Below are 57,671 nucleotides of genomic sequence, written 5' to 3' on the forward strand. Positions count from 1 at the left end.
AATTCTTTATAAGTGTATGATAATCAAGAATTTGTTTGTGTAAAACAACAAAACGCTGCAAATATACGAAATATATTTTATATATATGCGTTTATTTGTACTTTTTATTGTGTAAATAAAGTTAAAAAACAAGAGGCTTATTTCTATTATCTGATGTGAAAAATAAGCATGAATAATTCTTGTGTCATTCTATATTTTTGACCGTTATTCCATCGAGTTTATTGAATAGGAGCGGAAAGTTGTGCTGGTATGTGCTGTTTTTAATTTTCAAATCCATTTCTGCTAAGTAGTTTTCTGCTCCATCTGTGACATGTCGGTGTATTTTGTACGATTGGATAATGATTTTTTCATTCTCTATATATTGGATAAGACTCTCTATTTTGTTGTAAGAAGAGAGGGAGAAAGTTATCTCGATATTTTTTGTACCGAACCTGACCGTAATATAGTAAATGGCCTCGAGGCAGATAACAACCATAATTGTTGTGGCGGTGGAAAGGATGTACATGCCACTTCCGCATGCAAGTCCGATGGCCGATGTTACCCAAAGACCGGCAGCAGTAGTGAGCCCTTTGATAACATGTTTTTGGAATATAATAGTACCGGCACCAATGAAACCGATACCTGTAACTACTTGTGAGGCTATTCGCGAAGGATCGAGTGAGACGTTTGATCGGGTATGTAAGACGCTGTCGAATCCGTATTGTGATATGATCATGAAGAGTGCACTACCCGAAGCTACGAGGAGATGGGTGCGTAGTCCGGCCTCTTTGGCCCTATATTCGCGTTCAAGGCCAATAATGCCTCCCAAAATAGCAGCGATAAATATGCGGATGATCATTTCTGTTGTCATATTGTTGTATTTGTTTTTTGCAAAAATAGTGTAAGGAGATCAAAAATGCAAGCAATGTTGTTATTGTTTATAGAATATTATGATAACAACTGTTTGATACAAAAAGTGAAAAATATAAGCATATATCTGGAAAATAATGTACTTTTGCATAAGATATGTAAACGTTATGAAATCTCTAAGAGAATTATATAAAATAGGGAAAGGACCTTCGAGTAGCCATACGATGGGACCACATAAGGCAGCTAAGATATATGCTTCGAAACATCCTGAAGCTGCTGCTTTCGAGGTAACATTGTATGGAAGTCTTGCCGCTACAGGCAAAGGACATATGACCGATGTGGCTATACAAGAAGTTTTGGAGAAAATTGCTCCAGTTACTATTCTTTGGAAACCTCAAATATTTTTGCCGTTCCATCCTAATGGTATGGAATTTAAGGCATTTGATGTCGTAGGTAATGAAATTGATAAATGGACAGTATATAGTATAGGTGGTGGTGCTTTATCAGAAGGCGATGTGTCTGACAGTGTGTTCGATACGAGAGAAGTGTATGATCTTAACACGATGACGGAGATCATGCATTGGTGTGAGAAGAATGGCAGAAGTTATTGGGAATATGTACAGAAATGCGAAGATGAGGATATTTGGGATTATTTGATGGAAGTGTGGAAAGTGATGCAGACAGAGATTGAGAACGGTTTGGACCATGAAGGTGTGTTGCCAGGGCCGTTAAATCTCCCCCGTAAAGCAGCCACTTATTATGTAAAAGCAAGCGGATACAAGCAGTCTTTGCAAACCAGAGCGTTGGTATATGCCTATGCATTGGCTGCAAGCGAAGAGAATGCGGCGGGCGGTATTACCGTTACAGCACCCACATGTGGCGCTTCTGGAGTGGTGCCCGCAGTTTTGTATCATCTATCTAAAGGACATTCTTTCAGCGATATGCGTATTCTACATGCCTTGGCTACCGCAGGTCTGATTGGGAATATTGTAAAACAGAATGCTTCTATTTCGGGGGCTGATGTAGGATGTCAAGGAGAGGTGGGAGTCGCATGTGCCATGGCTTCGGCTGCAGCATGCCAGTTATTCGGTGGGAGTCCGGCACAGATTGAGTACGCAGCAGAGATGGGACTCGAACATCATCTTGGGATGACGTGTGATCCTGTATGCGGACTCGTTCAAATTCCTTGTATCGAACGCAATGCTTTTGCAGCAACACGAGCTCTTGATTCCAATCTTTATTCAGCATTCTCGGATGGTAAGCATCGCGTTTCGTTTGATCGTGTGGTTAAGGTAATGAAGCAGACCGGTCACGATTTACCTTCCTTATATAAAGAAACTAGCGAAGGTGGACTTGCTTCGGAATTTTAAAATAATGCATGATATGGTAAATTTTCACAGCCCGACAGTGGATGAAGACTTTCGTCGTGAAGAATTGATCCGGTTAATTGAACGCAAGGTAGAAACATTGACAGTTCAAGAACTTGAAGCCTTATACTACGGTATGTTAACGAGAGAAAATATAAACGATATATAAGTAGGGAACAAGAAAACCTTGCTAACGGAATTATTGTAATATTTATTCTTTACGTGACGGCGACGTATTTTGACCTTACAACTTTTATAGGAACTGTTGAATAATGTTTATAAAGCTTTCTCCGTATTTCTTCTTTTTGAATTCGCCAATTCCTAAAATCTGTCCGAAATGTTCCATGTCAATAGGTTTATGCGTAGCCAGCAAGTGCAGAACCGCATCTGAGAAAATCATGTATGCCGGAATTCCTTGCTCTTTAGCTAACTCCATACGATGTTTGCGGAGAATTTGAAATAGTGCTTGATCTTCCTGTATATAAGGAGAAGCGATAACTGCAGGTGAAAGTCTCACTTCTGGAATAGGTTTCTTTCTTGTACGATTGTGAGGCATTGGAGATATTTTTTCTGCTTTATCGATAACAATCAATTCTGCACGTTTCTTTCCGAAGAGAACCTCTCTACCACTTGTTGTAATCTTTACATGGTGATGGTCGTTATAAGCGATTTCGATAAATCCCATTTGTAGCATTTGTAAGAAGTAATCGTGCCAGTCATCTGTCGAAACTTCTTTACCCGCACTGAAGGTCTTTATTTCCCAGAATCTGTTCTTAATAACTGTGTTCGATCGTATACCTCGCAGTATTTCGATAGCAGTATTGATACCTATCTTCTCGCTTGTACGGAATACAGCGCTAAGCGCTTTCTGTATAATTTCTGTACCGTTGAACCGTTTTGGCGGATGGGTACATACATCACAATTTCCGCAGTCGTGATCGGTTTGTTCATTAAAATAATTGAGCAGTATTCTGCGACGACACACGCTACTCTCGGCGTACTGACGCATATAGTTGAGCTTCTCCATGTTTAAGTTATGCTGCCTACTTTCTATTGCGAATTTTCGTAGCATTACAATGTCGGAAAGGTCATAAAAAAGAACTGTATCGGCAGGCGCGCCATCTCGTCCCGCACGCCCTATTTCCTGATAAAAGTTCTCAATGCTTTTAGGTAGATTGTAATGAATTACCCAACGAATATTACTTTTATCAATGCCCATACCGAAAGCGATAGTGGCACAAATCACTTGTATTTGATCGTTTTTAAATAGATTCTGTATACGTGTCCGCTCTCCAGTACTTAGCCCTGCATGATATGTGGCTGCGTCAATACCGAGTTTCTGCAATTCAACAGATACACTTTCGGTAATTTTGCGGCTCAGACAGTAGATGATACCTGATTCATTGACATGTGCCCTAATGAAATCTACAATATAGCGCATCTTAGCCTGTTTCTTATATCCTCGTTTCACAGAAAGTGATAAGTTGGAGCGGTCGAATGAGGAGATGAAGACACGGTGTTTGTGGTCATCACCGATATTTAGATGTAACTGCTTGATGATATCTTCGCGTGTGATACGGTCAGCAGTTGCCGTGAGTGCAATAATCGGTATCGTGGGGAACTTCTCCCGTAATATGCCAAGTCGAGCATACTCCGGGCGAAAATCGTGTCCCCACTGACTGATGCAATGCGCCTCGTCAATGGCGAATAGGCTGATATGTATGCTGGAGAATAGATGGGGTATTTCAGAGATAAGTCGTTCGGGTGATACATAAATGAGTTTCAGCTCGCCTGACATACATTTGCGTCGTATCATGGTGTCTTGGTTAGCATCGTTGACGCTGTTTAATTCTTCGGCAGCAATACCGTTTGTTTTGAGGGCTTGTACTTGATCGTGCATCAAACTAATCAGTGGTGAGACGACTACGGCAGTACCTTGCATGGCGAGTGCTGGAATTTGGTAGCAGATGCTTTTGCCACCTCCTGTAGGCATGAGTACAAAACAATCTTGGCCTTGAATTATTTCTTGAATAATCTTTTCTTGGTTCGGTCTGAAAGAATTATAACCGTAATATTTTTTTAAAATATCTATAGCTTTCATGTAATAAACAGATATCTTGACAAAGATACAATATTTTTATAAAAATGTATGTAAATAACTTGATGAATAGAGAAATATTCATTATATTTGCAACAAATAGGAGTATTCTAATCATATTATTATCAATATGGCGAAATATAATATTACAGAAAAGAAAGAAAAGGAAGCCGCTTATAGAACTCTTGTTAGCCCCAAACTGATGGATGAGTTGAAAGAAAAGATGTTGAACGTTATTCTTTTCCAAAAAAAATATAAAGAAAAAGGTTATTCTGCAAAGCGTTTAGCGGAAGAACTTGGTACTAATACACGTTATATTTCCGCTGTAGTGAATGTACGTTTCCATATGAATTATACATCGTTTATTAATAAATATAGGATAGAGGAGGCAATGGCACTATTGAGTGATAAACGGTATAAGGATTTAAATATGGAAGATATTTCCGATATGGTTGGCTTTGCAAATCGCCAATCTTTCTATGGCGCGTTTTTTAAAATTAATGGCTGTACTCCGCGCGATTACAAGATACGTCATTACGTCCAGCATCCGCTTCAAAAAGAGGAGCCCAAGAAAAGAGGGCGAAAGCCGGGTTTAAAGAATAGAAAATAAGCGAGTGAATAATTACTATGCAAGAAAACTTTAGATTTTCAGACGAGCGCTTTGCCGATTTACAGTTGCTACGTTACCGTCTGAATGGTTTTGAAACGCTTTCTACAAGACAGAAAGCGTTTATATATTTTCTTTCTAAAGCAACGCTATCGGGGAGGGATATTACAACCGATCAATTTGGGAAGTATAATTTATTGATACGGAAAATTCTTGAAGTGGTTCTTACGAAATACGAAGGTGACCGTAAGCAGGCAGATTTTAAAAGGCTTGAGGTTTATTTGAAACGATTGTGGTTTTCTAATGGTATTTATCATCATTACGGTTATGAGAAATTCTTGCCGGAGTTTTCTCCCCATTTTTTTAAAGATATTCTTAAACAAGTAAGTTCATGGCTCCCTTTATCAGAAGAACAAACGGTTGATGAACTGTGCGAAGATATATTTCCTGTTATTTTTGATGCAACCGTTTTGCCAAAACGAGTAAATAAGAATGCAAGCGAAGATATTGTGAAGACTTCCGCTTGTAATTTTTACGACCATGTGAGTCAGCAGGAAGTAGAAACGTTCTATGCTGCAATGAAAGATGCTACAGATGAAGAACCGCCATCGTATGGACTAAATTCTAAATTAATTAAAAAGGGTGGTATCTTAACAGAAGATAGGTGGACGACGGAAAGCCTTTATGCCCCAGCAATCCGACAAATTGTATATTGGCTCAATAAAGCTAAAGATTATGCCGAGAATAAGCATCAGATAAAGGTTATAGATTTGCTGATCAAATATTACCGGACGGGCGATTTACGTGTGTTCAACACTTATTCTATCGAATGGTTGAAAGAAAAAGAAGGCAATGTGGACTTCGTGAATGGCTTTATAGAAGTGTATGGTGATCCACTCGGCATCAAGGGTTCGTGGGAAGGAATTGTGGAGTTTAAAGACTTAGAAGCCACTAAGAGAACTAATATAATCAGCTCGAACGCCCAATGGTTTGAAGACCATTCACCGGTAGATCGGCGCTTCAAAAAGCAAATAGTAAGAGGTGTAACGGCGAATGTTGTCTGTGCGGCAATGCTTGGTGGCGACGAATATCCATCTTCAGCAATAGGAATTAATCTTCCGAATGCAGATTGGATCCGTGCTAAATACGGTTCCAAAAGTGTAACTATTGCCAATCTAATTGAAGCATATAACCATGCAGCCCGAGGAAACGGTTTCTATGAAGAATTTGTTGTGGATGATGATACGCTTCAGAATATCGATAAATACGGTGATATTTGTGATAGTTTACATACAGACTTGCATGAGTGTCTCGGACATGGGAGTGGTCAGTTGCTTTCCGGAGTAGACTCCAACGCACTCGGAGCATACGGAGACATTATTGAAGAAGCGCGTGCCGATTTATTTGGTCTGTATTATATTGCCGATGAGAAAATGGTTCAGCTGGAGTTACTTCCTAATATGGAGGCATATAAGTCGCAGTATTATACTTATATGATGAATGGACTTATGACGCAGCAAGTGCGTATAAAATTTGGAGCCCAGATAGAAGAAGCCCATATGCGTAACCGTGCTTTGATAAGTAATTGGGTGATGGAACATGCTTGTGGAGCCGTAGAATGGGTGAAGCGGGATAGGCATACTTACATAAAAGTGAAAGATTATGTGGTATTGCGTAATTTGTTCGCCCGTTTACTGGCCGAAATACAGCGTATCAAAAGCGAAGGAGATTATATAGAAGCAAAGAATTTAGTTGAGCGGTACGGTGTTATCCTCGATCCGGTATTGCATGAGGAAATCCTGCAACGTTATGCCAAATTGAATATTTCGCCATACAAGGGATTTATTAATCCTTGGATGAAACCCGTTTATGGACATAAAGGCGAAATCATCGATATTGAATTAGATTATACAGAGACTTTTGAACATCAAATGTTGCGGTATTCTAAGGAGTATGGATTGCTATGAAAAAAGACGTCAGTATAAAAATATTAGAGATTAAAAAGTCATTCCATTTGAGGATGAATGGGGTTGCGTCGCAATCGATGCGTGAGAAAGGTCTCGACTATAAGATAAATTGGGGAATAGGACTGCCCCAATTAAAGGAAATGGCAAAGCAATATGGAAAAGATTACGATTTGGCTATCGCTTTATGGAAAGAGGATGTACGCGAGTGCAAGATACTTGCAACACTGATTATGCCTGCTGATAAGATGCTACCCGGAGTCGTTGATATTTGGATGGAGCAAACTCATACGCAAGAACTTGCAGAATTGTCGGCATTTAATCTATATCAGTATCTTACTTATGCCCCAGTTATAGCTTTCAAATGGATAGCTTCTAATAACGATATACCACAGCTTTGTGGTTACCAGTTGCTGGCTCGTTTATTTATAAAAGGGCAAGAGCCCAATGAACGAGGTATCAATGAATTTTTAGATCAAGTGTCGGTAGTATTTGAAAATGGTAACACCAATGTGCGTCATGCCGCTCTTACATGCGTGGAACATTTTTGTAATTTGGGAGATGTTTACGCTATTTTGGCTAAGAAAGCGTTATCACTACACCATTTGCCGATATTTGAATAGATTGTTATTTTTTATATTTTTAATTTTTATCGTTGGTGGAATAGAAATATAAATGGTACCTTTGTGCATCTTACATGATTGTAGTTTGAAATGAAAAAAAGCGTTCATGCGTCTATAAGGCAAGTGTTGGATAATTATCTGCAACTTAATCATTGTAGAAAGACGCCTGAAAGATATGCCATACTCGATGGAGTCTGCAGCATGAAAGGGCATTTCACGATCGAAGAGCTTGGCCGATCACTTGAAAAAGACAGCTTTCGTGTAAGCAGAGCCACGCTATATAATGCATTGAGACTTTTTTGTAAGTTGCGGTTAGTAGTGCGCCATAATCTACATGGAAGTACAAAATATGAGGTGGGGTTTAACGATAAAGGCCATTGTCATCAGATTTGTTCCGTATGCGGAGCGGTGAGAGAGATCAATTCGCCGGAAATTTTACAGGTGATAGATGGGATGAGACTGAAGCGTTTTCGTAAAGACAGTTTTTCGGTTTATATTTATGGAATTTGCAGCTCATGCCAAGCTAAGAATACTAGACTAGAGAATCAAATAAAAACAGTGAAAACTAAAAAGCAATAATATATGGAAACAGGTAAGGTTGATGTCCTTTTAGGTCTTCAATGGGGAGATGAGGGAAAAGGAAAGGTTGTGGATGTTCTGACGCCGAGGTATGATGTTGTCGCGAGATTTCAAGGTGGTCCGAATGCCGGACATACATTGGAATTCGACGGACAAAAGTATGTGCTTCGTAGCATTCCTTCGGGTATATTCCAAGGAGGTAAGGTGAATATTATAGGAAATGGAGTCGTTATAGCACCGGATCTTTTTATGGAAGAGGCCAAGGATTTAGAAAAGAGTGGACACGAGTTGAAAACACGTCTCAGAATATCCAAGAAAGCACATCTGATAATGCCTACACATCGAATTCTCGATCGTGCATACGAGGCCGCCAAAGGAAAAGATAAAGTTGGGACAACCGGCAAGGGAATCGGTCCTACATATACAGATAAGGTTTCGCGTAACGGCTTGAGAGTTGGGGATATCATCGACTGTTTTGAAGAAAAATATGCTGCGCATAAAGAACGGCACCTCGCAATGTTAAAAGCACTCGACTTTAATGATTTCGATATTTCGGAAACCGAAAAGAAATGGATGGAGGGAATCGAGTATATGAAGCAATTCCCTCTTGTGGACAGCGAGCATGAGATTCACAATTTGTTGCGATCAGGAAAAAGCATACTTTGCGAGGGTGCACAAGGAACAATGCTCGATGTGGATTTCGGTTCCTATCCGTTCGTAACATCATCCAATACGATTTGTGCCGGAGCATGTATCGGTCTTGGCATCGGCCCCAATAAGATAGGGGATGTGTACGGCATTATGAAAGCTTATTGTACGCGCGTTGGTGCAGGTCCTTTCCCGACGGAACTCTTCGATGAGACAGGAAAAAGTATTCGAGATTTGGGACATGAGTATGGTGCTGTAACCGGACGTGAACGTCGTTGTGGGTGGATAGACCTCGTGGCATTGCGTTATGCCATCATGATAAACGGCGTAACGAAGCTGATCATGATGAAAAGTGATGTACTTGACAGTTTCGATACGATCAAAGCTTGTGTTGCCTATAAGCAGAACGGCAAGGTTATAGATTATTTTCCTTACGATATTGAGCATGGTATAGAGCCCGTTTATCAAGAGTTTAAGGGCTGGAAAACCGATATGACGAAGATTACAAACGAAATACAATTCCCGAAAGCTTTTACCGACTATATTGCCTTTCTCGAAAGACAGCTTGAAACACCGATAACAATCGTCTCGATTGGGCCTGACAGAGAGCAAACCATTATAAGAAACTAAAAGACAAATATGACACAGAAAACAAGTATACCAAAGGGAACAAGAGATTTTTCGCCATTAGAGATGGCAAAGCGTAATTATATTTTTGATACAATAAAAGAAGTTTACGCACTATATGGATTTCAACAAATAGAGACTCCGGCGTTGGAGACCTTGCAAACGTTGATGGGAAAATATGGAGATGAAGGCGATAAATTGCTTTTTAAAGTCCTTAACTCCGGCGATTATATGAGTAAACTTACAGATGAAGAACTGCAGGAACGTAATTCTCTCCGGCTTGCTTCGAGACTCTGTGAAAAAGGCCTCCGGTATGATCTTACCGTTCCTTTTGCCCGTTATGTAGTTATGCATCTCGACGAACTGCAATTGCCTTTCAAACGATACCAGATACAACCAGTATGGCGTGCCGACCGTCCGCAGAAAGGGCGTTATCGGGAGTTCTATCAATGCGATGCAGATGTAGTAGGTTCCAACTCATTACTTAATGAGGTAGAGCTGATGCAGATAGTAGATACCGTGTTTACTCGTTTCAAGATACGTGTTCTGATCAAGATTAATAATCGTAAAATTTTATCGGGTATAGCCGAAGTTATCGGGGAGGCAGATAAGATAGTAGATATAACCGTGGCCATTGATAAACTCGATAAGATCGGAATAGACAACGTAAATGCAGAACTTCGGGCAGTTGGTATTTCCGAAAGAGCGATAGAGAAATTGCAGCCGATTATCTTGCTCGAAGGCACGAATAGAGAAAAATTATCGACAATAGCCGAGGTGCTTGCAAGCTCGGAAACCGGTCTTAAAGGTGTAGAAGAAACAAGATACATTTTCAATATGCTTGAAAAGGCGGGGTTAAACAACGAGATACAGCTTGACCTTACGCTGGCTCGTGGCCTGAATTACTATACCGGCGCCATTTTTGAAGTAAAAGCGTTAGACACTCCAATGGGAAGCATTACCGGTGGAGGCAGATACGACGACTTAACAGGCATATTCGGAATGCCGGGACTTAGTGGTGTGGGCATTAGTTTCGGTGCCGATAGAATTTATGATGTTCTCAACACATTAGACCTTTATCCTAAGGAAAGCGTAAAAGGAACGAAACTGCTGTTTATCAATTTCGGAGAAAAAGAAACGGAATATTGTATGCCTATTGTCGATGCTGCGCGAAAAGAAGGTATCAGTACGGAGATATATCCCGACAAGGTGAAGATGAAGAAGCAGATGAGTTATGCCAATGCCAAGAACATACCTTTCGTTGTGCTTGCCGGTGATAATGAGATTGCCGAAAACAAGGTAACGCTGAAGGATATGAAAACGGGCGAACAGCAGATTTTGACCGTACAGGATATGATACGAAAGATATTGGAATAATCATTTTTTGCAAAGAAATAATTTGGATAGTTACAAGTTGTTGTTGTAATTCATTCAAATTATTTTGTTTAAATAAAAAGAAACAATTATCTTTGCAGCAATCAAATAGAGTGTTTGCTATATGAGAGAAAAAGAAGCTCACCAAAGGTTGATCGATTGCGGAGTAAGGCCATCGATTCAACGTCTTGCAATTATGGAATATCTTTTAACCCACTTTACACATCCTACAGTAGAAGATGTATACCAAAGTTTATGCGATAGAATACCTAAATTGAGTAGAACAACGGTATATAATACACTGCGTCTTTTTTCCGAGCACCATGTGGCACAGATGATAACCATTGACGATCATCATGTTTGTTACGATGGAAATACGGAACCGCATGTACATTTCTTTTGCAAAAGGTGTGGAAAAGTTACCGATTTATTTCAAGAACGGGCGCCCCGTATGGATGTGCAAAGAATTTTAGATGACGGAAGTCTGGTGGACGATGTACAACTTTATTATAAAGGAGTGTGTGCCGAGTGCCGGTCGAAAGTTGAGAATTGAATAAATGTCAGTCGAGTGTATTGAATATACAAAACATTAAATAAAAGCGTTGAAAATAAGAAAATAATCTGTATCGCACACAGGTATATTTGTGATGGATGCTGCGCACGGCACCATGTACACGATGCTAAAAGGTAAAGTGCATTATTATACTGGTTTTATAGGTTCTTATAAAAAATTCTTCAAGTAAAATATAGGGCGGATAAAACCATTGGACAATATATTCTCACTATGCGGATAATAAAATCTTCCATAGTGAGAACTTGTCTGTTATGTTATGTCTATCCCCGTAATATGTACCATCTGTTCCCCATAGTTTTATGCTCTATATCGCTTAGATATGAGATACGGTAAGAGTTGTTATTGGATATGGGGCAAAAAGACGAAACGAAAAGATGTTTATTCGTGGTGGTATGGCTCGCCTTTTATAATAGTACACGCGCGATACAACTGTTCGGTAAGGATAAGACGTACCATCTGATGCGAGAATGTCATTTTAGAAAGCGAAATGAGTTCGTTAGCTCTGGCGTACATATCTTTGGAAAATCCATAAGGTCCTCCTGTTACCAAGACAAGCTTTCTGGCAGTATGTTGTTTCTTTTCTATCCATGTAGCCAACTCTATACTCCTGTATTCTTTACCGTGTTCGTCAAGAAGAACAACCGTATCCGTGGGTTGTATATGCCTGAGTATAATCTCTCCCTCCTGCTGTTTCTGCTGTTCGTTAGTAATATTCTTTGTTTTTTTCAGTTCAGGAATGGTAACAATGGAAAAAGGCATATAATGGTTAATGCGCGATACGTAGTCGTCTATACAAGTCGCGAAATGTTTGTTTACAGTTTTACCGACAACGATTAATTCTATTTTCATTCTTGTTCGTTTACAGAACGGTCCGCTTTATCATGCTTATCACATGTGTGTGCCTTTTGATTATCTCTTAGATTGTATTGGTCTTTCCTTTTGGGATTCATGGGAAACCATCCTTTTTCCACCCTTTTTTTCTGTGAGAATATTTCCCCGATAGACCATAATAGCGATGCGCCCAATACGCCCAGTATTGCAGAATACAATATTTCTTTGATGCAGAACGCGCCGCAAATTGATAAAATGCCGGCAAAAAGGAATATCCACCATGGCTTGGTGCCAAAATAGTATTCTACTTTAACGACAACAGGATGAAATATGCCGATAATCAGAAAAGTACTTATGGCGATAATTACGCCTTCGTAGTATAATTGCATTGTTCAGATAATAAAAATTCGAATGTGCAAAAATACTAAAAAACATCGAAGATATAGACTTTTTTCATTTAAATTAGTTACCTTTGCGAATAAGTAGTACAATTAAAAACATTTAATCTATATGGCACACAATTCAGAATTAATAGCCCAATGCGAGGCAAAAGCGGAGCAATGGTTGTCTCCCTCGTTCGACGAAGAAACACGGATGGCTGTCCGAAAAATGATTGAGAGTAGCGATAAAACCGAATTGATAGAAAGCTTTTATAAGGATTTAGAGTTCGGAACCGGTGGGCTTCGTGGTATTATGGGAGCCGGAAGTAACCGTATGAATATTTATACGGTTGGTATGGCAACACAAGGTTTTGCCAATTATTTGAAGAAAAATTTTAAAGACCGTTCATCTATTTCGGTGGTAGTTTGTCACGATTGTCGTAATAACAGCCGTAAATTTGCTGAAGCTGTTGCCGATATATTTTCGGCTAATGGCATTAAAGCGTATCTCTTTGATGATATGCGTCCGACGCCGGAATGCTCTTTTGCGATCCGACATTTCCATTGTCAAGGCGGTGTAAATATCACAGCATCGCATAACCCGAAAGAATATAACGGATATAAGGCATATTGGGAAGACGGTGCACAGGTGTTGATGCCCCATGACACGGGTATTATAGAAGAGGTAGGCAAGGTACATGTCGAAGATGTGAAGTTTAAAGGTAACCCTGCACTGATAGAAATTATCGGAGAAGAAGTCGATAGAATATATCTTGAGAAGATACATACACTGAGTATTGATCCTGAAGTAATCAAACATCAGAAAGATTTGAAGATCGTTTATACCCCGCTTCACGGTACCGGTATGAAACTAATCCCCCAATCGTTGAAACTTTGGGGATTTGAGAATGTACATTGTGTTAAAGAACAGATGGTAAAGAGCGGCGATTTCCCAACGGTGGTTTCGCCTAATCCCGAGAATGGAGAGGCGCTGACACTTGCCATCCGTGATGCGAAAGAGATAGATGCAGACATCGTGATGGCAAGCGATCCGGATGCCGACCGTGTGGGAATGGCATGCAAGAACGACAAAGGCGAATGGGTACTTATTAACGGAAATCAGACTTGTTTGCTGTTTCTTTACTATATTATTACCAATAGAAAAGCCAAGGGATTATTAAAACCTACGGATTTTATCGTAAAAACGATTGTTACTACAGAGGTAATACGCAAGATTGCAGAAAAACAACACATAGAAATGCGTGACTGTTACACCGGATTTAAGTGGATTGCAAACGAGATACGTCTCTCGGAAGGGAAGCAACAGTATATCGGTGGCGGAGAAGAAAGCTATGGTTTCATGGCAGAAGACTTTGTGCGCGATAAGGATGCTGTATCGGCAATGTCGCTTCTTGCCGAGATATGTGCATACGCTAAAGATAACGGAAAGACGCTTTACGACCTGCTCATGGATATCTATATTGAATATGGTTTCTCGAAAGAGTTTACCATCAATGTTGTAAGACCGGGTAAAACAGGAGCGGATGAAATTAAACAGATGATGGAAAATTTCCGCAACAATCCTCCGAAAGAGCTTGGTGGATCGAAAGTCGTTATATGGAAAGATTACCTTTCTTTGGAGCAGAAAGATGAACAGGGGAACATAACTAAACTTAATATGCCTGCAACAAGCAATGTTCTTCAGTGGTTCTGCGATGATGATACCAAAGTAAGTGTAAGGCCATCTGGTACGGAGCCTAAGATTAAGTTCTACATTGAAGTGAAAGGTACGATGACCAAGGCTGACCAATATGATGCTCTTGATAAGGCTGGCAGCGAAAAGATTGAGGCAATCAAGAAGAGTCTGAAGCTTGATTGATGCATAATAAATATAAATAAATATTGTATGTATGGCTCGGTATTTACCGAGCCATATTTCGTTATACCTGACATTTTTTATTTGTTTTCTTGCATATTTAAGATTTATTGTGTACCTTTGTACCCGTATTTGCTTTATTTTAATTTCTTTTTCTCAATTTTAGAGAGTAGTAGAGAGTATAAACAGTAAAAGTGTAAGTAACAGTAATCACTCATAACAGTAATTAATAATGTATGGAGAATTTTTGTTTTTTTGATGTATTGGACTCGTTTAACTCGAATATCTTGTCAATACATCGTTGTTTAATTTTTTCTTTTTAATTATACTTACGTGTAAGAGGAAAAGCTAACTACTATAAACTAATATTTCACATAACATTTTATGTGAGTAATTTCTCCCCGTTTGCTAAGCACAGCATAAATAATGAGTTTTTATGAAACAAAATTATAACAGTAATAGTATTAACCATTTTAATAAAGTAAAGTTTTATGGAAAGTAGAGAGTACGTAAAGCCGATCGTAGAGTCGGTTGAGGTAAAAATTGAAGGGGAGTTTATTTGCGGATCCGGTAACAATCAGGGTACGCCCGGTGGTGGTCTTAAGCCGGGACAACCGGGACAAGGAGGTATTCTCAAAGGTGCCAAAGAAAATAATTTATGGGATGATGAATACGATTTCTCGGAAGAGGATGTAAAATGAAATCAGATGTAGAATTGGGGCGTGGAACAGGCACACAGTTGACATATTTATCCGCCAATTCAGACTATTCTGATTGCACAACAACACAGAGTAATTAACAAGTAAATTAAAAAACATTTTTAAAGGAATGAAGGTCAAAAGGATTTTCAATGCTTTGAGTTTCTACAACTCTTTGAGCATATTTATAATAGCTGCCATGTTCGCAGCGTGTACGAGCGATGAAACAACCAGCGAGGCAGCCAAAGGTACGCAGGTAAGCGGTTTCGACTTCTCCGCCCCACAGGCATCTTCGCCGATGACCAGAGCCAAGATGAACAGTGATGGAACTTTCATTTGGGACAAAGGCGATAAGGTTACCATCTTCAACTTTGCCACACATCTTACCTCTGTAGTGGAGGCGACGGAATCAGGACATATAACCCATTTCGAGGGGCAAATGTGGGCAAGTAAAGGTGACCGCATTTCCATGTTCTATCCGGCTATTAACGGAACTACTGTCAAGCAAGGTGCGGGGGTCGGGCAACTGCAATTGGACATCAGCCACCAATTGGGTACGATTAACGACTTTGTAAATCGTTATTTCTTCAAATTCGGATTGGGCCAAGTAGATAATGTCAGTAACGGCAAAGCAGCAGTTTCTGCCAAGCTCCAAGAATTGATTTCGCTGTGCAACTGCAAGTTTACCTTCAAGGTCAACGGACAGATGCTGATGACAAAAAGTTTGAAGATAACGGGGGCGCCATCGTCAGCGACAATCAATCTCAACGGCAAACTCAGTCGACAACAGTCCGCACAGGTTATCTATGTGGAACCGACGACGGAAGTGCAAGTTACGTACACCGCCTTCTTTCCAACGGAGGGACAGACGGAAATCTATACGCTCGAAGTGCAGGGAGGCGACGGAAAAACCTATACCGTAAAAAAGCAGATGAAGCTCGAAGCTGGAAAGTATTATAACTTTAATATCGAGTTAGAAACAGCAGAAGAACCGCCGTATGTAGAATGCGATGGCGTGAAGTGGGCAAAGTCTAACTTTGTTGTGTTAGATCCGTGCCGTCCGTGGTGCCAGAGTTCTTACGGTTTCTATAAAGAGCCGTGGAGCAGCAATGTTACCAAGCGATGCGTTTACGATACTTTCCGTTGGGGAGTTATCGGCAACGATGCTTGGAACCCGCGCGGCTACTATTGTCCGCCGTCGGGAACAAAAGAAATCAGCGGAAAGATGTATACCGATCCGCAGATGCGTTGCGAGACAAAAGACTTCCGTAAAGCCCGTTATGGCGATATTGTTTACTGGGCAACCTGCGGTAAGTTCCGTTTGCCGACAGCAGAGGAAATGACAAAGCTGTTTACTGTTCGTTCGTGGGCGTATGGCATGTATGGTAGTAATCGCTACCAAAACGCTGAAGAGATGACTTACTGTGGTCCTCACGGAAGAGGTCATTGGGGGCGTCATGGTGGTCGCCGTGGTGGTGGCCGTCACGGAGGAGGCCATTGGGGGCGGCCCGGAAGGCGTCCCGGAGGGCATCATGAGTGGCCCGATTGTAAATCGGCTTACGGTCTTTTGTTTACATGTCCTGAGAATGGTGTACGTACAACCAGTTACGATCGCCAATGCCCGAAATGCTTCTCTTGGGAGGATATTGAGAATGGAGTCTTTCTGCCTTTTGCCGCTTACAGAACTTCAGACGGTTGCTGGAGCCGAGATGCGGCCCAATGCGTAACGAAGTATATGAGCTCTACGCTCTATAACAGCTGTGTAGATACTTGGTGTTTCGGACATAGTGTGAACGCAGGAGGATATGAGAACGATTGGAAAACCGGCAAACGATGCGATGCCCACACGTTGAGGACAAAGTATTCGCCGGCCGATTTCTTGCCTATCCGTGCTGTTTATGTAGACAAATAATTTAGTATTTTGTGTAAGGAGACGGTCTCTTTGTTATAAAGAGGCCGTCTTTTTATCGTAAAAAGGCCATCTCCTTACGGTAAAAAGGCCATCTCCTTACGATAAGGAGGCCATCTCCTTACGATAAAAAGCATAGCTCCTTACAACAAAGAGCTATGCTTTTTGCGAATAATATGTATAGCCTTTAAAATCAAATGATTATGGAAGTTAACCATAAACAGTTGCAGAACGGCCGGAATATCTGTGCGTATAAAGAAAAGAGACACGCCTGCGGGGGAATAGACAATGCTGTAAACTTGATGAAAGGAGTTGGAGGCTTAAAACAATATTATGCCAGAAGCAGGGCGATGGGCATTTTTCGGTGCTGATTTTAAGCATGACGCGAGCACGGTTATACGTTTCGTCTGCTTCTCGTAGGTTTTGAATGCGGATATAAAGCATTTTCTGGGAATTTTACATTCTATACAGTTTTGATTTAATTTGTATTTTTATTGAAATAAATATAGTATTCCCAAAAATATTATTAACTTTGCACGCAACTTAGAAGCATTTATATAAAAAGCATTATATTAATAACGTTATATTTTTTATGTATTTTACTTTATTTGTTACCGTTTTGCTGACGGCTGTTTTCTTGGTGATAGCAGCGTATGCTATAGCCAAGTTGATAGGTCCCCGTTCGTATAATCAGGTAAAAGGCGAACCTTATGAAAGCGGTATTCCGACAAGAGGCTCTTCGTGGCTTCCGGTTCATATCGGTTATTACCTCTTTGCTATTCTGTTTCTGATGTTCGACATCGAGACGGTGTTGCTTTATCCGTGGGCCGTGGTGGTTAAGCAGTTCGGTCCTATGGCGCTTGTCAGTATCGGGTTCTTTCTGTTGGTACTTGTATTTGGCTTGGCTTATGCTTGGCGGAAAGGGGCATTGGAATGGAAGTAAGAAAGCCGCATATCAAGAGTATTCCCTATGAAGAATTCAAGGACAACAGTTCTTTGGAGCAGATTGTCGACGAATTGCACGAGGGTGGGGTAAATGTTGTTACCGGCTCTTTGGATCAGATGATTAACTGGGGGCGTTCGAACTCGCTGTGGAGTCTTACCTTTGCAACGAGTTGTTGCGGTATTGAGTTTATGGCAGTGGGCTGTGCGCGTTATGATTTCGCACGGTTTGGTTTCGAAGTTACGCGTAACTCTCCCCGTCAGGCAGACCTGATTATGTGTGCCGGTACGATAACTAACAAGATGGCGCCAGCATTTAAACGCCTTTACGATGAGATGGCAGAGCCTAAGTATGTGATAGCTGTAGGAGGGTGTGCCATATCGGGAGGACCGTTTAAAAGTAGCTATCACGTAGTACGGGGTATCGATGAAATAGTGCCGGTAGATGTGTTTATCCCCGGATGTCCTCCGCGGCCGGAGGCTATCATGTACGGTATGATGCAGTTGCAACGTAAAGTAAAGATAGAAAAGTTCTTTGGCGGAGCAAATCATAAGCAGACTGCCGACGAGGCAGGGAAAAGCAACGAGGAACTCGTCTTTGAAAAGAAGTTGGGGCGGAAGCCTATCGTAGTAACGGATGTTCCTGAAGATTTCAATGCTTCTGAAGAACTTGAATATGCTGACAATATAAATAAGGTAGACGGAAATGAAACTGAATAATATTGAATTTCAAGCAGCCGACTTTGTTTCGGAGATGAAGAAGCTGAAGAATGAAAAGCATTTCGATTATCTTGTTACGATTGTTGGCGAAGATTTCGGTGAAGAAGGATTGGGATGTATCTATATTCTCGAGAATACGGAAAGCCATGAGCGCATTTCTGTAAAGGCTATTGCAAAGCAGATAGGCGAGGATTATGTACTCGACTCCGTTACGAATTCGTGGAAAGCAGCCGATTTTCTTGAACGAGAGGTTTACGACTTTTTGGGAATTAAGTTCTTGGGGCATCCCGATATGCGGCGTCTCTATCTGCGGAACGACTTTGTTGGATATCCGCTTCGTAAGAATTATGATACGGCTCCGGAGAAGAATGGCTATACCTTAGAGGACGACATAGAATTAAATTATACTTGCCAATACTCGCTTGATGGTGATGGATGCTTGGTAGAAAGGCATGTTCCGTTGTTTACCGACGACGATTTTGTGATAAACATCGGTCCGCAACATCCGAGTACACACGGCGTGCTGCGCCTTCAAACTATTCTCGATGGTGAGACCATTAAGCGTATTTATCCCCATTTGGGATATATTCACAGGGGAATGGAAAAGATGTGTGAGGAATATACTTATCCTCAGACACTGGCACTTACTGACCGTATGGATTACTTGAGCGCAATGATGAACAGGCATGCGCTTGTAGGGGTGATTGAAGAGGCGATGGAAGTAGAACTCACAGATCGTATACGTTATATTCGTACAATTATGGATGAATTGCAACGTATAGACTCTCATTTGCTTTACTTGGGCTGTTGTGCACAAGACCTTGGCGCCCTTACCGCCTTTCTTTATAGCATGCGCGATAGGGAACACGTACTTAACGTGATGGAAGAAACCACAGGCGGCCGCCTTATTCAGAATTACTATCGTATCGGCGGATGCCAAGAAGATATCGATCCCAATTTCGTAAACAATTGTAAAACTCTTTGTTCGTATCTGAAACCCATGTTGAAAGAATATATGGATGTTTTCGGTAATAATGTAATTACGAAGAACCGTTTTGTCGGAATAGGTACCATGAGCAAAGAAAACATTATCAGTTATGGGGTTACCGGTGCTTCCGGTCGTGCTTCCGGATGGAAGAACGACGTGCGTAAGAACCATCCTTATGACATGTATGACAAGGTGGAATGGGATGAGATTACTAACGATTTCTGCGATTCGTACGGAAGGTATCTTGTGCGTATAGATGAAATACGCCAGAGTATCCGTATTATCGAGCAACTTGTTGATAATATTCCCGAAGGCGATTATTACGTGAAACAGAAGCCAATCATCAAGGTTCCCGAAGGTCAGTGGTATTTTTCTTGTGAAGGTTCGAGAGGTGAAATTGGTGTATATCTCGATTCGAAGGGTGATAAGAGTCCGTATAGATTGAAATTTCGGCCGATGGGATTGAACCATGTGGCAGCTATGGACGAGATGCTCCGTGGAGAGAAGATTGCCGATCTCGTAACAACGGGTGCCGCTTTAGATTTTGTAATACCTGATATTGATAGATAATTATGTTTGATTTTAGTATAGTAACGACATGGTTCGACTCTCTTCTGCGCCAAACACTTGGCTTGGGAGACTTTTGGACAGTTCTGATTGAGTGCGTGGTTGTTGGCTTGCTGATACTTATCGGTTATGCCGTACTTGCCATTATCTTGATTTTCATGGAACGTAAAGTCTGCGCATATTTCCAATGCCGCCTCGGTCCTATGCGTGTAGGTCCGTGGGGGATCTTTCAAGTGTTTGCAGATGTATTGAAAATGCTTATCAAAGAAATCTTTGCTGTAGATAAAGCAGATAAGCTTTTGTATTACATTGCACCATTTCTTGTGATTATTGCTTCTATTGGAACATTCTCTTTTCTACCGTGGAATAAAGGCGCCCATATACTTGATTTTAATGTGGGAGTCTTTATGATTACTGCCATCTCGAGCATTGGTGTCTTGGGAATATTTCTTGCCGGTTGGGCGTCTAATAATAAATATTCGGTTCTTTCGGCTATGCGCGGTGCCGTACAGATGATATCGTATGAAATGACTCTTGGGCTTTGCCTTATTGCTGCAGTGGCAATGACAGGTACCATGCAGATGGGAGGTATTGTTGAGAGTCAGACCGGACCGGGTAATTGGCTGATTTGCAAGTGGAATATTCCGGCAATCATTGCCTTTATTCTGTTTCTGATAGCAGGAAATGCCGAGGCTAACAGAGGACCGTTCGACTTGGCTGAGGCTGAAAGTGAACTTACAGCAGGCTATCACACGGAATATTCTGGTATGGGCTTCGGGTTTTATTACTTAGCTGAGTACCTTAATCTCTTTGTGATTTCCGGTATTGCTGCTGCCGTATTCTTAGGTGGCTGGGCACCTCTTAATATCGGAATTGATGGCTTTGATACTGTTATGAATTATATTCCCGGTATTGTATGGTTTTTGGGTAAGACATTTGTTGTGGTATGGTTGTTGATGTGGGTACGATGGACATTTCCACGTCTGCGTATCGACCAAATTCTTACACTTGAATGGAAGTATCTTATGCCATTCGCTTTATTTAATCTTGTATTGGCGACAATCTGGGTGGCATTCAACTTCAATCTTTGGTAAAATATAGTAAGATGACAATGAAAGAAGTGATGTTTTAGCATCATGATTTTATAATTTCAATTAGATGGAAAATAAACAATCATATTTCAGTGGCATTTTGGATGGCGTCAAGTCTCTTGCTACCGGACTGGGAGTTACTTTTAAAGAGTATCTCACACCCAAGAGTACAGAACAATATCCGGAGAACCGCAAGACTACGCTTCATGTAGCCAAGCGTCATCGTGGGCGCCTTGTTTTTAAGCGTGATGATGATGGAAACCATAAATGTGTGGCCTGCTTAATGTGTGAAAAGGCATGTCCGAACGGAACCATAAAGATTATGTCTGAAATGGTGACCAATGAGGAAACCGGAAGGAAAAAGCGACAGTTGGTAGATTACCAATATGATTTGGGTGATTGCATGTTTTGTCAACTCTGCGTGAATGCTTGCAATTTCGATTCAATAGAATTTACCAACGATTTTGAGAACAGTGTTTTCGATCGAAATACTCTTGTGTTGCATCTTGATAAAGAAGTTTATCAGGGTGGAAGCCTTCCCGAACTCATTGAGGGAGGAGCACCGATGACCATCGGGAAGTTTAATACTAAAACCAAATAGGAGAGGTTGCAATTATGGCTAATTTGATAATGTTTTGCATTTTGTCTGTTGTCATTCTTGGCTCGGCAATTATGTGTGTAATGACGAAAAGGATTATGCGTGCCGCTACTTTTCTGATATTTGTTCTTTTTGGTGTGGCAGGCCTTTATTTCTTGCTGGACTATACGTATTTGGGCGCGGCGCAAATCTCGATTTATGCAGGTGGAATTACCGTGTTGTATATATTTGCAATTCAACTTGTGTCTAAAAGAACCCTGCAAGGACTCGTTGAACGTATTAAAGGCTCCCGTTTGATTGCCGGATTGTTGGTTTCACTTTTTGGATTGGCAACAGTTGTAATAGTTTTGTTGAAGAATAAATTTTTAGATATGTCTGCTTCTGTGAGCGATACGGAAGTTCCGATGAACACGATAGGTACGGCTTTGGTCGGTTCTGAGAAGTATCAGTATGTTCTGCCTTTCGAGTTCATATCGGTGTTCTTGTTGGCATGTATTATAGGTGGACTTATGATTGCGAGAAAGGAGGATAAAAAATGATACCGGTAGAATATTTTTTCGTGTTAAGTGCCTTGTTGTTTTTCATAGGCGTATTCGGTTTTGTTACCCGTCGTAATCTTGTGGCAATGCTCATTTCGATAGAACTTGTACTTAATTCTGTGGATATAAATTTTGCGGTATTTAACCGTCTTTTATATCCGGGACAGCTTGAGGGATTTTTCTTTACGTTGTTCTCGATAGGTGTGAGTGCAGCAGAAACAGCGGTTGCGCTTGCAATAATAATTAATGTTTATCGTAATTTCAAGAGTGACCAAGTGAATGCTATTGAAGAAATGAAAAATTAAAAGAAAATTCAAAGATTAAATGATTACTTAATTTAGTTATAGGGGAAATTGATCATTTGATCTCAACATTTTAATAATATGAATTACAGTTTTGTATTTTTGATACTCCTTTTGCCGGCACTGTCTTTTCTTGTGTTGGGACTTGCGGGTATGAAGAAGAGCCATAAGGTTGCCGGTCTAATCGGAACAAGTGTGCTTGGTATCGTCTTTACATTGGCATGCTATACGGCTTATGAGTACTTCTTTGTAGTTGGGCGTGATGCTGCTACGTCAATGTATCCCACCGTTACCGTGTTCGATTTCACATGGTTAAGGTTTTCCGAATTATTGACTTTTAATATCGGATTCAGACTTACGCCCATTTCGGTGATGATGCTTATTGTGATAAGTACCGTCAGTTTCATGGTACATATCTATTCTTTCGGATATATGCATGGGGAGAAGGGCTTTCAGCGATATTATGCGTTTCTTTCGCTCTTTACGATGTCCATGCTCGGCTTGGTGGTTGCTACGAATATATTCCAGATGTATCTCTTTTGGGAACTTGTTGGAGTTAGTTCTTATCTACTTATTGGCTTTTATTATCCGATGCATACTGCCGTTGCAGCATCTAAGAAAGCTTTCATTGTAACACGTTTCGCCGATTTGTTTTTCTTAATCGGTATTTTGTTTTATAGTTTCTATGTAGGAACATTCAATTATGATCTTACCGCAATGCCCGATCTTGCACAGCGAGTTGCCGGTGCAGCTTGGGTGTTGCCTTTAGCTCTGTTCCTTATGTTCATTGGTGGTGCTGGTAAAAGTGCAATGTTCCCACTGCATATTTGGCTGCCCGATGCGATGGAAGGTCCTACGCCTGTCAGTGCTTTAATCCATGCAGCAACGATGGTGGTAGCCGGTGTGTATCTCGTGGCAAGTCTATTCCCTTTATTTGTAGAATTTGCACCGCAACAATTACATTGGATTGCATATATCGCAGCATTTACCGCTTTTTATGCTGCTTCCGTTGCATGTGTCCAGAGCGATATCAAGCGTGTACTTGCATTTTCAACCATTTCTCAAATTGGTTTTATGCTTGTAGCTTTAGGAGTATGTCTACCAGACGCTGTATCCAGAGGGGTTGCAATGACAGAAGAATATGCAGATGTGAATGGCTTGGGCTATATGGCTGGGATGTTCCATTTGTTTACTCATGCTATGTTTAAAGCATGTTTATTCCTTGGGGCCGGTTGTATTATTCATGCCGTACATTCTAATGAGAAAGCTTACATGGGAGGACTATGGAAGTATATGCCTATTACTTGCATTACTTTTGCCATTTCATGCTTGGCAATCTCGGGTATACCGCCATTTTCTGGTTTCTTCTCGAAAGACGAAATTCTTGTGGCATGCTACAATTATTCTCAACCTATGGGAATGATTATGAGCGGTATTGCTTTGATGACAGCATTCTATATGACACGCCTCTTCTGTGTCATTTTCTTGGGAAAAAGTTATTATGAGACAAATAAGGATAACGGAGCTAAGAAACCTCATGAAGCACCTCTTACGATGACTTTCCCTTTGATATTTCTTTCTCTTATTACCCTTACTTGCGGTTTCATTCCTTTCGGACACTTTATTTCGGCGAATGGATTGAGTTTCGATACTCATATCAACTGGACTGTTGCCGGAACTTCTATTCTGCTTGCTCTTATCGGCATCGGAACAGCATTCTTCATGTATGCAGGACAGGCAACTCCCGTTGCGGACAAGCTTGCCAAGATGTTTCCCACGCTTTATCGTGCAGCCTATAAGCGTTTTTATATGGATGAAATTTGGCAGTTCGTAACGCATAAAATCATTTTCCGATGTGTAAGTAGGCCTATTGCATGGTTCGATCGCCATGTTGTTGACGGCACATTCAACTTTGTTGCATGGGGAGCAAACGAAGCCGGCGAAACCATTCGACCGTGGCAGAGTGGAGATGTGCGTCAATACGTAATATGGTTTCTTACCGGTTCCGTCACCTTGACATTAATTCTTTTAGCTATTCTCGGGTGATGCATCAACATGGATTTATGGATTAAGAATAATGAATTGAAATAAAAATGAGTATATTAACTTTATTCGTAGTAATACCCGTACTGATGTTGCTCGGTCTTTGGATAGCCCGCAACGATAACCAAGTACGTGGTGTAATGGTTGCCGGTTCTGCTTGCTTGCTTGCTTTGGCTGTGTGGCTTACTATTACATTCATTCAATTGCGTAATGCTGGCAACCATGATGCAATGTTGTTTACATACAGTATTCCGTGGTTCAAACCGCTTAACATTGCTTACAGTGTTGGTGTAGACGGTATTTCTGTCGTCATGCTGTTGCTTTCGGCAATTATCGTCTTTACCGGAACTTTTGCCTCTTGGCAGTTGCAGCCCATGAAGAAAGGGTATTTCCTTTGGTTTACCTTATTAAGTATAGGGGTATTCGGATTTTTTATATCTACGGACATGTTTACCATGTTCATGTTTTATGAAGTTGCCCTCATTCCTATGTATCTGTTAATAGGTGTGTGGGGAAGTGGCCCTAAAGAATATGCGGCCATGAAGCTAACTCTGATGTTGATGGGAGGTTCTGCGCTTCTTATTCTCGGTATTCTTGGCATCTACTTCTTCAGCGGAGCAACCACAATGGATGTACAGGCTATTGCGGCTATGCATAATATTCCCGTTCATATCCAGAAGATATTTTTCCCGTTTATCTTTATTGGTTTCGGCGTGCTCGGAGCTCTATTCCCATTCCACACATGGTCGCCCGACGGTCATGCCTCGGCACCTACAGCCGTATCGATGCTTCATGCTGGTGTGTTGATGAAATTGGGGGGGTACGGATGTTTTCGCATCGCTATGTATCTCCTTCCTGAAGCAGCACAGCAACTGTCATGGATATTCCTTATTCTTACAACTATCTCTGTTGTCTATGGTGCATTCTCAGCTTGTGTACAAACAGATTTAAAGTATATCAATGCTTACTCGTCCGTATCTCATTGTGGACTCGTATTGTTCGCCTTGTTGATGATGACACAGACTTCATGCACTGGGGCTGTGCTCCAGATGCTTTCTCACGGTTTGATGACAGCTCTTTTCTTTGCCCTTATCGGAATGATCTATGGGCGTACCCACACCCGCGATGTACGTAAGCTCGGTGGTCTGATGAAGATCATGCCGTTTTTAAGTGTGGGATATGTTATTGCCGGTCTGGCTAATCTTGGACTTCCGGGCCTTTCAGGGTTCATCGCAGAGATGACCATATTCGTAGGATCGTTTGCTAATAACGATACTTTCCACCGTACGGCTACGATTATTGCGTGCACGTCCATCGTTATCACGGCGGTCTATATCTTGCGTGTTGTCGGAAAGATTCTTTATCAGAAAGTGGCTGATCCACATTACGAGACGCTTACCGATGCCACATGGGATGAGCGCGTTGCCGTTATCTGCCTGATTGCCTGTGTCGCAGGCTTGGGTTTGTTCCCGCTGTGGGCAAGTAATGTTATTTCTGATGCAGTGGGGCCGATCCTTCAGAATATCTTGTAAACTAAAATCATAAGAAGATGAATTATAGTCAATTTCTAAATATGATGCCGGAAGTCACTTTGATGGCCATCTTGATGATAACTTTCATTGTAGATTTCTGTACGGTGAGGAGACCGGCATTTGCCGAAGGAGTGGGGAAAGTTTCTCATTCTCGTCCGTGGTTCAATACACTGGTCTGCATTCTGTTAGCAGTCCACATCCTGCTGAATGTCCGCCCTACAGTACCGATGACGGTTTTCGGCGGAATGTATCATACCGATGCTTCTATCGGAGTTATCAAGACCATTCTTGCATTGGGTACACTGATCGTAGTAGTACAGGCCAAAGAATGGTTGTCGCGCCCCGACACTTCTTTCAAAGAGGGAGAGTTCTATATGCTGATAGTTTCAACTCTGTTGGGCATGAACATGATGATCAGTGCCAACCACTTTATATTGTTTTTCCTCGGACTCGAAATGGCCAGCGTGCCTATGGCATGCTTGGTAGCATTCGACAAATACCGTCATCATTCTGCCGAAGCCGGTGCCAAGTTCATTCTTACCGCCACCTTCTCAAGCGGTGTCATGCTTTATGGAATTTCGTTTCTTTACGGTGCCGTAGGTACACTGTATTTTGATGACATGGGCACCCGCCTTACGGTGTCGCCACTCAGCATCATGGGCATGGTATTTTTCTTCAGTGGTCTTGGCTTCAAAATATCTCTTGTACCGTTCCACTTTTGGACTGCCGACTCTTATCAAGGTGCGCCCACCACGGTTACAGGTTATCTGAGTGTCGTTTCCAAAGGCGCTGCGGCATTTACCCTTTGCGTAATTCTCATGAAAGTGTTCGCCCCGATGGTGGAGTACTGGCAATATTTGCTCTATATCGTCATTGTTTTGAGCGTTACGATAGCCAATCTGTTTGCTATCCGTCAAAGCGATCTCAAACGCTTCATGGCGTTCAGTTCCATATCACAGGCCGGTTACATCATGCTTGCCGTGATTGGTAACTCGGCTATGGGCGTTTCGGCACTGACCTATTACGTGCTGGTTTACGTTGTTGCCAATATGGCCGTATTCACAATTATCAGTGCGGTAGAAGAACATAACGGCGGCACGACAGATATGGATAGCTACGACGGGCTCTACCACACCAATCCCAAGCTGGCTTTTTTGATGACGCTTGCATTGTTTTCGCTGGGTGGAATTCCGCCTTTTGCCGGCATGTTCAGTAAGTTCTTCGTGTTCATGGCCGCCGTTAAGGGCGCATCTGTCGATACCACGATTGGTGCTCTTGCCTATACAGTCGTATTCATAGCCTTGTTGAACACCGTTGTTTCGTTGTATTACTATCTGTTGATTGTGAAAGCCATGTACATCAAGCAGACCGATACGCCGCTGCCCACTTTCAAATCGCACGTAAACACGAAGGTTGCTCTTGCTCTGTGTACTGCGGGCATTGTACTTTTCGGCGTCTGTTCTCTGGTTTACGATTGGATAGACATTGCCGTTATAGGATAGTAGAGCAGACTTTTATCGGTATAAAAATTCCTTCGTTTCTTATTAGAGATGAAGGGATTTTTGTTTTGATAAGTTACTTTCCAGCATCTCGGAATGATTTTTGGTCTCGGTAAGTCACTTCTCTATGATGCGAAATGCTCTTTGAGTTTGATAAGTCAGTTGCCGATATAAGGCGATTTTTATTTATATTATTTGGTGGGTTTCAGAAAAAATACCTAACTTTGCCGCGTAAATAAAATTGATTCAATCGGATGACAAAGATTTCAACATACCTTTTTATCAGTTCTTGCTTGTTGCTTTCATCATGTTTTAAAGAGGAAGCTCCGAATGCCGAATGCGATATAGAACAGGTTTTTGTGCATGTTGACCGGCCTGAAAGCGTATTCTTCAATGCTACAGATACGTTGAAGAATGTGCCATCTACAGACAGCACAATTGTTTTCAGTGTGCGGCACGGTGCCGATCTGACTGCTCTCGCCCCGATGTTCAGAATCACGAACGGGGCAACGATTGTTCCGCAGAGTGGTAGTATACACGATTTTTCGTTGTCATCTGTAGACTATACGGTTACTTCGGAAGACGGCATGTGGCATCGTACATATAAAGTTTCGTTCGTACCTTTTGTGAGTTCGATAGATTTCGGTTTCGAAAACTACGAACTCGAACCCCAAGGAAAGAAATATTATATTTGGCATAATGCCCTTTCGAACGGCGATTCTTGGGCGAATGGCAATGCCGGATTTGCTTTGAGTATGGGCTCTGCAAAGCCCGATGAATATCCATCTGTTCCGCTTGAAAAAGGGAGAACGGGCGCAGGCCTCCAATTGATAACCCGCGATACCGGCCCATTCGGTGTATTGGCGAATAAGAGATTGGCGGCAGGAAATTTCTTCCTTGGCTCTTTCGATCTAAGAGAAGCGTTGAGAAATCCGTTGAAGTCAACACATTTCGGTGTACCTTTCGACCAACATCCACTTTCGTTCAAGGGATATTATCAGTATGTGCCGGGGCCTAAGTTTCAAGATGTAAACGGCAATCCTGTCGCAACCAAGGTTGATAGCGCTGCCATTTATGCCGTGTTTTATAGGAACCATGATGATACGGGAGCTGCGGTTACGCTTGACGGAAGTAATATCAAGACAAGTCCCCTTATCGTTGCCATTGCCGAACTGCATGACATAAAGACGGTGGAAACATGGACACTCTTCGATGTAAACTTCGAATATTCGGCGCAGATCGACAAACAACTTCTCGAGAACAAAGGATACAGTCTAGCCATCGTGTTCTCTTCGAGCAAAAATGGCGACCATTTCGAGGGTGCGATAGGCAGTAAGCTGCTGATAGACGATATTCAGGTAATATGCGAGAAATAGAAAAGAAAATGGATTGCAAGATAAATATAAGGCTTTTTGTGGTATTACTCATGGTGTTTGGCTTATGCCATGTGGCGTCAGCGCAATCATGGATCGATGATGTAACGGTGAATGCCCGCGTTGGTTATAACATTGGAGGGACCGCACCCGTTGGACTTCCTGCAAGTATCAGAAAGCTGAATAGCTACACACTACAACCGAATATTGTGTTAGGGGCAGATGCCAAGAAGCCTTTGACCGAGAGACTGGGTATTTTTGTGGGCCTTCGGCTCGAAACCAAAGATATGGAAGAAGATGCAAGGGTGAAGAATTACCACATGGATATGGTACGTGGAGGAGAATCTATCAGTGGTATGTTCACAGGCGACGAAACCACCAAAGTAAAAGAATGGATGTTTACTATACCCATACAGGCTGTATTCTCTGTAAATGAGAGAGTTACTTTACGCGTAGGCCCCTATGTCTCGTATGTGGTTTCACGCGGATTTACGGGCTATGCTCACGACGGTTACCTGCGTTTGGGGAACCCTACGGGAGCGAAAATAGAACTCGGAAGTGATGAAGGAACGCGGGGTAACTACGATTTTTCGGAACATATGCGCAGAATGCAGTACGGGATCGGTGTCGGTGCAGATTGGCGCATATACAAGCACTTCGGTGTTTATGCGGAATTGAACTGGGGGCTTACCGGTATTCATCATAGCAATTTCAAAACCATAGAGCAAACGCTTTATCCCATTTTTGCTACAGTGGGTATAACACACAAATTAAAATAGGTAGAAGATGAAAAAGTTTTTTATGAGTATTGTTCTGTTGATCGTTTCTATTATAGGCATGGCAACAGATTATAAAGACTTGCTGACAGTTTCTGTAAATGGAGTGTCAAGTGAGCAAGAAGCTACAATCTCCGTAGAACCGACAGGAGGAGATAAGTACACGTTGAGTCTGAAGAATTTCGTAATGTCTCAGGGAGGTCAGAAGATTGGTGTTGGTAATATCGTATTACCCGATATTGCAGGTGAGACCGTTGATGGCGCTACGCTGCTGGAAACATCGCAGATAGTGAAGATCACCGAGGGTGACGATCCATCTATAGGCTCATGGCTCGGTCCCAATTTGCAAGACATTCCTATCGAGTTGAAGGCGAAGATACAGGGTGGAAAGCTCTATACCGTTATTCATATCGATATGAAAGCGACGTTAGGGCAGGTCATTGAAGTCGTATTTGGGCGTGGTTATCAGCTACCCAATGCGGGTTTTGAAAACTTCCATAAGGAAGGAACCGTAGATGAACCCAATGCATGGCATTCTTTTGCAAGTGCTAAAGGAGTGTATGCCGGTACAGCGAAGAGTTTAGGCCCTTACACATTCATCGCTGAAGGAATAATGCGGCCGGGCTCAAATGGGAATAAAAGCGTATTACTTCAATCGGCTTCATTCTTGTTTATAGTTGCAAATGGGACCATGACCACAGGCTGTATGATAGCTGGATCGACGATTGCGTCAGATAAAAAGAACCATGCGGAGCTCGATATGAGTTCTACAGAAAAGGATAGCAACGGCGATCCTTTCTACACACTGATGAACGGACGGCCCGATTCGCTTGCCGTATGGGTGAAGTTCACACAGGGCGAAGCCGTGGCAGCGCACCCCTATGCAACGATGAGCGCGGCCATTACCGACGGTACTTATTACCAAGATCCCGAGGATAAAGCATACAGTAATGTGTTGGCCAAAGCGAAGAATAACAAGATAGAGAGCAAGGGCGGCGCATGGCAGCGCATTGTGGTGCCTTTCGATTACGTTAATAAGTCGGTCGAGGGCAAGGCCATCCTCGTTACTCTTTCTACTAATGCCGATCCCGGGCAGGGCAGCAAGGGCGATAAGTTGTATGTAGACGATATCGAACTTGTCTATAATTCACAGTTGCGCGGTATCTCTGTCGATGGTACACCGGTGGCTAATTTCGATCCGAATACGCTTTCTTACCAACTCAAGACAGATAAAGAGCCGACGGCTGATAAAATTGTGGCCACAACAAATGGTGCCTTAATCAAGAAAACCATAGCAACAACTGCGGAAGGTTGGGATGTTACGCTTACATCGCTGTCGAACGATTTGAAATCGCAAACCGTCTACACGCTCCACTTCACTAAAGATACGCCGAGCGGTATCGGTACCGTTAACGGAACATCCGGCGATCAGGTCAATTCAATATACAATCTGCAGGGTGTAAAAGTCGATGCAATGCAGAAAGATGGTGTTTACATTGTGAAGAAAGCCAACGGTCAAACAGTTAAGGTTGTAGGAAAATAATAACGGTTTACTCTTTCGGAGGGATAAACACGGTATAGATTTAAGATGCGTGTTCGGTAAATATTCCGGACACGCATTTCTTTATACCTGAATATTCTATCTGTTATGCTCCTGTTACACAAGCATGTAGATTTGGTATTTTCATTTTTTTTCGTAACTTTGTAGCCAAAATATGATAAATGGAACGGTCTGCATTTTAGAACAGGAAACCGATAATTAACTCAGGATAGCTCGAAATAAAACCGCAAAAGGCTTTTCCCATCTTGTATTTATGGGCAAAGCAGTTTCCGTAAATACAATTACATCATGATAGAAAAGTATCAACAAAAAATCAACCATCGGGTAATAATTCCCACCCAACACTTTATGCGTCAGGAGAAATCCGGTGGTATAGTCCTCCTATTTTCCGTTATTATAGCCCTTGTTTTGGCTAATTCTCCTATCAGAGAGCAATATTTTTCGTTCTTCGAGCAGCATTTCGGCTTCTTATTCAATGGTAGGCCACTGCTTAACTTTAGTTTGGAACATTGGATTAACGATGGTCTGATGTCTCTATTTTTCTTTGTAGTAGGGTTAGAGCTGAAGCGTGAATTTATCGGAGGAGAGCTCCGTCGCATCCGTAAGGTAACTCTTCCCGTAGGTGCTGCCGTGTTCGGTATGATTGTTCCGGCATTCATTTATCTGTTGTTTAACTTTAACAATCCCATAGTTGCACATGGTTGGGGCATCCCGATGGCCACAGATATCGCCTTCGCCCTCGCCATACTTTATATGTTAGGCGATCGTGTGCCGCTTTCGGCTAAGGTTTTCCTCACCACTTTGGCCATTGTAGACGACTTAGGATCCGTTTTAATCATAGCATTCTTCTATACTTCCGAAATTTCTCTTTCCAATATCGGCATCGGGATGGCCTTTCTTTTCGTCATGTTCTTGGCAAATAAATTCGGTGTAAAAAATGTATGGTTCTACGGCATCGTAGGTATCGGCGGTGTATGGATGGCATTCTTGTTGTCCGGAGTACATGCCACAATCTCTGCCGTGCTTACTGCGTTTATGATACCTGCCGATTCTTCGATCCCCGAAGCGGCCTTTATCGCTCGCATAAAAAAGCAGATGAACAGGTTTGAGAAAGCGGCTGCCAACGATGTGATTACGCTGGAAGAGGAACAGGTGAAGATCATATCTAAAGTAAAAGACGAGACTGCGAACGCCATACCACCGTTGCAGCGCCTTGAACACAGTTTGCATCCGTTGGTGTCGTTCGTTATTATGCCGGTGTTTGCACTGTCTAATGCCGGTGTGTCGTTTGTCGATATGCATCTTTCCGATGTTTTTTCCAATCATGTGGCCATGGGGGTTATGTTGGGTTTGTTGCTCGGCAAGCCGATAGGCATCATCTTCTCTGTGTGGTTGCTCACCCGATTGCGCTTAGGCGAACTGTCGCGCTCTATGACACGGCGCAGATTGCTGGGACTCGGCTTTCTTGCATCGATCGGATTTACCATGTCTATGTTCGTCACCACCCTCGCCTTTGCCGATGCAACGCATATGGTACAGGCCAAGGTGGGTATCTTTGCCGCCTCTATTCTCGGCGGATTGATTGGATATAAACTTCTGCGTACATCGGCGCGATAAAGGGGCAAAAGGCATACTTTGTCTTTCCGCCGGAGATATACCATGTTCCTATCATGCTTATATAGTGTTCCTGATAGCTTTAGAGGATATGTTTGTAGAATATAGGCGGCGCATTTATCCGAACATGCGGTAGACTGTAAGTTCGATTAGCGTTTAAGATAGGGCAAAAAAATGCCGGATATCGATATTTTTTCACATAGAATAATAGGCTTTTGAAAATAAATTGGAAGAATGAACGTTATTACTATTGATGAAATTATATTATAAAATATTGGCCTCGATAGCATTGGCAATGATGCTGTTTGCATGCACCGACGACGATTCTTTTACTACGTCGCCGGACCATCAGCTATCGTTTTCTACCGATACACTGAAGTTGGACACCACGTTTTCGAACGTTCCAACGGCGGCAAAGTCTTTTTGGATATACAATTATTCGGGAGATGGCATCAGATGCAGCAACATTCGTTTGGAACGGGGCAACCAGTCAGGCTTCCGTGTTAATATAGATGGCGTGTATTTAGGTAAGGAGGCAGGCTATCAGACAGGCGGTATTGAGGTAAGAAACAAAGACAGCGTGCGCGTTTTTGTTGAACTCACGTCGGCGTACACCCGTAAAGAAGCTCCGCAGAAAATAGAAGATAATCTTATTATAACGCTCGAAAGCGGGCGGATACAGAAGGTTAATCTGAATGCATATTCGTGGGATGCCGATGTGATAAGATTGCTGAAAGTAAAGAACGATACCGTTATTTCGAGTACGAAACCGATTATTGTTTATGGCGGTATTACGGTAGACAGTGCTGCAACGTTGAAGATAGGGGCGGGAACCGTGCTGTATTTCCATCATGATGCGGGCATCGACGTGTATGGTAAGCTGGTTACAGAAGGTACACCCTCGGAGAATGTTGTTTTAAGAGGCGACAGGCTCGACCGTTTGTTTTCCTACCTGCCGTATGATAGAGTAAGCGGACAATGGCAAGGAATAAGGTTTCGTGGTTCCTCGTATGATAATGTTCTTGCTTATACCGATATACACAGCACGTTCAATGGTGTGCTGGCAGACTCGTCGGATGTGACTCGTACCACCCTTACACTCGATGCCTGTACCATTCACAATTGTCAGGGATACGGGTTGATGAGTACCGAAAGCAAGGTTGTATTGCGCAATTCGCAGTTCACGAATACACTGCAAGACTGCGTGTTTATAGATGGTGGCGATGCTATTGTGAACGGATGTACCATGGCGCAGTTCTATCCGTTCGATTCTAAGCGGGGTGTTGCCTTTCGTTGCAGTGCCTTGAAACCGCTGCTGGCTATGAATTGTGCCAATACATTGATAACCGGTTATGCCGACGATGAGCTGATGGTTACCCGAAAGAAAGATGATCCGACGGTTGATTATCTGTTCGATCACTGTGTTATCAGAACTCCCCAACCAACTACGGCCGACAGTTTGAAATTCGTTGGGGTAGATTACGAGAATGTAAGAGATACGACGAAGTACGGAAGAAAGCACTTTGTAAAGATAGATACCGATAAACTTAGTTACGATTTCCGGTTAGACAGTGTGTCTTCGGCCATCGGTAAAGCATCTCTCGCCACGTCTTTACCCACCGACAGGAGGGGGAGGGCACGCGATGATAAGCCGGATATCGGAGCATTCGAATACGTTAAACAATAAATAAAAGCATGAAAAATATTAAGATAGAAATCGGCATAAAGCTGTGCGATTTTACCGAACTTCCCAAGGAAGAGCAAGAGCTACTGACCGAAGCCATCCGAGCTACCGATAACTCGTATGCCAACTATAGCAAGTTTTATGTGGGGGCGGCCTTGCGGTTAAACAACGGTAAGATTATGATAGGTGCCAACCAAGAGAATGCGGCGTTCCCTTCAGGGCTCTGTGCAGAGCGTACTGCCATCTTTGCAGCACAGGCCAATTACCCCGACCAGCCTATACGAACGTTGGCTGTTGCCGCAAAGAACAGCGATGGCCTGCTTAAGCAGCCGGTAACGCCATGCGGTGCATGCCGGCAAGTTATACTAGAGATAGAAGACAGGTATAAAAGTCCGATACGCATATTGCTCTATGGTACCGAGGGCGTATATTGCATCGATAGCGTGAAAGACTTGCTCCCGTTATCGTTTATAGACGAGAATATGCGATGAAAATAAAGAATAGTAGCTTTTATGGCTATTGGTGCACTCGTTCCGGAAACGGCATCTGCTTATAAGTATTATGTGACGTATGCTGACGGAACAAAATATATGTTCCATGCAGAAAGTAAAGAGGAGGCTATTGCAAAGTTCGAAGAAGCAAATTTGGAAGAGCCTGCGGTTTTGACATCACGACCTAATGGCGGAATTCTTGCTGTTAAATAATTCTATTATAATTATAAAGCTGCGGTATCGGCTATACGGCCTTTATTCTTAAGAAGAATGAAGAGCTTGTCGATTTTTTTATTGTTATTTATATCTTCTGTACAGATAAGAGCACAGATACCCCAACTGCAAAGCCCTGATGGGGGAATGTATGCATACAAAAAAACTAAAAGGGTGCGTTGCGACTCTGCGCGGTTTTCTGCTTATTATAAACTTTTGTTTTTAAGAGATTCTACTAAAAGCAAATATACTGAGGCGCAAACCATCTTGCAGATATCGGATAAATATGTGCGATTTGCCGATTATTATTGTATATTAACCGACTCTATCAATGATTTTTGTGCCCAAAGCCGAAAGAATGCGCATAACCCGGAGGCAAATAAGAGTTTCGATGCTGCTGCATTTAAACGGAGATACTATTGGGTAACTTTAACGAATTTGCTGACAAAGCAAACCACTGTGCAATGCCGAAATCTGCGGAAGTATGAATATACGATACCTACGCCGGCGATTAATTGGACTTTAGTGCAGGAAGACAGTGTTATCAATAATATTGTTTGCAAGAAAGCAACCTGCTCTTATGCGGGGCGCGATTATATTGCATGGTATGCGGAGAGCATAAATCTGCCTTATGGGCCTTATTTGTTTTATGGATTGCCCGGGCTGGTTATCAATCTCTACGATACCAAACGAAATTGGATATTTATCAACAACGGTGTAGGTGAAGCGAAAGAACTTCGGGAAATGTATTTATATGGCGGAAAAGAAATTATCAAGACAACCAAGGAAAAGGCGCTTACGGCATATCGGAATGAGACTGAAGATTATTTGAACCTTGCGAAAGAAATTATAGGATGGACCATGATAGGTAGGAAAGAACAGCCTACATATCCTAAACGCCCCAGTAATATGCTTGAGTTGAAATGGTAATGAAAGCTGTTTCGTATTTGTTCTTTCTGCTACTATTACCCGTTTCCGTATTTGCACAAATGCTTACGGGAAAGGTTAAGAGTACAGATAACAAAGCTATTTTTAATGTAACATGTAAGCTTTTCGACGCTAAAGACTCGCTGCTTGCCTATACATTTACTAAGCAAGACGGAACATATACTATAGCTTGGCAGCCTGCGGCACATCGTTTGGAGTTTTCTGCTATCGGTTATAAAAAGCAAAATGTATTGATAAAAGCTGATAGGTACGGATATGATGCGACTCTAATATCCTCTGCCATTAAACTGAAAGAAGTAACGGTTACGGTTGAACCGATTAAGCGAAATAAGGATACTTTGCTATATAATGCGGATGCATTCCGCCAGAAAGAAGATCGTTACCTTGAAGATGTGCTGAAACGGCTGCCGGGTATCGAAGTTGGTAGTAACGGAGAAATAATCTATCAAGGCAAGAGTATTAATAAGTTTAATATTGAGGGGCTCGATCTTATGGGCAACCGATATAATCAAGCTACGCAGAATATGCCTGCAGAGGCAGTGGCACAGATACAAATAATGGAGAATAATCAGCCGATCAGAGCCTTAGAAGATAAGGTGAACAGTAATCGTGCTACACTTAACATCAAGCTGAAAAAGGACTATAAGATGCGTCCGTTTGGAGAGATTGAGGGAGGCATCGGATTTCCGGCAACGATATGGGATAACAGACTGACATCTATAGGGATAGCAACCAAAAATCAATTTTTTGTTTCGGCTATGATGAATAATAATGGAATAGATTTAAGTCCGTTGACGAAAGATATGACTGTAATGAGTGATAAATACCTTGCAGAGCCGTTGCCGACTTCTTTTTTATATTCCCCCACGGTAAAAACGCCTCCGGTATCGCAACTTTATTATTTGAATAATAAGTCTTATTATATAGGTGCGAATTATCTTCATGCGTTTTCAAAATATGCCAATTTGCGGACTAATTTGCTGTATCATCACAATACAACGTTTAAAGACGACAGTACTTTCGTACGCTATGTATCGAATGATACCGTAAATATCTTCGAACGAAATGGCATAAAGGACAGAAATGATATTGTAAAAGCACAAATACGTTATGAACTAAACACGAAAAAACTGTATCTTTATGATGAAGTGCTTGGTAGTCTTGGTCTGAAAGATGCGCATAATGAGATAAAATCAAATATTGGCAGTGTGGGTGAAAGGGTGTGGAGTAACCCTTATTTTCTGCAAAATACGTTTAATGCCGATTTGAATACTCCCAATCATCTTTATACTTTTTCTTCCGTTATCAGAGCATATAAAGCGAAAGAAAAACTAACATCTTTATTTAAGGGGTGGGATAGAAGGCTTCAACCGATAGATATGTATAACTTTTTTATGCGCAATCGTGTGAGTACGGCCTTTGATGTATTTGGTAATAGTCTTACTTTCGGCTATATACTTGAATATAAGTATAATACTTTGGCAACGGATAAGGTCTCGCATCAAGCGAGTAAGTATTGGCTCAATACTATAGAGCCAACTTATGAAATCAGTTTTGATAAAGGATATATGGATATTTCTTTGCCGGTGGAATTTCTTTCTTATAACTATGGCTGGAGGCATAAAAATAGCAATAAAGTGTTATTTTCTCCATCTGTAGATTTAGAATATAAATTAAATAATATGCTGACTGCTGATATATCTTTGGGATATAACCGGAATGGAGATACTGAAAAGATGTTCTTTAATGGTATTCTTAATCATAATTATCGTACTTATTCTAAGATGATAGACAGTTTGTCTGTAGAACGAATGTCGATAGCAAATCTTCGTTTGGCCTATATTAATACTTTCGATATGCTGTCATGGAATATCTATATAGGGTGGATGCATGCTAAGAATGATTATTTCCTGAATTATTCTTATACAGATGATGCAACCTTTATTCGGCCTGTCTGGAGAGATAATGACCGATCATCGTGGAGTGTAGCCATGTCGTTAAAAAAGATATTTCGCTCTTTGGGTATAACATTTAATTATGGAAATCGTTATTCATATAATAAGTCGTTTCTTTCACAGAATACGGTCGAAGATTATATCAGATATAATGTATTTAGCAGTAATCTATCTCTTAATTGGAATAAATTGAGTTGGCTACATGCCAATGTTTCAGGTGTTGGTAATATAAGTTGGAAAGGTAAAGATCGTTTTTCGTATGACCATAGTATTTTAAGAAATGCTTATTATGCAATACGATTAGATTTTTTCCCGATAAAGAGGTTACGTTTATATACGGATTTCTCGCAAACAATAATTGAAATCACACAAAAGCATTATTCTACTAACTATTTTCTTAATGCAGGATTACGATATGATGTTTTAAAGTTTCTTGCCATAAAATTTAGTGCGACAAATCTTTTAAATCGTAAATACTATACTGAATCTTTATATAGTGGTGCTAATTACCAATATTTTGAGTTTCCATTAAGGGGAAGAGAAGTTATGTTTAGTTTAAGTGTTAAATATTAAAATAATATTTTTTGTATATAAAGACTTGTTAGAATTAGAATGTTTTCAACGCTAAAAATAAGTGTTTGACATTGATAGATGAATTTAAAAAACAAGTCAAAAGATTTGGATAAATAAAAATAAACCGTTACCTTTGCACCACGTTTGGAAAAAATGCTATCAGCAATAAATACAAACAAGGAAGTTTGGGTGAGTGGCTGAAACCAGCAGTTTGCTAAACTGCCGTGCGCGTTAGCGTACCGGGGGTTCGAATCCCCCAGCTTCCGCAAGGGATACAAATAATGTTTTCCGTGATGGTCGGTTCATCTAACGGTTAGGATACAAGATTCTCAATCTTGGCATACGAGTTCGATTCTCGTACCGACTACTAAAACTAAGATGTCTTGCCAACAGTTCTGCTGTTGGCATTTATTTTTTATAAAGGGCTTTCTCTCTTTTGGTTATTACGTTCTGTTTATTTCATTTTTTTTCTTAAATTTGCAGATACAACGATATTATCTGATATGGAAAATAATTCTGGCTTGGATTTGTTTCATAAAGGTCTTGAAACGCAGACATGCAGCGGTGTCGTGCAGAACAGATACCGTCCGATAACAGTGTATAAAGCGAGTGCAGGTACCGGAAAAACTTTTACTTTAGCAACGCGATACATAAAACTGCTTATCGACAATCCTGACAGCTTTCGCAATATTTTAGCCGTTACTTTTACGAATAAGGCTACGGAAGAGATGAAGATGCGCATATTGAGTCAGTTGTACGGAATAGCCCACCATCTTCCGGATTCAGAGGAATATTTGAATAAGGTGATTGAAATAACGGGGGCAACCGAGGAATATATTGCCTCTCAAGCCAAGGTTGCTCTATCTAATCTGGTACATAATTATAGCTATTTTAGGGTAGAAACTATCGATACTTTCTTTCAGAGCATCTTACGAAACCTTGCTCGAGAGCTCGATCTTACAGCAAATTTACGCATTGAACTGAACGATCGTCAGATAGAGCAGCAGGCTGTAGATACGTTGATAGAGGAACTTGTGCCGGCAAGTAAGGAGCTCGGATGGATCATGAGTTATATTCGCGAGAATATATCCGATGATAAGAGTTGGAATATAATCGGTCTTTTAAAGCGGTTCGGTGAGAATATTTTCAAGGATTTCTATAGGCAAAACGAGGGTGAACTGACCGAAAAACTTAAACAGAAAGGTTTTTTCAAGGAATATACGGATAAATTACGTGCGGTAAGAGACAAGGCTAAAGATAATCTGTTGACAATTGCCGAGACATTTTTCGATATCTTGTCTGCCAATGGTATCGATATTGCCGATTTTAATTATGGCAAGTCGGGTGTATGCGGGTATTTTATAAAGTTACGAAATGGCGTATTCGAGGATAACGAATTGTTGAAAACTCGTGTAACAGACGCTCTTGAAGAGCCGATGAATTGGGTAAAAAAAGGAGATAGAATTCAGGGATCGCCATTGCTTAATTTGGTTCAGTCGGAACTGTTGCCACTGCTTTTGGATGCTGAACGCATACGTCCGAAGCAGCTTACGCTTTATAAATCGGCAGATATTACATTGAAACATTTAAATCAGTTGCGTTTGTTGAGCAGTATTGAGGCAAAGGTAAGAGAGATGAATGCCGATGCCAACCGTTTTTTGTTAAGCGATACGCAGGCATTGTTATCGTCTTTGATAGATGAAAGCGATTCTCCTTTCATTTTTGAAAAGATCGGTACGCAGCTGCACCATGTAATGATAGACGAGTTTCAGGATACAAGTACCATACAGTGGCGCAACTTCAAGGTGTTGTTGGATGAGTGTATGAGTCATGAAGATACCGAGAATTTGATTGTCGGAGATGTGAAGCAGAGCATTTATCGATGGAGATCGGGTGACTGGCGTCTGCTGAATGATATTGAAAAAGAGTTTCCTACGGCAGATACAAGTACGATGATTGAGAGATTGGATGTGAATTACCGTTCGGAAGCCAATGTGGTTAATTTTAATAATGCCTTTTTTAAGGCCGCTGCAAATTGGGAGTATCGAAAGGTGGAAGAAGATAATGCTGTAGAAGCCGGACAGTTGAACAGGGCTTATGCCGATGTGGAGCAGAAACTTCCGGCCGGTAAACCGACGAAAGGTTATGTGCATATCGAACTTTTACCGCAAAAGGACTATCACGATAAAATGATGGTACGCCTGAAAGAGGCCTTGGAAGAATTGATAGAACATCATGTTCCATTGAATAAGATAGCCATTATCATACGCTCTAATGGCATTATACAAGAGGTAGCCGATTATTTTATGCGCGAGATGCCCGATGTACGTCTCGTTTCCGATGAGGCTTTTCGCTTGGATGCGTCGCTTGCTGTAAACATAATTATCGATGCCTTGCATGTGTTGATGCATCCTAATGATCGGTTAGCAATTGCAAATCTTGCTAAAGCCTATTGTAAAGTTACTTCCGGTTCTGTGTATTCGGAGAGTACGTTGATTGGGGATAGGGAAGATATGACGGTATTGTTGCCCAAAGATTTCTCGAATTATACCGATAGTTTGGTGCGTCTACCACTCAGAGATTTGGTAGAAAAACTCTATATCATATTCAATCTCGGTTCGTTGCAGCATGAAGATGCGTACTTATGTTCGTTCTATGATCAGTTGAATTCATATATCAGCGACAATGTTTCGGATATAGATTCGTTCGTAGAGTATTGGAATGAGACTATTCACAGTAAGACCATCGCAGGAGACGAGATAGATGGAATTAGGCTAATCACCATTCATAAGAGTAAAGGATTGGAGTTTGAGCATGTTATCATGCCGTTCTGTGATTGGCAGTTGGAAAAAGTATCTACGATATGGTGCAAGCCCACCGAGGCTCCTTTCGATGAATTACCGCTCGTTCCGATAGACTTCGTTGCGAAGCAGATGCGAAGTACCATTTATGAACAAGATTACCTGCACGAACATTTGCAGAATGTGGTCGACAATCTGAACCTGCTTTATGTTGCTTTTACGCGTGCCAAATGTTCTTTGCAGGTGTTCGGAAAGCGGGGAAAGAGCGGTATCAGAACAGAGTTGATAGAGACTTGTCTGCCCATAGTGACCGATACGTTGGAGAAATGTGTATTAGTCGGCGATATCGAAAATGCTGAAGAAATCGTAAGTTTGGAGTACGGATCATTGGAAGATTATTCGCAGAATAATAAAAAAACGAATATCTCGCGTAATGTGTTTAAGCAACCAATAGATACGGAGAATATCGATATCGTATCTTTTGATATGAATGTAGAGTTCCGGCAGAGCAATAAAAGCCGCAGTTTTATAGAGAATGTGGAAGAAGAAGAGGAGACTTTGCCCGATTATGTCAAGATTGGAAGTATTCTGCATAACGTGCTTTCCAATATCAGGACGGCGGCGGACATTAATTCGGCATTGACCGAATTAGAAAAAGAGGGTGTGCTTTACGATCATAACCTTACGCAGAAGAAATTGATTACTATGCTGAGAGAGCGACTTAAAGATAAGCGTGTGGAAGATTGGTTCTCAGACCGATGGACGATATTTAATGAATGTTCGATCGTACATCTTGATGGAAGCAATGATAGGGTGGTGGAACACCGTCCCGACAGGGTGCTGACTGATGGTAAAGAGATGATAGTCATCGACTTTAAGTTTGCTGTACAGCGAGAAGAGCACCATGCTCAAGTAAGACAATACATGGCATTGCTTCGCGATATGGGGTATCGGAATGTGTCGGGATATCTATGGTATGTGTATAGTAATATAATAAGCGAAGTGAGATGAAAGCATTTTTAGAATATGTGGCAGAGGACATCATTCGTAAATACGGCACAAACCTATCGAAGATAGTTGTCGTTTTTCCGAACAAACGTGCCTCGCTTTTCATGAATGAATATTTGGTTCGTGTGGCCGGAAAGCCCATTTGGGCCCCGACATACATCACTATAAGCGAATTATTCAGACGGCATTCCAAGTTAATGGAAGGCGATCAAATCAAGTTGATATGCGATTTGCATAAAACATTCACAGCTTGTACTAAAATTGACGAGACATTGGATCATTTTTATGGATGGGGACAATTGCTGTTGGCCGATTTCGATGATTTGGATAAGAACATGGCAGATGCTCATCAGGTGTTCGCTAATCTGAAGAATATTCATGAGTTTGATGATGTTTCTTACCTTACGGATAATCAGAAAAAAGCCTTACAAAAATTCTTCAACAATTTTAATGAAGAGCATAATTCGGAGTTAAAGCAGCGTTTCTTGTCACTTTGGAGCAATTTTGAGACGATCTATCATGACTATAATCTTTGTTTGGAACGTCAGGGATTGGCCTATGAAGGAGCCTTGTATCGTAAGGTTGTTTTAGATAAAGATATCGTCTTTGAGTATGATACCTATATATTTGTCGGCTTCAACATGATGCAGAAAGCGGAATTAACCATCTGTGATCGGCTAATGAAGGAGGGGAAAGCCCGGTTTTATTGGGATTTCGACCGCTATTTTATGCCTAAGTCACCGGCACATAATACCCATGAGGCCGGTCATTTCGTATCACAGTACCTGTCTCGTTATCCTAATGAACTCGATGTGACGGATGGAGCTATTTATGATAATTTGAACCGAAAACAGGAGATAACCTACCTGTCAGCAACGACAGAAGATGCTCAAGCCCGATATATAAGCCGATGGCTGCAAGACGAGAAGCGCGTGCAGGCAGGACGAAAGACTGCTATAGTGCTTGCAGATGAAGGTTTACTTCAAACAGTTATCCATTGTTTGCCGGATACTGTTAAGAATGTGAACATAACCACGGGATATCCATTAACGTTATCGCCGGTTTCTTCTTTCATAAATACATTGATTCAATTGCAGACCGTGGGGCATGTTTCGAATACAGATAAGTTTCGTTTGCGTAATGTGAGTGCGGTGTTGAGGCATCCGTATGCGGTATTTGTATCGGAAAACTGTGTAGACTTGCTAAAGAATTTACAGGAGAATAGACGTTATTATCCTTCGATACGAGAGCTTGCAACGGATGATAACTTAGCTTTTCTTTTCAAAGATATCAGTCGTCTTGACGGTGATCGCAACTTACAGTTGGCAAATTGGATGATTGAATTGCTAAGACGTATCGGCATTCGGGCAAAAGAAGATTACGATCCGCTGTTTAAGGAGTCCTTATTCCGTATGTACACGTTGCTTAACAGGTTGGCGGGGCTCATTGAAAATGGTGATCTTACGGTAGATGGCGTTACTTTTCAGCGGCTGATTTCGCAGTTGATACAGTCTACGAGTATACCTTTTCACGGAGAACCAGCTATTGGCTTGCAGATTATGGGGGTACTCGAAACGCGAAATCTCGACTTCGATCACATTCTTGTATTGTCATGCAACGAAGGAAACATGCCCAAGGGAGTGAATGATGCCTCATTTATTCCTTATTCTATTCGTAAGGCATTCGGTTTGACAACCATAGATAATAAGGTGGCGATATATGCTTACTATTTCTATAGTCTGCTGCAACGAAGTTCCGATATAACGCTTGCATACAATACGGCTGCCGAAGATGGAAAGACCGGAGAGATGAGCCGTTTCATGTTGCAGCTGATGATAGAGAGCGAATTCAATATCAAATACGTAATGTTGAGGGCTGGGCAAAAGGTCGTAATGCCACATCGAACGCCGATAGAAAAGACAGATGAGATAATAACGATATTGAATTCGTTTACAAAAATATCGCCCACGGCGATCAATAGATACCTGCGTTGCCAGCTTCAATTCTACTATAATATGGTGTTGGGGATAAAGGAACCAGACGAGGACGAAGGAGGCGAGATCGATAATCGTATATTCGGTAATATCTTCCATCGCAGTGCAGAACTGGCATATTTACATTTTGCATCGAAAGAAGAAATAGAAGAAGCAGATGGCAAATTAAAACTAATCCGTTCGTTGCAAATACGTAAGGAAGATTTGGATGCCTTGTTGAACAATAAAGCTGTGATTGCAGAGATTGTAGACAGAGCTTTCGCCGAAGAATTATTTAAGTTGAAAGAAAAGCATGCATCGATAGAATATAATGGACTTCAGATAATTAATCGGGAAGTTATTATTGGATATTTGAGACAATTGTTAGAGATAGACAGACGATTGGTGCCGTTTACGATTAAAGCATTGGAGCAAGACGTCTATGCAACCATAGAGTTCCCCGTCTTAGGAGAAAGTAGAGTACTTAAGATTGGCGGGTATATCGACCGATTGGATGAGGTGAAGCGTGATGAAACGGGGCGGTACATACGGGTGATAGACTATAAAACGGGCAATACGCCATCGAAAACAACCAATACTATTGAAGACGTATTTTCAACGGATGATATTTCTTTGAGGCATACGGATTATTTTCTACAGTCTATTTTTTACTCAATTATCGTGCGGCATAGTGAACAATGGAACGATAGAAGACTGCCTGTAAGTCCGGCATTGCTATTCATACAGCATTCGATGGGCGAGAATTATGATCCTGTTTTGAAGCTGGGTAAGGAGAAGATCAATGATGTGGAGGAGTACTATGAAGAGTTTAAGGAGCGTTTGAAGAACGTGTTGAGGGAGATATTCGATCCAAAAACAGACTTTAGTCCAACGCCTGATACCAAGAGATGCAATGCTTGTCCGTACAATCGGTTATGCGGAATATAAACAAAAGAGCCGTTAAGACAATCTTAACGGCTCTTTGCGGTGCGTACGAGAGACTCGAACTTGAGTCTGTAACACATTGTATCATAACTACTTTTATCGGTCTCATTTTTATGTGGAGCACAAAAGAATGATTCAGTATATCATACTTTTTGCCCACCGCGTAGTAAAAAAGCAAGACAACCTGTCCGAGTTCCGTGACTTGATGGAGGCTATTGAGAAAAAAGATTGACACGTGATGACAGATAGTAACATGCTCCCCGCATCCTTTTTGGAAGATATACATTCCTTGAAAGAAAGTATGGATCGGATTACAGGTTTCATGCTTGAACTTAAACGGGACTATGCAGTTTTGGAAGAAAAGATCGAATTGAATTCTTCCGATATTCTGCGGCTTCTCGGCATATCCAAAGCCTCATTGGCACGATGGAGAAATAGCAAGGACATCCCCTACCGTTATGTCTCCTGTAATCATGTGGTTTATCCCTTCAAAGGGTTGTATATTGCAATCAAGACAGGACGCGCTTCCCTTCAAAGGCTTTCGGAGAGTGGAAGCCTTGCAAAGACTCAATGCCTACAAGGACGGTATCCTGAAAGGTTACATGGGAGACGCACAAATATTATCCGAGGAACTATGAACATTAAGGAAGAAATATTGGAACGCACGAACAGGGGATTGGAAGTCTTCTGTTTCTACATGCCGATTGATTTTGTCCCAAAACGGAATTTCCGAAATCCACTATATGAGGACAAACGGGCTTCCTGCAGTATCTACCACTACTACTACGCCCGACTACTGCCTCTCCACCAGCAGTGCCACGAGGTGTTGCCTGAGGTCTTCCTTCTGCGGCACATTCAACTTCCTGCGGATGTGGTTGCGCGTTACATCGATGTTGTTCTCCGTTTTATCGAGCAGTAGGCTGATTTCGCCCCGCTTCTTCCCAGCGAGGATGAGACGGCACACATCCGTTTCCGATTTAGTAAGACAAGGGAAAAGTTGGGCGAGGTCGCAGTCGTCCATCAAGTGGTTCTTCAGATGCAGGCGCACGGCGTTGACGAGGTTGCGTTGCGATTTCGGCTTGAGCATGGAAAACAGGCGGTCGGTGTCCTCGGGCGACGGGTGGTCGTTGCTGCTCATGCGCAGATAGGCCTCTATCTCCCGTTTGTTCAGCCTGACGGCGTGCATCAATGCCGTCTCACGGTGGTGCAGGTCGGTATTCTCTTTCGACACGCTCATCACATTGTGCTGCAGCAGTTCGCCCAGCACACAAAGGAAAAACTGCACGAAAAGGAAGAAACCGAACAGTTGCCAAAGCGCAGGCTCGTGAAGATAAGAGGCTATACAACCGTAGCTGGTCACGCTGATGATGGAGACGACGAAGGGGGTGAATCGGACAAAGCTCATCACAAGGAAGAAGATCGCCAGCAGCGATGTTATCTGATTGATAAGGATGAGCTGCAGAAAATAGTCGGGGCGCACCGTAGCGAAATAAAAGAAGCGCACGGCGATGGTGCACTGCGCCACGAGCGCCACGAGCGAGAAAGCCTTGGAAAGCGTTAACCGCCGCGTGAGGTAGAGCGAAAGCGAAAGGAGGCACGCCGCCAGATGGATGCCGCTCATCGTCTGTGGCACCTCTTCCTGCGAACCTCCAAGCCCCATGAACTGCAAAGAGATGACGGTAACAACGAGAACGGAGTGCAGCAAATATACGATAATGCGGTGCCGCTCGATGGTGTTTTCGGCACGCGACCGCAGGAAGGCCGAAACTTTTTCACTGAGGTAATGAGTGATCATTGTTGTCGTTTTACTTTTTATAACGACTGCAAAGATACATTTTTATTCTCTTTTCTCCAATCTTTTTATTAAGTGTTTTTAAGGGGATATTAAGGTATTTAGGGTGCGATGACGCCTTTAAAATAGCCTTTCTACTAAAAAGTTCAAATTCACAACTCGCTTTTTGTTATTTTTGTATAGTCTTTTGCTGTTCTCGCAGAAATATTCCTTGCGGAATAGCACGGAAGCGAACCGTCCGACATGCGAAATTCAGCAGACAGGAATGTGATATGAGAAAACAAGAACATAGAAATATTTTTAATTCATAATCAGCCAAAAAAGTTATTCATAAAGTGAACGAGATTATGTCAAATGAAAACAACAGACCTCATTCGGAGGCTCTGTCTCTTCCTCTTTGTCCTGATGCTGGTGGCGCCGGCAGGGGTGGAAAACAGCTCAAACAGGGCTGTCGTTGCTACAACCTGAGGGATATACTTTAGGGGGAAAAGGGCAATAAACCTGTTACATCTATGAATCTGAAAAACTGAAAATATACTGAAAATGAAACATTTTATCACATTGCTGTTTATCATTACACTCTCCGTGGGAAGAATGTGTGCCACCACTCCGACTGATTCCGTGCGGACAGAGATGAAGCATCTCAAAGGAGAACAACTTTTACAGGCTTACAGATATCTTTGCCGGTTAGCAGCCGCTGAAGATAACATGAACTATGAATTACGCTGTATCCGTGAATATCTTGCCGAAGCCTTACGACAAAAAGACAAGGAGGCAGAAGCCCAGGCACGCGTCACCCAGCTGTATTGTTATTACAACTACGAGATGACCGACAGCATAAAACACTATTTGCCCGAAGTTCTCAGTGCCATGAAAAAGAACGGGACATGGGATTATTACTACAATGCGTGGAACGTGCTGATAGAAAGTTATCTCTACGAAGACAAAGTGCAGACCGCATTGCTCGAAGCCCAAAAAATGTATGCCGATGCGCGAAGAAGAAAGAGCAACTATGGCTTGGGCACTTCCACCTATGGCTTGGCATGTATCTACCAGACAATGGGGCGTTTCAAGGAAGCGGAAAAGACCATTGAGGAAAGTATAGCCGCCCTCTCCACAGAAGATGAGATTTCTCAATTGCTCTCTGCCTATAACGTTTTGGGCGAAATACTCGACGGACTCGGAAAATATGAAAAGCTAAGAGTGAAAAGCGCAGAATGGAAAGCGGTCATCGACAAATACAAGCAGGAAGCTCTGAAGAAAGGTAACACGCCGTTACTCAACGGACGCTATCTCTACTGCACGCTGGCGGCTGCCATTGCAGAATTAGAGACGGGGCATTACGACCGGGCAAAGGGATTGCTGCAGCTGGCTGAGAAATATGCCGAAGGGCGCAAGTCCGTCGCCCGCTTCAAACTCCTTCAAGTGAAAGCCCGCTACTATGCAGCCACAAAACAGTACGACCGCGCGATTGCCTGCAACAACGAGAACATGGGCATCATGACTGCCGCCGGCGACTCCGTCAGCTTGCTCACCGTGCAGATGCAGCAAGCTGATTTATACACGGAGGCAGGGCGGTACAAGGAAGCGGCAGAAATGTACAGAGTCGTCATCCCACACAAGGACAAACTGCGCAATACCGAGCTTGCCAATCAGCTCGACGAACTGCGCACCATCTTCGAGGTGGACAAGCTCATGCTCCGCAACGAGGTTATCACCACGCGCCTGTATCTCTCGCTCATCATCGTGGCATTATTGCTTGTTGCCGTTATCCTGTACATCATCTACACCCGACGCTTGCGCCGCAAAAACAGGGCTTTGTACGACTCCATTCTATTATACCGCAAGGCAGAAAGCGATATGGAGACCGCCGCAAGGCTTGTTCCGGAAGAGGAGCTTGACCGCGAGGGGAAAATCTACCGCCAGTTATGCGATCTGATGCAGAATGAGAAAATCTATAAAAACACGGAGTTGAACCGCGATATTCTGTCAAAGCAGATTGGAACAAATGCCGTCTATATCACCAATGCCGTGCGCAAGTATGCCGACGGAGCCACCATCAGCGAGTTTATCAACGGCTACCGGCTGCGGCACGCGGCTTCGCTGCTCACCAACAATCCAGACTTGAACATCAACGAGGTAGAATATATGTCAGGATTTAATTCCCGAGCCACATTCAACCGCTGCTTCCGCGCTTTCTACGGAATGTCGCCTTCTGAATATAAATCTATTTCCAGAGAGAAAAAGAACAACCGAAAGGACCCGCCCGATGACATGTCGTAAAGAAACTTGCCCATTCTTTACGAATTACAAATATGACACATCTTTTTACAACCATGAAACACCCCATCGTTCTTCGTTTGATAACTTTGCAACAAAACTAATAAATAGCAAAGATGAAGAAGACCTGTTGGGTATATATCTTAAAAAATGAACAAGACGAGATCATCATTGGCTTTTCACTTGAGATGGATAAAAAGTTCATCGAAATCACCATGCGAAAGGAAAAGCTGTCTTATCTCCGTCCTTTTGAAGAACCGTTCGACGGCTTGGCCCACAAGCATCTTTTGGATTCCCTTTCCAAAGACACGATCAACCATCTTGTACGACGTAACCGGGGACAGACAGAAACATACAAGGAAGTCTTCCGGAAAACGTAGTAACTACGCCACGCTCCCCGATAACCAAAAGAATATTTAATTTTTTAATTTCAATTTTAATTTAATATGAAAACAACAAACGTTATTCAGAGGTTCTGCTTCTTCCTGATACTCGCCGCGCTTAACTGCGCAGCGTGGGCGCAAGAAGTGAAATTCGATGCCTTAGACTATAAACGAGGCAACGACATCACGAGGATTAAAAGAGATGTCGTTACGATCGAGTTTACGAAATCGGAGATTTCAAGTCATCTTATATCAAGCAAGCGCCGCTTCCGCCTTAAAGGCGGCGGCACAATGACCGTGAGCGTAGCCCCCGGCTATCGCATACGTGAGATATACTGCATAGACAATGAAAGCAAGGGAGTTTATCTTACCAGCGGCACCAACGGTTATGAAGCCACTCACGATGAAACGAAGTTGTATTATCGCAAACTTTACAGCTGGGATGCGCCGTCAGCCTCGGTTTTATGCAAGAACTCGAGCAGCAAAAAGAATTGCGAGTTTCGTTTTATCAGAGTAAGATACGTGGACGAAGCCAACGCAAGATTTTTTAAGAACGAATACCTTACGTATGTAACGTCGAACCCATTTAAAGCCGGCATCGTGCTGAACGGACATCCCGGCAAGCGGCATTACAGAAGCAGTGACACAAATGTGGCAGAGGTGAAAAGTGACGGAACGATTACGCCGAAAAGCGTAGGCACATCGACAATAAACGTAACGATTGACGCCACCATAGCTTATGCCAAAGACGAGTGCAGCACGAAGATTTTTGTTAAGCGCGACAACGTAACCTTTTATCTTAACGGTGTCGAGAATATTATCTTAAGCAAGGGCAGTAACGCCGGGCACGCTCTGCCCAATGCTTTCGACTTTGTGAAAACGCTCACCGCCAGCAAAACCGATTTTGATAAGAACAATTCCGGTTTCAGCATCACCAGCAACAACCCCGACATAATTCGCGTTACCGATGCCAAAGCGGGCAATCTTGCGTTCGGCGGCACCACCGGCAGAGCCACTCTAACATTTAAGCAAGAACAGACCGACCGCTACGATGCCCATTCTTTCTCACAGGAATTTATCGTTGTGCGCACCGACGAGAATAACACCGTTCTGATAAAAGACAAAAACGAGTGGGAAATGTTCGCCTTTATGGTGAACGAAGTTGGTCTTAACGCGCTCAACGCCCGCCTCGATGCCGACATCAATCTCGGCACGAGCATCACGATGGTGGGCACCAGAGGCGGACAGAAATATGCCGGCACCTTCAACGGCAACGGGCACAGCATCACGATGAACTGGACGGGCGACAATATCGCGCCATTCAGTTTGGTGGAAGGCGCCACGTTTATGAACTTGCGCACAAAAGGACAAATCACCACCCGCAACGAGTTTGCGTCGGGACTTATCTCCGAGGCGTATGTGTCTTGCACCATTTCCAACTGCGTGAGCGAGGTAAACATCAGATGCGATGCTAACAATCGTTCCGGTTCTGCCGGTTTTATAAAAAACATCAAGACCTCTGCCAATGTTACGTTCGACGATTGTGTTTCTTCGGGCACGTTCAACGGCTTGACAAGTGCGGCGAAAGAGGGTTGGGCAGGTTTTGCCCGCTACAATAATGGCGAGTGCACGCTTAACAACTGTCTTTACACAGGCACGAACAACGCCGGCAATAACAGCTACACCTTTGCTCCCAATGCCAAGATAAAGAATTGTTATTACCGCGATGCCTGCGGCGAAGAGCGGGGCGTGCATGTAGGCAGCGAGCAGATTGCAAGCGGCGAAGTGGCTTACCGCTTGCAGAACGGCAGAAGCGAGCGGGTGTGGGGGCAAAAGCTCGGCAGCGACAACGAACCGCTGCTCACCGACAAGGAGGAGAAGCATGTCTACAAGGTTGCATTCACCTACAAAGGCAACGAGGTAGCCGTGCGCTATGCCAACAAGGGCGGAAAAGTACAGCTGCCCACAGCTAAGGAGGTACTTGGTGCGGCGTATGACGCGAACCAAACCTATGCGCTCGCCTTTGACGGCGGCTTCTCGGAGACGACCGCCATCACCGGCGACAAAACGGTGAATGTAACCGTAACCATCACCACGGGCATCGATGGTGTTACAAACGACGCAGCAGGCACGGCAGACACGGCAGACGGTCCGGTATATGACCTGCAGGGCCGCCGCGTGGCCGACCGTCTCGACGACGCCGCACGCCACCAGCTGCCCGCAGGCGTCTACATCGTGAACGGCCGTAAGGTAGTCGTGAAGTAAAAACACTCTTTTCATCGGGGGCGCGGCAGGCGCGTGATCCATCACGGTCCGCTCCAACCGGAAACGGGCGCGCCCCCGATAACCCGTAACCCTATATATAATGATAAACATTGTAGGATTTGGAAAGATTTGGAAGATTTACTCGCCTGTCGGTTCATCAACTCGTCTCGGCGAAGCCGACTGAAAGAGTACGCCTCACGGCGTAGAAATCTTACAAATCGGGACAAATAAGACAAATATATATATAATGATAAACATTGTAGGATTTGGAAAGATTTGGAAGATTTCTCGGCGAAGCCGACTGAGGGAGTGTGCCTCACGGCACAGAAATTCTACAAATTGGGACAAATCGGACAAATAAGACAAATAGATAATGATAAAATTTGTAGGATTTGGAATGATTTGTAGGATTTACTCGCCTGTCGGTTCATCAACTCGTCTCGGCGTAGCCGACTGAAAATTACCAATCCATTTTTATAAACATTCAAAATCAACTTTATAAACATTCAAACAAAATGAAAAAGTACATCAAACCAGAAATGAAATCGAAACTCATCGAGTTAGAAAACTGCATCCTCGCCGGCTCCATCAGCGTGCCCATCGGCGACGACGACGATCCCGCAACGGGGCCGGCCCTGTCGAAGGATAACATCTTTGGCGACGACGAGGATGACGCCCAGACCACCACGAGCCGTTCCTCGTCCTCGCCGTGGGACAATTAACCCGCTCTCTTCATCGGGGGCGCGGCAGGCGCAGGGGCGTGATTTATCATGTTCCGCTCCACCCGGAAACGGGCGCGCCCCCGATAACCCGCAACCCTATATATAATGATAAACATTGTAGGATTTGGAAAGATTTTTAGGATTTACTCGCCTGTCGGTTCATCAACATGTCTACGCCGTGAGGCGTACTCCTTCAGTCGGCTTCGCCGAGACGAGTTGATGAACCGACAGGCGAGTAAATCTCACAACTCGGGACAAATCGAACAAATCATAACAAATAATTATTTTCAAACTTCAAATTTCAAAACTCAATGGTTTAATTTCAATCTCAAAATGAATATGAAAACGAAAAACATCATTCAGAGGCTCTGCCTCTTCCTGTTTGCCCTCGTGCTGACCACGCCGGCGTGGGCACAGGGCAACGAAATCAGCATCGGCTCGAAGGCCGACTGGCAGGCGTTCTGCGAACGCGTGAAAAATGGCGAGACCGGGCTCAACGCCAAGATGACCGCCGACATCGACCTCGGCACGGACATCGTGATGGCGGGAACGGCCGGCATGGTTTACAGAGGCACGTTCGACGGACAGGGACATACGCTGACGATCGACTGGAATACCGGATCAGCCGATGGGATAGCCCCCATTCTGTATGTGAATGGCGCCACCATCCGCAACCTGCACACCAAAGGGCGGATCACATCGAGCGGCAGCTTTCTGTCCGGATTGATTTTTGCCGCGTTTGGCACAAACACCATCTCCGGTTGCGTCAGCGATGTGATTCTCATCAGCAGCTATAAAGATGGTCCATGCAGAGTGGCGGGCATGGTTCACCATGTACGCAGCGATGCCAGAGTTGAGTTCACCGACTGCGTCGTCAAGGGAACGTTCGACGCCACGACGCAGAGCGGCAAGCAAGGAATGGCCGGATTTATATACCAACAGTTTGGTACCTGCACCCTGACCAACTGCCTCTACCTCGGCACGAACAACGCCACCAACGAATTTAGCTACACCTTTGGCAAGAACGCCAACCTCAAGAACTGCTACTACCTCAACGCCTGCGGCGAGGCACAGGGCACGCCGGTAACCAAGGAGCAGCTCGAGAGCGGCTATATGGCACATCTGCTGCAGGGCACGCGCTCCGAAACCGTGTGGGGACAGGTGCTCGGAACGGACACCATCCCGCAGCTCACCGACAAGATAGAGAAGCGGGTGCACAAAGTAGCGTTCACCCTCAACAGCGAGGTGAAGGCCACGTGCTACGCCAACAACGGCAGCCATGTCGCCAGCCTGCCCACCGCGGAGGAAATTTTGGGCGCGGAATACAGCTCCGCCAACACCTACAGGCTCGTCTTCGCCGAAGGCTTCTCTGCCGCCACCCCCGTCGATAAAGACCGCACCGTGGCAGTGTCCTTCATCGTCAACGACAGCTTCGAAATCGCCACCAAGGGCGACTGGAAAGCGTACTGCGACCTCGTGGAAAGCGGACAGGCCCTCAATGCCAAGATGACGGCCGACATCGACCTCGGCAAGGATGTCTGGATCGTAGGCAGTACTTACTCTCATTATATCAGCACGTTCGACGGACAGGGACATACGCTCACGGTCGACTGGACTGTGAACGGATATGACCAAGGCTATCCGTTCAGGATTTTGGGCGACGGCGCCACCATCAAGAACCTGCGCGTCAAAGGAAAGATCATGTCGGAGTATGGCCCCATAGCCGGTTTGGCAGGCGTCATTGAGGGCAATGTTACCTTCTCCGGCTGCGTCAGCGATGTGGAGCTCATCTATAACGATAATACCCCGCAATCCTTATCGGGCATGGTCAGATGGATACATAACGGTAAGGTTACCTTCACCGACTGCCTCGTCAAGGGAACGCTCAACGCCACGACGGAGAACGGCAAGAAAGAAATGGGCGGCTTCGTAGGTCAGCAAGACGGCACCTGCGAGCTGAACAACTGCCTCTACGCCGGCACAAGCAACGCCGGCGAGGACAGCTACACCTTCGCCTTGGGCGCCAACGCCACCAACTGCTACTACCTCACCCCCTGCGGCACAGCACAGGGCACGCAGGCCATAGAGAAAGAGCTGCGGAACGGCGTGATGACCTATAAGTTGCAGGCCGGCCGCACCGACGACAGCCACTGGGCACAGGTGCTGGGCGACATGCCCGACCTCTACCGTGCGGCCGACAAGAACGTGCCGAACTATGTGTATTACGATGCGGCGAACAGTCGCTGGGCGTGCGAAAACTTCGTGCTCACCGACGGACAGCTGTTGCCCATCGGCATCGACTTCCTCGCCACGAAAGCCACCTACGAGCGCCCCTTCACCAAGGTGCGCACCGCCACCCTCTGCCTGCCCTACGAGCTGCCCATCCAAGGGTTCAAGGGCTACACCATCTCGGGCGGCGAAGGCAACAGGGCCTACTTCGAGGAAGTAACCGGCACGCTCGAAGCCTACCGGCCGTATTACTTCGTGGCCGACGGAGAGCCACAGCTCGGCGGCACGAACCTGCAGGTGAAAGCCTACGACGACGCTCACCTGAAGACCACCACCCCGAAGGGTTACAACCTCACGGGCACGATGGACGGCGTGGACAACGCCACGGCTGCCGCCGCCAACGCCTACATCCTGCAGGACGACGGCCTGTTCCACAAGGTAACGACGGAGTATCCCGAAGCCGTGGTGCCCATCTATCGCGCCTACATCACTTGTCCGAAGGCCTCGGGCGCCAAGGAGATCTCCGTCGTCCTCGGCGGCGAGACCACTGGCATCGACGGCATGACGAACAACGCTATGGGCACGGACGGTCCGGTGTATGACCTACAAGGCCGCCGCGTGGCCGACCGCCTCGACGACGCCGCACGCCACCGGCTGCCCGCAGGCGTGTATATCGTGGGAGGACGGAAGGTAGTCGTGAAGTAATCTCTCTTCATCGGGGGCGCGGCAGGGGAGTGATTCATCATGTTCCGCCCCATCCGGAAACGGGCGCGCCCCCGATAACCCGCAACCCTATATATATAATGATAAAAATTGAAGGATTTGAAATAATTTGCAGGATTTACTCGCCTGTCGGCTCATCAACTCGTCTCGGCGGAGCCGATTCAAGGAGTGTGCCTCGCGGCACAGAAATCGGACAAATCGGGATAAATCGAACAGTATTGAACAAATAAATACAAATGAAAAAGAATTTGGAAGATTTCTCGGCGTAGCCGACTCGAAGCCGACTCAAGGAGTGTGCCTCACGGCACAGACGTGTTGATGAGCCGACAGGCGAGTAAATCTCACAAATCGAGACAAATCATAACAAATAATTATTTTCAAACTTCAAATTTCAAAACGCAATATTTAATTTTTCAATTTCAATTTAATATGAAACATTCTATTACAATTCAGAGGCTATGCCTCTTCCTGTTTGTCCTCGTGCTGGCACTGCCGGCAGTGGCGACAAATTACGACCGCGAGGGCTATGAGATTTTCCGCTCACGCGAAACCGTTGAAAAGATCGGCAAGAACAAGGAGGTACCGACACTCCAAAAAGGGAAGGTGAAAATCTGGTTTAGCGGCATGGGCATCGGCAGCAGCAACTGCAAGACCACCAGCGGAACAGGCAACAGTGCCATCTACGAAATGGGATTTTCCGCCTTCATCCACGTAAGGGCCGACGACGGCTATGCCATCCGCTGGATTATCCTGCGCGACACGGAGGGCGGGGCAGACTACGACAAACCCGAGGGCATCAAGCGCATCGGCAGCGTTTCACCGGGCTACCAATATTACTTCGAGAAGAATTCCATCTCGAACTCGGGTATAAGCGGAGGCAACCAAAACAACCTCAACGACGACAACAACAACATCGTCGTCACCCAGTACGATGCCACGGAACAGACAGTCTACATCCGCACCCACAGTACTCTCAAATGGGGAAAGTTCAAGGTGCGCGACATCATCGTGGGTTACGTCAAGGTACCCAAGGCGAGATACGAAAAAGACAGCTATGACATATACACCGTATCGAAGTCGTTTATGCCCAGCCTCGACAAGGGTGGGTACGACGGCGGCTCGATCGAGTACAAGCTGAACAACAATGATATTGCGGATGTCTACGGGGATGGAAGTCTAAAGCTAAAGCACCCCGGCACGGGAGTCCTCACCGCCACTTTCCCCAGCAATGCAAAGTTTGGCAAAACGCAGTGCAGCACGAAGATCAATGTCATGCGCGACAACGTAACCTTTTATCTTAAAGGTACCGAGAACCATATCTTCACCAAGGGCAGCAACGCCGGGCACGCTCTGCCCAATGCTTTCGACTTTGTGAAAACGCTCACCGCCAGCAAAACCGATTTTGATAAGAACAATTCCGGTTTCAGCATCACCAGCAACAACTCCGACATAATTCGCGTTACCGATGCCAAAGCGGGCAATCTTGCGTTCGGCGGCACCACCGGCAGAGCCACTCTGACATTCAGGCAAGAACAGA

At 43.4% G+C, this 57,671-nt stretch carries 44 protein-coding genes, 2 tRNA genes and 2 pseudogenes (1 of these 48 only partly in view); 43 read left to right on the top strand and 5 right to left on the bottom strand.

Annotated elements, in window-relative coordinates; translation table 11 throughout:
- Positions 1–184: 184 nt before the first annotated feature.
- On the bottom strand, positions 185–850 hold the full coding sequence (locus HMPREF0663_RS09165; RefSeq protein ID WP_004370194.1) for an MgtC/SapB family protein: 666 nt from the start codon (positions 848–850) through the stop codon (positions 185–187).
- Positions 851–1,016: 166 nt separating this feature from the next.
- Here HMPREF0663_RS09165 and HMPREF0663_RS09170 point away from each other — a divergent pair, with 166 nt between their 5' ends.
- Entirely contained in the window at positions 1,017–2,219 is a 1,203-nt protein-coding gene (locus HMPREF0663_RS09170; protein WP_004370196.1) for an L-serine ammonia-lyase, read from the top strand.
- A gap of 250 nt (positions 2,220–2,469) precedes the next feature.
- Here HMPREF0663_RS09170 and recQ read toward each other — a convergent pair whose 3' ends face one another.
- Entirely contained in the window at positions 2,470–4,317 is a 1,848-nt protein-coding gene (recQ, locus tag HMPREF0663_RS09175) for a DNA helicase RecQ (RefSeq protein WP_004370198.1), read from the bottom strand.
- 127 nt (positions 4,318–4,444) lie between these two features.
- On the opposite strand from recQ, the gene HMPREF0663_RS09180 reads away from it, so the two are divergent.
- From HMPREF0663_RS09180 to HMPREF0663_RS09210, 7 genes are all read left to right on the top strand, one after another.
- Complete coding sequence (locus tag HMPREF0663_RS09180) at positions 4,445–4,924, top strand: helix-turn-helix domain-containing protein (protein WP_004370199.1); 480 nt, start codon at positions 4,445–4,447, stop codon at positions 4,922–4,924.
- A gap of 17 nt (positions 4,925–4,941) precedes the next feature.
- The gene (locus HMPREF0663_RS09185; RefSeq protein ID WP_004370200.1) at positions 4,942–6,888 is read left to right on the top strand and encodes a dipeptidyl-peptidase 3 family protein; all 1,947 of its coding nucleotides are present in this window, start codon (positions 4,942–4,944) and stop codon (positions 6,886–6,888) included.
- Positions 6,885–7,508: a DNA alkylation repair protein gene (locus HMPREF0663_RS09190; RefSeq protein WP_004370201.1), complete on the top strand. Its 624-nt coding sequence runs from the start codon at positions 6,885–6,887 to the stop codon at positions 7,506–7,508. Before HMPREF0663_RS09185 ends, HMPREF0663_RS09190 begins: the two co-directional genes overlap by 4 nt.
- A 90-nt stretch (positions 7,509–7,598) precedes the next feature.
- Positions 7,599–8,087: a Fur family transcriptional regulator gene (locus tag HMPREF0663_RS09195; protein ID WP_004370202.1), complete on the top strand. Its 489-nt coding sequence runs from the start codon at positions 7,599–7,601 to the stop codon at positions 8,085–8,087.
- A gap of 3 nt (positions 8,088–8,090) precedes the next feature.
- Positions 8,091–9,365: an adenylosuccinate synthase gene (locus tag HMPREF0663_RS09200; protein WP_004370203.1), complete on the top strand. Its 1,275-nt coding sequence runs from the start codon at positions 8,091–8,093 to the stop codon at positions 9,363–9,365.
- Positions 9,366–9,374: 9 nt separating this feature from the next.
- Positions 9,375–10,739: a histidine--tRNA ligase gene (hisS, locus tag HMPREF0663_RS09205; RefSeq protein WP_004370204.1), complete on the top strand. Its 1,365-nt coding sequence runs from the start codon at positions 9,375–9,377 to the stop codon at positions 10,737–10,739.
- 121 nt (positions 10,740–10,860) lie between these two features.
- Positions 10,861–11,289, top strand: coding sequence for a Fur family transcriptional regulator (locus tag HMPREF0663_RS09210; protein ID WP_004370205.1), 429 nt, complete (start codon positions 10,861–10,863; stop codon positions 11,287–11,289).
- 399 nt (positions 11,290–11,688) lie between these two features.
- On the opposite strand, the gene rlmH is transcribed toward HMPREF0663_RS09210, so the two are convergent.
- Together rlmH and HMPREF0663_RS09220 are read right to left on the bottom strand one after the other, a co-directional pair.
- Positions 11,689–12,159, bottom strand: a complete 471-nt coding sequence (gene rlmH / locus HMPREF0663_RS09215) for a 23S rRNA (pseudouridine(1915)-N(3))-methyltransferase RlmH (protein WP_004370206.1) — start codon at positions 12,157–12,159, stop codon at positions 11,689–11,691.
- Positions 12,156–12,530 carry a DUF4491 family protein gene (locus HMPREF0663_RS09220; protein WP_004370207.1) on the bottom strand — a complete coding sequence of 125 codons (375 nt, stop codon included), beginning with the start codon at positions 12,528–12,530 and terminating at the stop codon, positions 12,156–12,158. The genes rlmH and HMPREF0663_RS09220 overlap by 4 nt, the downstream gene beginning before the upstream one ends.
- A gap of 121 nt (positions 12,531–12,651) precedes the next feature.
- On the opposite strand from HMPREF0663_RS09220, the gene HMPREF0663_RS09225 reads away from it, so the two are divergent.
- From HMPREF0663_RS09225 to HMPREF0663_RS11985, 29 genes and pseudogenes are all read left to right on the top strand, one after another.
- Positions 12,652–14,400, top strand: coding sequence for a phospho-sugar mutase (locus tag HMPREF0663_RS09225; protein ID WP_004370208.1), 1,749 nt, complete (start codon positions 12,652–12,654; stop codon positions 14,398–14,400).
- A 488-nt stretch (positions 14,401–14,888) separates the two neighbouring features.
- Entirely contained in the window at positions 14,889–15,098 is a 210-nt protein-coding gene (locus tag HMPREF0663_RS09230; protein ID WP_004370209.1) for a hypothetical protein, read from the top strand.
- Between the two features lie 127 nt (positions 15,099–15,225).
- Positions 15,226–17,007 (top strand): fimbrillin family protein, encoded by a 1,782-nt coding sequence (locus HMPREF0663_RS09235; protein WP_004370210.1) that lies wholly within the window; start codon positions 15,226–15,228, stop codon positions 17,005–17,007.
- Positions 17,008–17,207: 200 nt separating this feature from the next.
- Positions 17,208–17,375 (top strand): hypothetical protein, encoded by a 168-nt coding sequence (locus HMPREF0663_RS11975; RefSeq protein ID WP_016665172.1) that lies wholly within the window; start codon positions 17,208–17,210, stop codon positions 17,373–17,375.
- Positions 17,376–17,596: 221 nt separating this feature from the next.
- Positions 17,597–17,947 carry an NADH-quinone oxidoreductase subunit A gene (locus HMPREF0663_RS09240; protein ID WP_004370212.1) on the top strand — a complete coding sequence of 117 codons (351 nt, stop codon included), beginning with the start codon at positions 17,597–17,599 and terminating at the stop codon, positions 17,945–17,947.
- Positions 17,938–18,666 carry an NADH-quinone oxidoreductase subunit B gene (locus tag HMPREF0663_RS09245; RefSeq protein WP_004370213.1) on the top strand — a complete coding sequence of 243 codons (729 nt, stop codon included), beginning with the start codon at positions 17,938–17,940 and terminating at the stop codon, positions 18,664–18,666. Before HMPREF0663_RS09240 ends, HMPREF0663_RS09245 begins: the two co-directional genes overlap by 10 nt.
- Positions 18,653–20,224, top strand: a complete 1,572-nt coding sequence (locus HMPREF0663_RS09250) for an NADH-quinone oxidoreductase subunit D-related protein (RefSeq protein ID WP_004370214.1) — start codon at positions 18,653–18,655, stop codon at positions 20,222–20,224. The genes HMPREF0663_RS09245 and HMPREF0663_RS09250 overlap by 14 nt, the downstream gene beginning before the upstream one ends.
- A gap of 2 nt (positions 20,225–20,226) precedes the next feature.
- Positions 20,227–21,315, top strand: a complete 1,089-nt coding sequence (gene nuoH, locus HMPREF0663_RS09255; RefSeq protein WP_004370215.1) for an NADH-quinone oxidoreductase subunit NuoH — start codon at positions 20,227–20,229, stop codon at positions 21,313–21,315.
- 64 nt (positions 21,316–21,379) lie between these two features.
- Entirely contained in the window at positions 21,380–21,913 is a 534-nt protein-coding gene (locus tag HMPREF0663_RS09260; RefSeq protein WP_004370216.1) for a 4Fe-4S dicluster domain-containing protein, read from the top strand.
- Between the two features lie 14 nt (positions 21,914–21,927).
- Complete coding sequence (locus HMPREF0663_RS09265) at positions 21,928–22,449, top strand: NADH-quinone oxidoreductase subunit J family protein (RefSeq protein ID WP_004370217.1); 522 nt, start codon at positions 21,928–21,930, stop codon at positions 22,447–22,449.
- Positions 22,446–22,754, top strand: a complete 309-nt coding sequence (gene nuoK / locus HMPREF0663_RS09270; protein WP_004370218.1) for an NADH-quinone oxidoreductase subunit NuoK — start codon at positions 22,446–22,448, stop codon at positions 22,752–22,754. The genes HMPREF0663_RS09265 and nuoK overlap by 4 nt, the downstream gene beginning before the upstream one ends.
- Before the next feature lie 78 nt (positions 22,755–22,832).
- On the top strand, positions 22,833–24,797 hold the full coding sequence (locus tag HMPREF0663_RS09275; protein ID WP_004370219.1) for an NADH-quinone oxidoreductase subunit 5 family protein: 1,965 nt from the start codon (positions 22,833–22,835) through the stop codon (positions 24,795–24,797).
- A gap of 47 nt (positions 24,798–24,844) precedes the next feature.
- The gene (locus tag HMPREF0663_RS09280) at positions 24,845–26,326 is read left to right on the top strand and encodes a complex I subunit 4 family protein (protein ID WP_004370220.1); all 1,482 of its coding nucleotides are present in this window, start codon (positions 24,845–24,847) and stop codon (positions 26,324–26,326) included.
- A 17-nt stretch (positions 26,327–26,343) separates the two neighbouring features.
- Entirely contained in the window at positions 26,344–27,828 is a 1,485-nt protein-coding gene (locus tag HMPREF0663_RS09285) for an NADH-quinone oxidoreductase subunit N (protein ID WP_004370221.1), read from the top strand.
- Between the two features lie 251 nt (positions 27,829–28,079).
- Complete coding sequence (locus HMPREF0663_RS09290) at positions 28,080–29,201, top strand: PCMD domain-containing protein (protein WP_004370222.1); 1,122 nt, start codon at positions 28,080–28,082, stop codon at positions 29,199–29,201.
- A gap of 8 nt (positions 29,202–29,209) precedes the next feature.
- Positions 29,210–29,977 (top strand): porin family protein, encoded by a 768-nt coding sequence (locus tag HMPREF0663_RS09295; protein WP_016665170.1) that lies wholly within the window; start codon positions 29,210–29,212, stop codon positions 29,975–29,977.
- Positions 29,978–29,984: 7 nt separating this feature from the next.
- Complete coding sequence (locus HMPREF0663_RS09300) at positions 29,985–31,517, top strand: calycin-like domain-containing protein (RefSeq protein WP_004370224.1); 1,533 nt, start codon at positions 29,985–29,987, stop codon at positions 31,515–31,517.
- A 306-nt stretch (positions 31,518–31,823) separates the two neighbouring features.
- Complete coding sequence (gene nhaA, locus HMPREF0663_RS09305; protein ID WP_004370225.1) at positions 31,824–33,152, top strand: Na+/H+ antiporter NhaA; 1,329 nt, start codon at positions 31,824–31,826, stop codon at positions 33,150–33,152.
- 250 nt (positions 33,153–33,402) lie between these two features.
- Positions 33,403–34,836: a right-handed parallel beta-helix repeat-containing protein gene (locus HMPREF0663_RS09310; RefSeq protein WP_004370227.1), complete on the top strand. Its 1,434-nt coding sequence runs from the start codon at positions 33,403–33,405 to the stop codon at positions 34,834–34,836.
- Positions 34,837–34,844: 8 nt separating this feature from the next.
- A complete protein-coding gene (gene cdd, locus HMPREF0663_RS09315; protein ID WP_004370228.1) occupies positions 34,845–35,324 on the top strand; it encodes a cytidine deaminase in 480 nt (159 codons plus the stop codon).
- A 21-nt stretch (positions 35,325–35,345) separates the two neighbouring features.
- Positions 35,346–35,537, top strand: a complete 192-nt coding sequence (locus tag HMPREF0663_RS09320) for a hypothetical protein (protein WP_004370229.1) — start codon at positions 35,346–35,348, stop codon at positions 35,535–35,537.
- Between the two features lie 57 nt (positions 35,538–35,594).
- On the top strand, positions 35,595–36,467 hold the full coding sequence (locus HMPREF0663_RS09325) for a GLPGLI family protein (RefSeq protein WP_004370231.1): 873 nt from the start codon (positions 35,595–35,597) through the stop codon (positions 36,465–36,467).
- A 209-nt stretch (positions 36,468–36,676) separates the two neighbouring features.
- On the top strand, positions 36,677–39,013 hold the full coding sequence (locus HMPREF0663_RS09330) for a TonB-dependent receptor (protein WP_234955583.1): 2,337 nt from the start codon (positions 36,677–36,679) through the stop codon (positions 39,011–39,013).
- Between the two features lie 179 nt (positions 39,014–39,192).
- A tRNA-Ser gene (locus tag HMPREF0663_RS09335) sits at positions 39,193–39,279 on the top strand.
- Positions 39,280–39,308: 29 nt separating this feature from the next.
- Positions 39,309–39,380, top strand: a tRNA-Glu gene (locus HMPREF0663_RS09340).
- Between the two features lie 136 nt (positions 39,381–39,516).
- Positions 39,517–42,825 (top strand): UvrD-helicase domain-containing protein, encoded by a 3,309-nt coding sequence (locus tag HMPREF0663_RS09345; RefSeq protein WP_004370235.1) that lies wholly within the window; start codon positions 39,517–39,519, stop codon positions 42,823–42,825.
- Positions 42,822–45,743 (top strand): PD-(D/E)XK nuclease family protein, encoded by a 2,922-nt coding sequence (locus tag HMPREF0663_RS09350; protein ID WP_004370236.1) that lies wholly within the window; start codon positions 42,822–42,824, stop codon positions 45,741–45,743. Before HMPREF0663_RS09345 ends, HMPREF0663_RS09350 begins: the two co-directional genes overlap by 4 nt.
- A gap of 235 nt (positions 45,744–45,978) precedes the next feature.
- A pseudogene (locus HMPREF0663_RS11980) lies at positions 45,979–46,378 on the top strand (hypothetical protein).
- Positions 46,375–46,515, top strand: a pseudogene (locus HMPREF0663_RS11985) (toprim domain protein); the annotation flags it as partial. The pseudogenes HMPREF0663_RS11980 and HMPREF0663_RS11985, both read left to right, overlap by 4 nt.
- A gap of 18 nt (positions 46,516–46,533) precedes the next feature.
- On the opposite strand, the gene HMPREF0663_RS09355 reads toward HMPREF0663_RS11985, so the two are convergent.
- The gene (locus tag HMPREF0663_RS09355) at positions 46,534–47,535 is read right to left on the bottom strand and encodes a helix-turn-helix transcriptional regulator (RefSeq protein ID WP_004370242.1); all 1,002 of its coding nucleotides are present in this window, start codon (positions 47,533–47,535) and stop codon (positions 46,534–46,536) included.
- Between the two features lie 540 nt (positions 47,536–48,075).
- Between HMPREF0663_RS09355 and HMPREF0663_RS09360 the strand changes: the two genes are divergently transcribed.
- The 6 genes from HMPREF0663_RS09360 to HMPREF0663_RS09385 form a co-directional block, all read left to right on the top strand.
- Entirely contained in the window at positions 48,076–49,815 is a 1,740-nt protein-coding gene (locus HMPREF0663_RS09360) for a helix-turn-helix domain-containing protein (protein ID WP_004370246.1), read from the top strand.
- 113 nt (positions 49,816–49,928) lie between these two features.
- The gene (locus HMPREF0663_RS09365; protein ID WP_004370248.1) at positions 49,929–50,192 is read left to right on the top strand and encodes a hypothetical protein; all 264 of its coding nucleotides are present in this window, start codon (positions 49,929–49,931) and stop codon (positions 50,190–50,192) included.
- Positions 50,193–50,258: 66 nt separating this feature from the next.
- Positions 50,259–52,460, top strand: a complete 2,202-nt coding sequence (locus tag HMPREF0663_RS09370; RefSeq protein ID WP_004370249.1) for a hypothetical protein — start codon at positions 50,259–50,261, stop codon at positions 52,458–52,460.
- 515 nt (positions 52,461–52,975) lie between these two features.
- The gene (locus HMPREF0663_RS09375; RefSeq protein WP_004370250.1) at positions 52,976–53,182 is read left to right on the top strand and encodes a hypothetical protein; all 207 of its coding nucleotides are present in this window, start codon (positions 52,976–52,978) and stop codon (positions 53,180–53,182) included.
- A gap of 333 nt (positions 53,183–53,515) precedes the next feature.
- On the top strand, positions 53,516–56,116 hold the full coding sequence (locus HMPREF0663_RS09380) for a hypothetical protein (protein ID WP_016665167.1): 2,601 nt from the start codon (positions 53,516–53,518) through the stop codon (positions 56,114–56,116).
- 336 nt (positions 56,117–56,452) lie between these two features.
- On the top strand, positions 56,453–57,671 hold the 5' end (the start) of the coding sequence (locus tag HMPREF0663_RS09385; RefSeq protein WP_004370252.1) for a hypothetical protein. The gene runs 3,590 nt beyond the window's last position; only the first 1,219 of its 4,809 coding nucleotides appear in the window; it begins with the start codon at positions 56,453–56,455; the stop codon falls past the right edge of the window.

This window comes from Hoylesella oralis ATCC 33269, from assembly GCF_000185145.2.
GTDB lineage: Bacteria > Bacteroidota > Bacteroidia > Bacteroidales > Bacteroidaceae > Prevotella > Prevotella phocaeensis.

What these genes read in the sequence shown, in the direction of transcription:
- HMPREF0663_RS09165 (WP_004370194.1), bottom strand. Translation starts at nt 850, where the DNA reads ATGACAACAGAAATGATCATCCGCATATTTATCGCTGCTATTTTGGGA.
- HMPREF0663_RS09170 (WP_004370196.1), top strand. Translation starts at nt 1,017, where the DNA reads ATGAAATCTCTAAGAGAATTATATAAAATAGGGAAAGGACCTTCGAGT.
- recQ (WP_004370198.1), bottom strand. Translation starts at nt 4,317, where the DNA reads ATGAAAGCTATAGATATTTTAAAAAAATATTACGGTTATAATTCTTTC.
- HMPREF0663_RS09180 (WP_004370199.1), top strand. Translation starts at nt 4,445, where the DNA reads ATGGCGAAATATAATATTACAGAAAAGAAAGAAAAGGAAGCCGCTTAT.
- HMPREF0663_RS09185 (WP_004370200.1), top strand. Translation starts at nt 4,942, where the DNA reads ATGCAAGAAAACTTTAGATTTTCAGACGAGCGCTTTGCCGATTTACAG.
- HMPREF0663_RS09190 (WP_004370201.1), top strand. Translation starts at nt 6,885, where the DNA reads ATGAAAAAAGACGTCAGTATAAAAATATTAGAGATTAAAAAGTCATTC.
- HMPREF0663_RS09195 (WP_004370202.1), top strand. Translation starts at nt 7,599, where the DNA reads ATGAAAAAAAGCGTTCATGCGTCTATAAGGCAAGTGTTGGATAATTAT.
- HMPREF0663_RS09200 (WP_004370203.1), top strand. Translation starts at nt 8,091, where the DNA reads ATGGAAACAGGTAAGGTTGATGTCCTTTTAGGTCTTCAATGGGGAGAT.
- hisS (WP_004370204.1), top strand. Translation starts at nt 9,375, where the DNA reads ATGACACAGAAAACAAGTATACCAAAGGGAACAAGAGATTTTTCGCCA.
- HMPREF0663_RS09210 (WP_004370205.1), top strand. Translation starts at nt 10,861, where the DNA reads ATGAGAGAAAAAGAAGCTCACCAAAGGTTGATCGATTGCGGAGTAAGG.
- rlmH (WP_004370206.1), bottom strand. Translation starts at nt 12,159, where the DNA reads ATGAAAATAGAATTAATCGTTGTCGGTAAAACTGTAAACAAACATTTC.
- HMPREF0663_RS09220 (WP_004370207.1), bottom strand. Translation starts at nt 12,530, where the DNA reads ATGCAATTATACTACGAAGGCGTAATTATCGCCATAAGTACTTTTCTG.
- HMPREF0663_RS09225 (WP_004370208.1), top strand. Translation starts at nt 12,652, where the DNA reads ATGGCACACAATTCAGAATTAATAGCCCAATGCGAGGCAAAAGCGGAG.
- HMPREF0663_RS09230 (WP_004370209.1), top strand. Translation starts at nt 14,889, where the DNA reads ATGGAAAGTAGAGAGTACGTAAAGCCGATCGTAGAGTCGGTTGAGGTA.
- HMPREF0663_RS09235 (WP_004370210.1), top strand. Translation starts at nt 15,226, where the DNA reads ATGAAGGTCAAAAGGATTTTCAATGCTTTGAGTTTCTACAACTCTTTG.
- HMPREF0663_RS11975 (WP_016665172.1), top strand. Translation starts at nt 17,208, where the DNA reads ATGGAAGTTAACCATAAACAGTTGCAGAACGGCCGGAATATCTGTGCG.
- HMPREF0663_RS09240 (WP_004370212.1), top strand. Translation starts at nt 17,597, where the DNA reads ATGTATTTTACTTTATTTGTTACCGTTTTGCTGACGGCTGTTTTCTTG.
- HMPREF0663_RS09245 (WP_004370213.1), top strand. Translation starts at nt 17,938, where the DNA reads ATGGAAGTAAGAAAGCCGCATATCAAGAGTATTCCCTATGAAGAATTC.
- HMPREF0663_RS09250 (WP_004370214.1), top strand. Translation starts at nt 18,653, where the DNA reads ATGAAACTGAATAATATTGAATTTCAAGCAGCCGACTTTGTTTCGGAG.
- nuoH (WP_004370215.1), top strand. Translation starts at nt 20,227, where the DNA reads ATGTTTGATTTTAGTATAGTAACGACATGGTTCGACTCTCTTCTGCGC.
- HMPREF0663_RS09260 (WP_004370216.1), top strand. Translation starts at nt 21,380, where the DNA reads ATGGAAAATAAACAATCATATTTCAGTGGCATTTTGGATGGCGTCAAG.
- HMPREF0663_RS09265 (WP_004370217.1), top strand. Translation starts at nt 21,928, where the DNA reads ATGGCTAATTTGATAATGTTTTGCATTTTGTCTGTTGTCATTCTTGGC.
- nuoK (WP_004370218.1), top strand. Translation starts at nt 22,446, where the DNA reads ATGATACCGGTAGAATATTTTTTCGTGTTAAGTGCCTTGTTGTTTTTC.
- HMPREF0663_RS09275 (WP_004370219.1), top strand. Translation starts at nt 22,833, where the DNA reads ATGAATTACAGTTTTGTATTTTTGATACTCCTTTTGCCGGCACTGTCT.
- HMPREF0663_RS09280 (WP_004370220.1), top strand. Translation starts at nt 24,845, where the DNA reads ATGAGTATATTAACTTTATTCGTAGTAATACCCGTACTGATGTTGCTC.
- HMPREF0663_RS09285 (WP_004370221.1), top strand. Translation starts at nt 26,344, where the DNA reads ATGAATTATAGTCAATTTCTAAATATGATGCCGGAAGTCACTTTGATG.
- HMPREF0663_RS09290 (WP_004370222.1), top strand. Translation starts at nt 28,080, where the DNA reads ATGACAAAGATTTCAACATACCTTTTTATCAGTTCTTGCTTGTTGCTT.
- HMPREF0663_RS09295 (WP_016665170.1), top strand. Translation starts at nt 29,210, where the DNA reads ATGGATTGCAAGATAAATATAAGGCTTTTTGTGGTATTACTCATGGTG.
- HMPREF0663_RS09300 (WP_004370224.1), top strand. Translation starts at nt 29,985, where the DNA reads ATGAAAAAGTTTTTTATGAGTATTGTTCTGTTGATCGTTTCTATTATA.
- nhaA (WP_004370225.1), top strand. Translation starts at nt 31,824, where the DNA reads ATGATAGAAAAGTATCAACAAAAAATCAACCATCGGGTAATAATTCCC.
- HMPREF0663_RS09310 (WP_004370227.1), top strand. Translation starts at nt 33,403, where the DNA reads ATGAAATTATATTATAAAATATTGGCCTCGATAGCATTGGCAATGATG.
- cdd (WP_004370228.1), top strand. Translation starts at nt 34,845, where the DNA reads ATGAAAAATATTAAGATAGAAATCGGCATAAAGCTGTGCGATTTTACC.
- HMPREF0663_RS09320 (WP_004370229.1), top strand. Translation starts at nt 35,346, where the DNA reads ATGGCTATTGGTGCACTCGTTCCGGAAACGGCATCTGCTTATAAGTAT.
- HMPREF0663_RS09325 (WP_004370231.1), top strand. Translation starts at nt 35,595, where the DNA reads ATGAAGAGCTTGTCGATTTTTTTATTGTTATTTATATCTTCTGTACAG.
- HMPREF0663_RS09345 (WP_004370235.1), top strand. Translation starts at nt 39,517, where the DNA reads ATGGAAAATAATTCTGGCTTGGATTTGTTTCATAAAGGTCTTGAAACG.
- HMPREF0663_RS09350 (WP_004370236.1), top strand. Translation starts at nt 42,822, where the DNA reads ATGAAAGCATTTTTAGAATATGTGGCAGAGGACATCATTCGTAAATAC.
- HMPREF0663_RS09355 (WP_004370242.1), bottom strand. Translation starts at nt 47,535, where the DNA reads ATGATCACTCATTACCTCAGTGAAAAAGTTTCGGCCTTCCTGCGGTCG.
- HMPREF0663_RS09360 (WP_004370246.1), top strand. Translation starts at nt 48,076, where the DNA reads ATGAAACATTTTATCACATTGCTGTTTATCATTACACTCTCCGTGGGA.
- HMPREF0663_RS09365 (WP_004370248.1), top strand. Translation starts at nt 49,929, where the DNA reads ATGAAGAAGACCTGTTGGGTATATATCTTAAAAAATGAACAAGACGAG.
- HMPREF0663_RS09370 (WP_004370249.1), top strand. Translation starts at nt 50,259, where the DNA reads ATGAAAACAACAAACGTTATTCAGAGGTTCTGCTTCTTCCTGATACTC.
- HMPREF0663_RS09375 (WP_004370250.1), top strand. Translation starts at nt 52,976, where the DNA reads ATGAAAAAGTACATCAAACCAGAAATGAAATCGAAACTCATCGAGTTA.
- HMPREF0663_RS09380 (WP_016665167.1), top strand. Translation starts at nt 53,516, where the DNA reads ATGAATATGAAAACGAAAAACATCATTCAGAGGCTCTGCCTCTTCCTG.